The sequence below is a fragment of the Lysinibacillus sp. GW821-FHT14F06 genome (assembly GCF_058803665.1).
The window spans coordinates 115,343-173,013 of the sequence record NZ_JBXAPF010000002.1 but is presented as its reverse complement, the minus strand read 5'-3'; the positions used below and the strand labels follow the sequence as shown (position 1 = coordinate 173,013).

General features: G+C 37.6%; 57 protein-coding genes, 1 pseudogene and 1 riboswitch (1 of these 59 cut by a window edge). Of the genes and pseudogenes, 45 read left to right on the top strand and 13 right to left on the bottom strand.

What is annotated here, in order from left to right; genetic code table 11:
* The 8 genes from AC1RNS_RS03075 to AC1RNS_RS03040 all read left to right on the top strand — a co-directional run.
* Window positions 1-73, top strand: partial view of a stage III sporulation protein AE gene (locus tag AC1RNS_RS03075; protein ID WP_492990688.1) — the 3' end only. The gene continues 839 nt to the left of window position 1, outside the view; the window shows 73 of its 912 coding nt (coding positions 840-912); the start codon falls outside the window, past its left edge; it ends in the stop codon at window positions 71-73.
* A gap of 207 nt (window positions 74-280) precedes the next feature.
* Window positions 281-700: a SpoIIIAG-related protein gene (locus tag AC1RNS_RS03070; protein WP_427548975.1), complete on the top strand. Its 420-nt coding sequence runs from the start codon at window positions 281-283 to the stop codon at window positions 698-700.
* Window positions 701-1,258 (top strand): SpoIIIAH-like family protein, encoded by a 558-nt coding sequence (locus AC1RNS_RS03065; RefSeq protein WP_492990686.1) that lies wholly within the window; start codon window positions 701-703, stop codon window positions 1,256-1,258. It begins immediately after the preceding gene.
* Window positions 1,259-1,458: 200 nt separating this feature from the next.
* On the top strand, window positions 1,459-1,959 hold the full coding sequence (accB, locus tag AC1RNS_RS03060; protein WP_492990684.1) for an acetyl-CoA carboxylase biotin carboxyl carrier protein: 501 nt from the start codon (window positions 1,459-1,461) through the stop codon (window positions 1,957-1,959).
* A 12-nt stretch (window positions 1,960-1,971) separates the two neighbouring features.
* Entirely contained in the window at window positions 1,972-3,339 is a 1,368-nt protein-coding gene (gene accC, locus AC1RNS_RS03055) for an acetyl-CoA carboxylase biotin carboxylase subunit (RefSeq protein WP_492990683.1), read from the top strand.
* Between the two features lie 124 nt (window positions 3,340-3,463).
* Complete coding sequence (locus AC1RNS_RS03050; RefSeq protein ID WP_492990682.1) at window positions 3,464-3,772, top strand: hypothetical protein; 309 nt, start codon at window positions 3,464-3,466, stop codon at window positions 3,770-3,772.
* 122 nt (window positions 3,773-3,894) lie between these two features.
* Window positions 3,895-4,278 carry a hypothetical protein gene (locus AC1RNS_RS03045; RefSeq protein WP_492990680.1) on the top strand — a complete coding sequence of 128 codons (384 nt, stop codon included), beginning with the start codon at window positions 3,895-3,897 and terminating at the stop codon, window positions 4,276-4,278.
* Window positions 4,279-4,868: 590 nt separating this feature from the next.
* Entirely contained in the window at window positions 4,869-5,078 is a 210-nt protein-coding gene (locus AC1RNS_RS03040) for a hypothetical protein (RefSeq protein WP_492990678.1), read from the top strand.
* Between the two features lie 163 nt (window positions 5,079-5,241).
* Here the strand turns inward: AC1RNS_RS03040 and AC1RNS_RS03035 are convergent, their stop codons facing one another.
* Window positions 5,242-5,394, bottom strand: a complete 153-nt coding sequence (locus tag AC1RNS_RS03035) for a YolC/YozM family protein (protein WP_492990853.1) — start codon at window positions 5,392-5,394, stop codon at window positions 5,242-5,244.
* Window positions 5,395-5,839: 445 nt separating this feature from the next.
* Here AC1RNS_RS03035 and AC1RNS_RS03030 point away from each other — a divergent pair, with 445 nt between their 5' ends.
* On the top strand, window positions 5,840-7,348 hold the full coding sequence (locus tag AC1RNS_RS03030) for a transglycosylase SLT domain-containing protein (protein WP_492990677.1): 1,509 nt from the start codon (window positions 5,840-5,842) through the stop codon (window positions 7,346-7,348).
* Between the two features lie 650 nt (window positions 7,349-7,998).
* Here AC1RNS_RS03030 and AC1RNS_RS03025 read toward each other — a convergent pair.
* Both AC1RNS_RS03025 and AC1RNS_RS03020 read right to left on the bottom strand, forming a co-directional pair.
* Window positions 7,999-8,241, bottom strand: coding sequence for a hypothetical protein (locus tag AC1RNS_RS03025; RefSeq protein ID WP_427550197.1), 243 nt, complete (start codon window positions 8,239-8,241; stop codon window positions 7,999-8,001).
* Between the two features lie 637 nt (window positions 8,242-8,878).
* Complete coding sequence (locus AC1RNS_RS03020) at window positions 8,879-9,076, bottom strand: hypothetical protein (RefSeq protein ID WP_492446703.1); 198 nt, start codon at window positions 9,074-9,076, stop codon at window positions 8,879-8,881.
* A gap of 741 nt (window positions 9,077-9,817) precedes the next feature.
* On the opposite strand from AC1RNS_RS03020, the gene AC1RNS_RS03015 reads away from it, so the two are divergent.
* Window positions 9,818-10,084 (top strand): hypothetical protein, encoded by a 267-nt coding sequence (locus AC1RNS_RS03015; RefSeq protein WP_492446702.1) that lies wholly within the window; start codon window positions 9,818-9,820, stop codon window positions 10,082-10,084.
* Between the two features lie 358 nt (window positions 10,085-10,442).
* On the opposite strand, the gene AC1RNS_RS03010 is transcribed toward AC1RNS_RS03015, so the two are convergent.
* Both AC1RNS_RS03010 and AC1RNS_RS03005 read right to left on the bottom strand, forming a co-directional pair.
* Window positions 10,443-11,063, bottom strand: a complete 621-nt coding sequence (locus AC1RNS_RS03010) for a hypothetical protein (RefSeq protein WP_492446700.1) — start codon at window positions 11,061-11,063, stop codon at window positions 10,443-10,445.
* 11 nt (window positions 11,064-11,074) lie between these two features.
* Window positions 11,075-13,279 (bottom strand): hypothetical protein, encoded by a 2,205-nt coding sequence (locus AC1RNS_RS03005; protein ID WP_492990675.1) that lies wholly within the window; start codon window positions 13,277-13,279, stop codon window positions 11,075-11,077.
* A gap of 296 nt (window positions 13,280-13,575) precedes the next feature.
* On the opposite strand from AC1RNS_RS03005, the gene AC1RNS_RS03000 reads away from it, so the two are divergent.
* Window positions 13,576-13,986, top strand: a complete 411-nt coding sequence (locus AC1RNS_RS03000; RefSeq protein WP_286923609.1) for an Asp23/Gls24 family envelope stress response protein — start codon at window positions 13,576-13,578, stop codon at window positions 13,984-13,986.
* A 63-nt stretch (window positions 13,987-14,049) separates the two neighbouring features.
* On the opposite strand, the gene AC1RNS_RS02995 is transcribed toward AC1RNS_RS03000, so the two are convergent.
* From AC1RNS_RS02995 to AC1RNS_RS02985, 3 genes are all read right to left on the bottom strand, one after another.
* The gene (locus AC1RNS_RS02995) at window positions 14,050-15,219 is read right to left on the bottom strand and encodes an MFS transporter (RefSeq protein WP_492990674.1); all 1,170 of its coding nucleotides are present in this window, start codon (window positions 15,217-15,219) and stop codon (window positions 14,050-14,052) included.
* 209 nt (window positions 15,220-15,428) lie between these two features.
* A complete protein-coding gene (locus AC1RNS_RS02990; RefSeq protein ID WP_492990673.1) occupies window positions 15,429-16,265 on the bottom strand; it encodes a MerR family transcriptional regulator in 837 nt (278 codons plus the stop codon).
* Window positions 16,266-16,280: 15 nt separating this feature from the next.
* On the bottom strand, window positions 16,281-16,436 hold the full coding sequence (locus AC1RNS_RS02985) for a DUF2197 domain-containing protein (RefSeq protein WP_492990851.1): 156 nt from the start codon (window positions 16,434-16,436) through the stop codon (window positions 16,281-16,283).
* 249 nt (window positions 16,437-16,685) lie between these two features.
* On the opposite strand from AC1RNS_RS02985, the gene nusB reads away from it, so the two are divergent.
* The 18 genes and pseudogenes from nusB (at window position 16,686) to AC1RNS_RS02895 (ending at window position 33,878) form a co-directional block, all read left to right on the top strand.
* The gene (gene nusB / locus AC1RNS_RS02980; RefSeq protein WP_492990671.1) at window positions 16,686-17,066 is read left to right on the top strand and encodes a transcription antitermination factor NusB; all 381 of its coding nucleotides are present in this window, start codon (window positions 16,686-16,688) and stop codon (window positions 17,064-17,066) included.
* A gap of 33 nt (window positions 17,067-17,099) precedes the next feature.
* Window positions 17,100-17,966 (top strand): bifunctional methylenetetrahydrofolate dehydrogenase/methenyltetrahydrofolate cyclohydrolase FolD, encoded by an 867-nt coding sequence (folD, locus tag AC1RNS_RS02975; protein WP_492990670.1) that lies wholly within the window; start codon window positions 17,100-17,102, stop codon window positions 17,964-17,966.
* Between the two features lie 167 nt (window positions 17,967-18,133).
* The gene (locus tag AC1RNS_RS02970; RefSeq protein WP_492990669.1) at window positions 18,134-18,949 is read left to right on the top strand and encodes an undecaprenyl-diphosphate phosphatase; all 816 of its coding nucleotides are present in this window, start codon (window positions 18,134-18,136) and stop codon (window positions 18,947-18,949) included.
* Window positions 18,950-19,202: 253 nt separating this feature from the next.
* The gene (gene xseA / locus AC1RNS_RS02965) at window positions 19,203-20,555 is read left to right on the top strand and encodes an exodeoxyribonuclease VII large subunit (protein ID WP_492990668.1); all 1,353 of its coding nucleotides are present in this window, start codon (window positions 19,203-19,205) and stop codon (window positions 20,553-20,555) included.
* A gap of 2 nt (window positions 20,556-20,557) precedes the next feature.
* A complete protein-coding gene (xseB, locus tag AC1RNS_RS02960) occupies window positions 20,558-20,791 on the top strand; it encodes an exodeoxyribonuclease VII small subunit (RefSeq protein WP_053597070.1) in 234 nt (77 codons plus the stop codon).
* 3 nt (window positions 20,792-20,794) lie between these two features.
* Complete coding sequence (locus tag AC1RNS_RS02955) at window positions 20,795-21,676, top strand: polyprenyl synthetase family protein (RefSeq protein WP_492990667.1); 882 nt, start codon at window positions 20,795-20,797, stop codon at window positions 21,674-21,676.
* 163 nt (window positions 21,677-21,839) lie between these two features.
* Window positions 21,840-23,741, top strand: coding sequence for a 1-deoxy-D-xylulose-5-phosphate synthase (gene dxs / locus AC1RNS_RS02950; protein ID WP_492990665.1), 1,902 nt, complete (start codon window positions 21,840-21,842; stop codon window positions 23,739-23,741).
* Entirely contained in the window at window positions 23,741-24,559 is an 819-nt protein-coding gene (locus AC1RNS_RS02945; RefSeq protein ID WP_492990663.1) for a TlyA family RNA methyltransferase, read from the top strand. Before dxs ends, AC1RNS_RS02945 begins: the two co-directional genes overlap by 1 nt.
* Before the next feature lie 100 nt (window positions 24,560-24,659).
* On the top strand, window positions 24,660-25,109 hold the full coding sequence (gene ahrC, locus AC1RNS_RS02940; RefSeq protein WP_283868585.1) for a transcriptional regulator AhrC/ArgR: 450 nt from the start codon (window positions 24,660-24,662) through the stop codon (window positions 25,107-25,109).
* Window positions 25,110-25,145: 36 nt separating this feature from the next.
* Window positions 25,146-26,837, top strand: coding sequence for a DNA repair protein RecN (recN, locus tag AC1RNS_RS02935; protein ID WP_492990662.1), 1,692 nt, complete (start codon window positions 25,146-25,148; stop codon window positions 26,835-26,837).
* A 121-nt stretch (window positions 26,838-26,958) separates the two neighbouring features.
* Window positions 26,959-27,906 (top strand): SpoIVB peptidase S55 domain-containing protein, encoded by a 948-nt coding sequence (locus tag AC1RNS_RS02930; protein ID WP_492990661.1) that lies wholly within the window; start codon window positions 26,959-26,961, stop codon window positions 27,904-27,906.
* Window positions 27,907-28,259: 353 nt separating this feature from the next.
* Window positions 28,260-29,051 (top strand): sporulation transcription factor Spo0A, encoded by a 792-nt coding sequence (gene spo0A / locus AC1RNS_RS02925; protein WP_492990660.1) that lies wholly within the window; start codon window positions 28,260-28,262, stop codon window positions 29,049-29,051.
* Window positions 29,052-29,190: 139 nt separating this feature from the next.
* Complete coding sequence (locus AC1RNS_RS02920) at window positions 29,191-29,715, top strand: site-specific integrase (protein WP_492990659.1); 525 nt, start codon at window positions 29,191-29,193, stop codon at window positions 29,713-29,715.
* A 287-nt stretch (window positions 29,716-30,002) separates the two neighbouring features.
* Window positions 30,003-30,380, top strand: coding sequence for a PH domain-containing protein (locus tag AC1RNS_RS02915; RefSeq protein ID WP_492990658.1), 378 nt, complete (start codon window positions 30,003-30,005; stop codon window positions 30,378-30,380).
* Window positions 30,381-30,728: 348 nt separating this feature from the next.
* Window positions 30,729-31,046 carry a hypothetical protein gene (locus AC1RNS_RS02910; RefSeq protein WP_492990656.1) on the top strand — a complete coding sequence of 106 codons (318 nt, stop codon included), beginning with the start codon at window positions 30,729-30,731 and terminating at the stop codon, window positions 31,044-31,046.
* A pseudogene (locus AC1RNS_RS02905) lies at window positions 31,030-31,167 on the top strand (sporulation initiation factor Spo0A C-terminal domain-containing protein); the annotation flags it as partial. The gene AC1RNS_RS02910 and the pseudogene AC1RNS_RS02905, both read left to right, overlap by 17 nt.
* A 418-nt stretch (window positions 31,168-31,585) precedes the next feature.
* Complete coding sequence (locus AC1RNS_RS02900) at window positions 31,586-33,157, top strand: flagellar assembly protein A (protein ID WP_492990654.1); 1,572 nt, start codon at window positions 31,586-31,588, stop codon at window positions 33,155-33,157.
* A complete protein-coding gene (locus AC1RNS_RS02895; RefSeq protein ID WP_492990652.1) occupies window positions 33,150-33,878 on the top strand; it encodes a glycerophosphodiester phosphodiesterase in 729 nt (242 codons plus the stop codon). The genes AC1RNS_RS02900 and AC1RNS_RS02895 overlap by 8 nt, the downstream gene beginning before the upstream one ends.
* Before the next feature lie 47 nt (window positions 33,879-33,925).
* On the opposite strand, the gene AC1RNS_RS02890 is transcribed toward AC1RNS_RS02895, so the two are convergent.
* Complete coding sequence (locus tag AC1RNS_RS02890; RefSeq protein WP_283868557.1) at window positions 33,926-34,162, bottom strand: DUF2627 domain-containing protein; 237 nt, start codon at window positions 34,160-34,162, stop codon at window positions 33,926-33,928.
* Window positions 34,163-34,470: 308 nt separating this feature from the next.
* On the opposite strand from AC1RNS_RS02890, the gene AC1RNS_RS02885 reads away from it, so the two are divergent.
* The 10 genes from AC1RNS_RS02885 (at window position 34,471) to AC1RNS_RS02840 (ending at window position 47,697) form a co-directional block, all read left to right on the top strand.
* The gene (locus AC1RNS_RS02885; RefSeq protein WP_492990650.1) at window positions 34,471-35,565 is read left to right on the top strand and encodes a Leu/Phe/Val dehydrogenase; all 1,095 of its coding nucleotides are present in this window, start codon (window positions 34,471-34,473) and stop codon (window positions 35,563-35,565) included.
* 181 nt (window positions 35,566-35,746) lie between these two features.
* On the top strand, window positions 35,747-37,174 hold the full coding sequence (gene lpdA, locus AC1RNS_RS02880; RefSeq protein WP_492990648.1) for a dihydrolipoyl dehydrogenase: 1,428 nt from the start codon (window positions 35,747-35,749) through the stop codon (window positions 37,172-37,174).
* 78 nt (window positions 37,175-37,252) lie between these two features.
* On the top strand, window positions 37,253-38,269 hold the full coding sequence (locus tag AC1RNS_RS02875) for a thiamine pyrophosphate-dependent dehydrogenase E1 component subunit alpha (protein WP_492990646.1): 1,017 nt from the start codon (window positions 37,253-37,255) through the stop codon (window positions 38,267-38,269).
* Window positions 38,269-39,252, top strand: a complete 984-nt coding sequence (locus tag AC1RNS_RS02870; RefSeq protein ID WP_492990644.1) for an alpha-ketoacid dehydrogenase subunit beta — start codon at window positions 38,269-38,271, stop codon at window positions 39,250-39,252. The genes AC1RNS_RS02875 and AC1RNS_RS02870 overlap by 1 nt, the downstream gene beginning before the upstream one ends.
* Window positions 39,253-39,464: 212 nt before the next feature.
* Window positions 39,465-40,808, top strand: coding sequence for a dihydrolipoamide acetyltransferase family protein (locus AC1RNS_RS02865; protein WP_492990642.1), 1,344 nt, complete (start codon window positions 39,465-39,467; stop codon window positions 40,806-40,808).
* 121 nt (window positions 40,809-40,929) lie between these two features.
* Window positions 40,930-42,633: a methylmalonyl-CoA mutase family protein gene (locus AC1RNS_RS02860; protein ID WP_492990640.1), complete on the top strand. Its 1,704-nt coding sequence runs from the start codon at window positions 40,930-40,932 to the stop codon at window positions 42,631-42,633.
* Complete coding sequence (gene scpA / locus AC1RNS_RS02855; RefSeq protein WP_492990639.1) at window positions 42,630-44,783, top strand: methylmalonyl-CoA mutase; 2,154 nt, start codon at window positions 42,630-42,632, stop codon at window positions 44,781-44,783. Before AC1RNS_RS02860 ends, scpA begins: the two co-directional genes overlap by 4 nt.
* Complete coding sequence (gene meaB / locus AC1RNS_RS02850; RefSeq protein WP_492990638.1) at window positions 44,783-45,880, top strand: methylmalonyl Co-A mutase-associated GTPase MeaB; 1,098 nt, start codon at window positions 44,783-44,785, stop codon at window positions 45,878-45,880. Before scpA ends, meaB begins: the two co-directional genes overlap by 1 nt.
* 172 nt (window positions 45,881-46,052) lie before the next feature.
* Window positions 46,053-46,493, top strand: coding sequence for a BrxA/BrxB family bacilliredoxin (locus tag AC1RNS_RS02845; RefSeq protein WP_427539284.1), 441 nt, complete (start codon window positions 46,053-46,055; stop codon window positions 46,491-46,493).
* 226 nt (window positions 46,494-46,719) lie between these two features.
* Window positions 46,720-47,697, top strand: a complete 978-nt coding sequence (locus tag AC1RNS_RS02840) for an aromatic acid exporter family protein (RefSeq protein ID WP_492990637.1) — start codon at window positions 46,720-46,722, stop codon at window positions 47,695-47,697.
* Between the two features lie 17 nt (window positions 47,698-47,714).
* On the opposite strand, the gene prli42 is transcribed toward AC1RNS_RS02840, so the two are convergent.
* Entirely contained in the window at window positions 47,715-47,810 is a 96-nt protein-coding gene (gene prli42 / locus AC1RNS_RS02835; RefSeq protein ID WP_492990635.1) for a stressosome-associated protein Prli42, read from the bottom strand.
* A gap of 125 nt (window positions 47,811-47,935) precedes the next feature.
* Between prli42 and mce the strand changes: the two genes are divergently transcribed.
* The 6 genes from mce (at window position 47,936) to AC1RNS_RS02805 (ending at window position 54,342) form a co-directional block, all read left to right on the top strand.
* Window positions 47,936-48,349 carry a methylmalonyl-CoA epimerase gene (mce, locus tag AC1RNS_RS02830; RefSeq protein WP_053594596.1) on the top strand — a complete coding sequence of 138 codons (414 nt, stop codon included), beginning with the start codon at window positions 47,936-47,938 and terminating at the stop codon, window positions 48,347-48,349.
* A 5-nt stretch (window positions 48,350-48,354) separates the two neighbouring features.
* Window positions 48,355-49,902: an acyl-CoA carboxylase subunit beta gene (locus tag AC1RNS_RS02825; RefSeq protein WP_492990633.1), complete on the top strand. Its 1,548-nt coding sequence runs from the start codon at window positions 48,355-48,357 to the stop codon at window positions 49,900-49,902.
* Window positions 49,903-50,043: 141 nt separating this feature from the next.
* Window positions 50,044-50,997 carry a hypothetical protein gene (locus AC1RNS_RS02820; protein WP_492990632.1) on the top strand — a complete coding sequence of 318 codons (954 nt, stop codon included), beginning with the start codon at window positions 50,044-50,046 and terminating at the stop codon, window positions 50,995-50,997.
* 562 nt (window positions 50,998-51,559) lie between these two features.
* Entirely contained in the window at window positions 51,560-52,675 is a 1,116-nt protein-coding gene (locus tag AC1RNS_RS02815) for a M20/M25/M40 family metallo-hydrolase (protein WP_492990631.1), read from the top strand.
* 26 nt (window positions 52,676-52,701) lie between these two features.
* The gene (locus AC1RNS_RS02810; RefSeq protein WP_492990630.1) at window positions 52,702-53,190 is read left to right on the top strand and encodes a chemotaxis protein CheW; all 489 of its coding nucleotides are present in this window, start codon (window positions 52,702-52,704) and stop codon (window positions 53,188-53,190) included.
* A gap of 133 nt (window positions 53,191-53,323) precedes the next feature.
* Window positions 53,324-53,411, top strand: a riboswitch (cyclic di-GMP riboswitch).
* A 43-nt stretch (window positions 53,412-53,454) separates the two neighbouring features.
* Complete coding sequence (locus AC1RNS_RS02805) at window positions 53,455-54,342, top strand: amidase (RefSeq protein WP_492990628.1); 888 nt, start codon at window positions 53,455-53,457, stop codon at window positions 54,340-54,342.
* 438 nt (window positions 54,343-54,780) lie between these two features.
* Here the strand turns inward: AC1RNS_RS02805 and nspC are convergent, their stop codons facing one another.
* From nspC to AC1RNS_RS02790, 3 genes are all read right to left on the bottom strand, one after another.
* The gene (gene nspC, locus AC1RNS_RS02800; protein WP_492990627.1) at window positions 54,781-55,920 is read right to left on the bottom strand and encodes a carboxynorspermidine decarboxylase; all 1,140 of its coding nucleotides are present in this window, start codon (window positions 55,918-55,920) and stop codon (window positions 54,781-54,783) included.
* On the bottom strand, window positions 55,917-57,146 hold the full coding sequence (locus tag AC1RNS_RS02795) for a saccharopine dehydrogenase family protein (protein ID WP_054610484.1): 1,230 nt from the start codon (window positions 57,144-57,146) through the stop codon (window positions 55,917-55,919). Before AC1RNS_RS02795 ends, nspC begins: the two co-directional genes overlap by 4 nt.
* A gap of 295 nt (window positions 57,147-57,441) precedes the next feature.
* Window positions 57,442-57,648 carry a hypothetical protein gene (locus AC1RNS_RS02790; RefSeq protein ID WP_492990625.1) on the bottom strand — a complete coding sequence of 69 codons (207 nt, stop codon included), beginning with the start codon at window positions 57,646-57,648 and terminating at the stop codon, window positions 57,442-57,444.
* Between the last annotated feature and the right edge of the window lie 23 nt (window positions 57,649-57,671).

The following is a 57,671-nucleotide window of genomic DNA, read 5'->3' as shown; positions in this document are numbered from 1 at the left end:
AATTGCTTTTTCATTTATGTTTTCTTGTTTTTTCCTCATTGTTTTTGTACAAGTTATGGCCGGGGGGAGATAGATTGATTCTTTTATTGGCATTGCTCTTTGTATGTCAGATATTTGTCTTTTTGGCAGATGATAAAGAAATAATTTCACTGACAAAACTGGTGATTACGTTAGTATTTTTGCAATTGCTATTAAAGATTCCATTTATCAATTCATAGGAAGAAACAAGCGTACATACACTTGAAAAAGAGAAGATGAAAGGAGGCAATGTACAAGTGATGTGGAAAAGGCACGAAAAAAAACAACGTCATTTATGATCTTAATGCTTATTGCCGCCTCCGTAGGAATTTTCATCATTTTACCAATGTATCAAACGAATTCTACAAATAATCAAGCAACACCGACGACCAATGAAGAAAAACTGGAACAGACACTGAAAGCAATGCAAGGTGTTGGGGAGGTTAAAGTATATTTTTATTATGGAGAGATGACTGATGAGAAGGACGAAAATAAACTATTTAGCCAATATTTTCGAGGGACTGAGCAAAGTACGAAAGAAGTAACAGGGCTGCTCATTGTTTCAGAAGGTGCAAAAGATATCTTTGTGAAAAATGAGATTCGTGCGGTTGTCAGTCAAGTGATGCAGTTACCGATTCATCGGATAATTATTGTTCCAATGGAAAATAAGGAGGAAAAGTAAATGCGCGTACGTAGAAGAACAGTTTGGTTTATGACATTATTAAGTCTAGTAGCAGTAATTTCAGTGTATTATTTGGTTGACCCAGCAAAGCAATTTAATGGACTAACTATTTTTACAGATGATACTTTACAGCAAACTGCCGTAACAGGTGTAACAGATCAGGAGGCTACGAAAGAGGATATGACACAGGAAGTCTCCTCACCTAGCCATTTATTTGAAGAAATGCGCATGCAAGTTAGTGATGAAAGAAGTCAGCTTCGTCAACAATTAACGCAGAAGATTGCTTCTCAAGAATACACTGCAGAAGAAAAAAATGAAGCATACAATGACATTGATAGTCTTATTAAACAAGAATCAGCAGAAGCAATGCTAGAAATGTTAATTAAATCTTTAGGCTACTCCGATGCGTTTGTAAAAGCCGACGGTGGCAAAGTATCTGTTACAGTTATGGCGGAAGAGCTATCAAAATCTCAAGCAAACGAAATCATTTATTTAGTAAGAACGGAGTGGGAAGGCGCAAATGATGTACAAGTAAAATTCAGTGCTAATAACTATTAAAAGATAATGAAAAAAAGGAATATTCTGTTTATTTATTAGTCATTGTTATATATCAGTGCAATGAAAAGGCTTTCGTTTAGTAAAGGAAAGCCTTTTATTTTGTTCATATTTACTTAATTTTCATTTAACTATTTCAAATTGTTCGAAAAAAATATAGAATAGTGCTTGTAGTAGATTTTATTTCATAAGGAGAGTTAGAAATGTTCAAAATTCAAGAAATTCGTGAAATCATTAAATTAGTAGATTCTTCTTCAATTGACGAGTTCGTGTATGAAGTAGATGGCGCAAAAGTTAAGTTAAAAAAGAATGGTGTTGTTGTTACTGAAACTGTAGCACCGAAAAAAGAAGTAGTAGCCCCTGTTGTACAACAATCTGCACCAGCAGCTCCTGCGGCACCAGCAGCCCCAGCAAAAGCTGAAGAAGCACCAGCTGCAGCAGCACCAACAGCTAACGACCCATCGTTACATAAAGTTGTATCACCAATGGTTGGTACTTTCTACCAATCTCCAAACCCAGACTCACCAGCTTATGTTAAAGTGGGTGACAAAGTGGGTAACGAAACAATCGTTTGTATCGTAGAAGCTATGAAGCTATTCAACGAAATTGAAGCAGAAGTTCAAGGGGAAATCGTTGAAATACTTGTTAAAGATGGCGAATTAGTAGAATATGGACAACCATTATTCCTTGTAAAAGCTGAGTAAGGAGTGCAAACCATGAAAAAAGTTTTAATTGCAAACCGCGGCGAAATCGCTGTGCGTATCATTCGTGCTTGTAAAGAGTTAGGCATTCAATCTGTTGCCGTATACTCTGAAGCAGACGCAGACGCATTACATGTGAAATTAGCAGACGAAGCATATTGCATCGGGCCAAAGCTATCCAAAGATTCTTATCTTAGCTTCCCGGCTTTACTGAGCGTAGCAGAGAAAACGGGTGCTGATGGTATTCACCCAGGTTACGGCTTTGTATCTGAAAACGCTGATTTTGCTGAAGCTTGTGAAAATGCTGGCATTAAATTTATTGGTCCTTCATCTGATTCCATTAAAATTATGGGTATTAAAGACGTTGCCCGTACTACAATGGAAGCAGCAGGTGTTCCGCTTGTTCCAGGTACTGGTATTGTTCCAGACATCGAAACAGGTAAAGAATGGGCTGCAAAAATCGGTTACCCAGTTATCATCAAAGCAACTGCTGGTGGTGGCGGTAAAGGGATTCGTGTAGCTCGTACAGAAGAAGATCTTGTAAAAGGTATCGAAATTACACAAAAAGAGGCTGCTGCAGCATTCGGTAATCCTGGCGTATACTTAGAGAAATTCATCGAGTACTTCCGTCACTGTGAAATCCAAGTATTAGCAGATGGTCATGGTAATGTCGTACATTTAGGTGAACGTGACTGTACAGTTCAACGTCGTATGCAGAAATTAGTAGAGGAAGCTCCATCTCCAGCTCTATCTTCTGAACGTCGTGCTGAAATGGGAGCGGCTGCTGTTAAAGCGGCACAAGCTTGTAACTATGAAGGCGCTGGAACAATCGAGTTTATTTATGACTATCAAGAAGATAAATTCTACTTCATGGAAATGAATACTCGTATCCAAGTCGAACACCCAGTAACAGAAATGATTTCTGGTGTAGATCTTGTACAACAACAATTAAAAATTGCATCTGGTGAAAAACTTCCTTTCACTCAAGATGATATAAAATTAAATGGTTGGGCAATTGAATGCCGAATTAATGCAGAGAATGCATATAAAAACTTCATGCCTTCAGCTGGTACTGTCGATACGTATGTAACGCCAGGTGGCTATGGTGTACGTATTGATTCTGCAGTTTATGCTGGCTATACAATCCCACCGTATTACGATTCAATGGTGGCAAAACTAATTGTTCATGCAGACACACGTGAAGAAGCGATTGCGAAAATGAACCGCGCGCTAAGCGAATTTGAAGTATCTGGCCCTGGTATCAATACAACAATTCCATTCCACCAAGCACTCATGAACAATGACGTGTTCAAATCAGCACAATTCAATACGAAGTTCCTAGAAGAGAACGATGTATTGGGTGTAGCAGAAAAAGCGAAGTAAGCATTAGGGAAAAAACTTGGAATAAAACAAATAGGAATATCCGAAATTTTTTACCTCTAACTAAATTTATTTAGATTGGAGGTTTTTTTATGTCCAAAAATAAGCAAAGAACAGGGATATTTGTTTGGCTAAGAATGAGCATGACGAGCCATTTATTATAGCGCCATCCATTGTGGTAGATGTTAATTCTGTTCGATTAAAAGGCAATCGCATTAGCGCTTATTCAGCTTTAATGATTGTCAAAGAGCAAATGCGATTGTGGGGTATTCGGAAGCGGACAATTAGCGAATATGATTATATTTTTACTCGCATGTTGAAAAATATGAATATTGAATATGTAGACGAAATCACTTTGGAAACATTATTTGGCTTTATTGCTTCATTAGGGAACGTCAAAGATATTACAAGCAAAGTAAACTACGTATTGTGTTGAAGGGTTAGATAGATTAGTTAGCTTATTGTTGTTATCACTAATGTTTGTTCTAATTGCTATTAAAAAACCTTTATAGTAAAATTATGGATGAAAAATCAGGCTTTTTAGAAGGGGTGGTAGTAATGGTAGTAGTAAGTGAAGTACCAAATGTCAATTCTGAATATGCGAAATCTGTAATAAAAGCTATGTATTTAGTTAGTGGCGGGCTAATCTTTGAAACTATAGAACAAGCAATGGATGCTTACAAAAGGGTTTCTAAAGAATTTTCTGTTGAAGAAATAGATGCTCTAGGGCGACTTTATAATCAGGAGAACCCGATAACTTTTGCTGGAATCATTAGTTCGAATTATAGAATAGTTCAACTCGCATTTTTAGAGAAAATGGGAGAAATAAGAGACGATTTAGAACCGTTAAGTGACCAAGAAATAAAAGATTTTATTGTGGAAAAGATTTTAGATGAAAAATACAGAAAACGTGCGGAAAAGCTTTTTTTCATACAACGATAGAAATATTAACTGAAGATTTAAAAGCATACTTGTATAAGTGTGCTTTTTTGTCTTAGTCCAAAGCTCAGAAAAAATCATATAAACCGAATAGATGTAGTTGATAGGGTGGGTAGATTGCTATTATTGCTTTACACTGAGCTTGCTACAACAAAGCAGGTAGCTTAGTTCTATGGTATTAGTCAAGAAGTTATTCGTGATAACATTCGAAGATATAAAGAGGAACTTGAGGCTAATTGGCTTGTATTTATGCCATATCGAGAAGTTATTGCAGTAATCGGTGATATAGGTACATAATTAAGAAGTGAGATTATCTCACTTCTTGGAATCAACAAACGTGGAAACAATGTATTCTCAAAAAGAGCAATATTGAATATAGGTATGTTACTTCGAGATTCGAGAGAAATTTCAAAAGGGGTCAATCTGACACCTTTTAGAACTACACCAGAGAAATAGGGACTTCTAATCAGTTCAAATTGAACGGTTTAGAAGCAACATCTAAATCGCAATTGTAAGGAGCTTGAAGCAAACGGTGTGAAAGTAATGAAATTCGCTGAGTTTGTTGAAGTTTTTAATGAGGAGGAGTGATTTGTATGTCAAAAAACTGGAATTTACCCCCGATGAAATTTAAGTTGGGTGATAAGGTTCGATTCACATTCAATGACAATGAACTGATTGGAGTAGTTAAAATAGCAGACTTTGGCGGTTCGATTGAAAATGATTACCATTCGTATGATATTTTTGCTGAAGGTTGTTTGTATAAGCATATACCTGAAAAGGTTTGTAGGACTGCTTACTTCTGAGGGCTGTAGGAGCAATTAAGGGAAGTGTAACGAAAGGACTTGTGTGTATGAAAATTAATCCTAAACGCAAGTCCTATTCTATTCAACCAAGCGCCTGATTGCGGAAAAACATCTTTATTATTTATAATCTGATTCTAGGTTCTCCTGTGCATTTTTAATAAATTCAAATTGGGTTTTCTGAATACTGATACACATTCAGTTTGTAGTGTTCTAAATCTTCCTCGGATAAGTTGTTTTCTAAATAACTTTTCACATCTGTTATGTCTTTTTTATCGTAAACTGATACATCAAGATTAGGGTCAGTATCGCCTATCATGGTACTTTGAACGTTATGTTTAACCCATAAGGATTCCATCACTGCTTCTGTACTAACGGTTCTTTTTGCGTAAATACAAATAGTGCAACCCCTATAACAGCACCTGCTAAAACAATTATTCCAAACTTGCTTTTTACACCCATTTTATACCCTCCATTGCTTGTTTACTTGTTATGAGAGTCATCTCATAACATTGTTCGGTAAATCAAAAAGATAGGGACCTTTTTTAGGAAGCTTACTTATTTCACAAAAAGGAAAATCCAACAATCACTATTTACAACCCTTTCACCAAATCAATATATGTTAGGGCTATCATTTATCACTCAATCCTGTTAAATGATAGAAACATTGACTATTACCTCTATCTCAAATATTGGGTTTATGATAACATATATATGGAATCTTTTAACTTTAGAAAATATGAAAGGAAGTGTAATAATCAGATATGAAAAAGATATTGAAACCATTGATTAGTGTTATTGCCATTGGTGCCATCTCTCTATCTATAAATATAGATAAAAATGTATTAGCTAATAATATTGAAAATACATGTGAGTATGATTCGGCATCGAAAAAAAACCCTGATTATTCCACAATGAACTGTTTGTTAACCGAAACAGCACTGAAATATGATGTTCCTCCTGAAATTGTGAAGGCAATAGCGGAAGGTGAAAGTGGAAATTGGCGTCATTTCGATGTGAATGGTGAAGCGATTGTGTCAGCTGATAATGGAATAGGCATTATGCAAATTACAAATCAAGCAGGCTACAATCAAGATAGATTAAAAAGCGATATTGTCTATAATATTCAAGCTGGTGTAGAGACTCTAGATAATATGTTTAAGCGGAAGGATTTACCTAGCATCAACAGTGGAGAAAGAGATGTACTGGAACATTGGTACTTCGCTATCATGGCTTATAATGGTACTAAGCCAGTAAATAGTCCAATTGTCCAAGCAACTGGTGAAAGAAATGCAAATGCCTATCAAGAAAGAATTCTCCGAATTATTGAGAAATTGGAATTAATAGACTTAGCAGAGCTGCCTTTTACACGCGAAAATTTTCAATATGACTCTAACAGCAGGGGAAATATTAAATTTTCAGCGATGAACTATCCTTTTGATTTACCATTAACAAAATCAAAGTATTTTTTTGAAACAAATCAAAAAGTTAGTGCAACAACTACTAATGTAAAATTTAGGACAAGACCTTCTATGGATAGTCCTTTTAGTACTTTACGTGAAGGCGAAATTGTTACCATTACGGGTCCTTTTGAATATGAAAAAGTATCAACGAAGAAAAACCATTTTGTTTGGTATCCTGTGAAAAGAAGTGACGGGACAGAGGGGTATGTAGCATCAAGTTATTTAAACTACTCAGCTTCAACGCCAACACCTCCGGTAACACCGCCCACAACGGGCAACGTTGATGTATCAAAGTTTGCTGATTACAATGCAAACCAATACTGGGCTGAGGATTTTAAGTGGGCTGTCAACATCGGTATCATCAGTGGAGACCCAAACGTGAAAAACCCATCAACAGGTAAGTACGAAAACTTACTTAAACCGTACACTAACTTAACGGAAAACCAAATGTTATCTATCCTATTTCGTTACTTCAAACCATCAGAACTAGCTTCAACGATAGCTAAAACTTCATGGTATGGAGACGTAAACTACCAACTGGCTACAAAATACTCTCTACCAGTCCTAGGTGCAAACACAGCATCCAAACAAGCCATTGCAGGGAAGGATATCACACGGGGTAACTTCGCTCGTATCTTAGCTTCAATGCATTATGGTAAGACTGTATCTCAGTCAGAAGCTATTAAATTCTTTCGTGATAATGGTTTAACAACTACTAAAACAAATGAAGAGTTTAAACCAAATGATTCTCTAGCAAGAGCGCACACAGTGGCATTCTTCCACCGTTACGAACAAATATTCAATAACTAAATTGCTACATACAAGTGAAAAGGTGACTATAAAAGTCATCTTTTCTTTTTTATGTTAAAAAAATCCTTTCTTGACACTCCTCGAACCTTTCATAACTAAATTCATTGACACAGATTGCTTGATGGGAGCTACAAAGTCTTGTGTTAAGCTACAGGAGAGGTTGAGGAAGCATAACAAAAGGACTTGCATATATGAGGAATAATCATAAACACAATAACTGAATCAATCTGTTGTTTGGTATAGTGTAACATATTTATGAAAATATGGGTGTAGATGCTTGTAGCACTAACAAGGAAGATTAGCTGTTACAGCAGGCGATACGACAGCGTCTAAAACGCTACTAAACTAATCAATCGCTTATACATGATGAATCACATCAAAAACCTGTATTAATTGCACCAATGGACAAATAGATGAAAGAGCGGCGATACACAGGCCAAATTGTTTCATTGATTAAAGCGAGTGATTACAGATAGATATTTACATAGAGAAAAGTAGGTGCTAACGATAGCTCTCATAAAATAAAAGTGGTATCACAACTTTTGAGTAAAGCTACAAGAGAGGTTGTGAAGATATAAACAAAGGGCTTAGGTGAATTTTACGCACTAGCCCTTAGATTGATATGTGATGGGATGGGGTATTGTTTGGATTTATTCTTTATCCTCATATATTCTTCTACCAAAACCCCAACCTACAATCACTCCTGCAAATGCACCTATTACACTATATCGAATGATAGAAACAATATAATCATACACAGGTACATACACTGTTGAATAACCACCATCAAAATCGTAAGTTTCCTTGTAGTCCACAAGTAAGATAGATAAAGCTAATGAAATAAAAAACCCATAAATTGCCCATTTTTGAATACTTTTTTCCAGAATACTCACCTCTAAATTTTTTCCAATCATACTAAATGAAAATTATATCTCTAAAGAAATCATAACATAGGCAAGTGTTGGTTGGTATATAAATGGTAATATTGCAACAAATATGATTAGCAATTACTCCTAATTTAGTAAGATAAGGGCGATTTTTTTAGAAATCTATTCAGTAATAAGGAGCAACAATTCATAGGGAAATTGCTATACAATACTCAAATTAAATGACAAGCCAAGTTGGAGCGGTAAATAAGAGTAAATGTATCATCATCTAATTCGTATGATTTTGTACAGATATTTTCATAGAGGACTAAGGTCTTAACGATAATGGATAAGTTGTGATTCATTAAACAATTATTAAGGAAGTACCAAGTTGTTGATGCCTGTTCTGTAAACAGTGCTCAATGCAATCGAGTAACCAACTATTCAGCTTTGAGTTAATTACATGAGTAACTAGCAAGATCCTAGAACCATTTAACGAGTCTGTGAGGATAGTAGAGAATAGGTAGAATGAATGTAAAGGAGTATTCTCGTGAAAGTATAAGAACATAAACAAAAGGACTTGTGTGTGTTTATGCACAAGCCCTAAAATGATGTGTGTTGCCTATGGTATTGATTGTAGAAAAGGAATGATTGCCCCAAATGATTATTCATTCAGCTCTTTTTTCTGTTTTGTATCAATTATTTTAAATAAAAAGAACAGTAGACTACAAGAAAAAACTATCGACATTACACCTTTAACCGAACGCATTACAACGGTATCAGTAGGGAAACCATATAAAATATGTCCCAAACAATATATCCACGCTACAACTATGAATAATTTAAATAGTATATTCTTCATGAAGTATTCTCCCTTAAAAGAACGGCCTTTTTCCTTACTAGCTGAAAATGCTATCTACAGAGAATTATAGCATAATAAATCCTGAGTTGGTATAAAAGTGGTAATTATTATTCACTATTACAGTAGGTAATAATAGCCCCATTATTTAGTGTTTTTTCTTCAGTAGAATCTATAGTGGCATCTCCAAGTACACTCAATATCAGTTAGAAATTGTTCCCGTTCTGTAAGAGCATTTCATTTAAACTTCCATATTGTTTTTTGGAAAGTAACACGTAATACCCTTCGAGAGAAACTGAGTATCTCCTCCCATAGCTGCGAATTCGCTGGACAATGCTAATCCTGAGCTAAAACAGTGAAGCTAATTGCTTGGAATTCCAACTCTGAGTACTTTTTTAAACTATCTATTTACTTCCTCTTGTCCCCATAGAAAACCATCTTCACGTTGATTCAATCAAGTACATTAAACGTCTTTCAACAGTGGGTACAAAAAATAATTCACTTTTTATATTGAAAAAACTAAAAAGTCGATTTGCATCAATTTTTTTGTGGCAAATCGACTTTTTTCAATGATAGGTTTTATTTGGTATAATAAGATAAATTCAGAAAGTTTAACTATATTGTTGGAGATCAATTATGAAACAGATTTTTTATGAGATTTCGAAATAAATGATTCCATGTTTTAGGAAGTGTTTTCATTATCAAGATTTTGGCTTACGTTAGAAAGAGAAAGGGAGGATATTCATGCTATTACTCTGGAGTGTTTCCTTTGTTATCGTAATTTTTGCCTTCATTTTAGCAGTAGTTAAGCTTTCGTGGATTTACATGTTTATAAGTACAATTGCGTCTATACTAGTTGCATCTTATTATTTTTTGGGAGCAAACAATGCTTGGAAGTATATCGGTTTGATTCCTATTTTCTTATTAATGTTGACAGTAGCTTTTTGGTATTTAGAAAAAAGGAAAATAGAGATTAATTGCCGATTTCATAAAGATTTAGATTACAAGTAGTGAAAAAAATATAACCTAAACATAGGAAGGAAGCATGTCGCATTCCATTTTATTATGAGAATTTTTTCGATTTCTTTTGCAACTGTCAACTACTTGAAAAGAAACGGAACGAAGTATACAATAGCGTTCTGAGGTTGTTCGATTCTTATGGGATGGTTGATGCTTGAAGTAGTATATATTACGAATTTCCTTGAAAAGAACGATGTTTGGGTGGATTAGAAAAAGAGAAGTAAGCATTCACAAATTCAAAACCTCCTAACTTTTAGCAGCTAGGAGATTTTTTATGTTTAAAAAGATATATAGTTTGGCTTTTATTGACTGAGAAGACTTTGTGTTAGCCACATCTCTTAAATTATGATTATTCCTCTACTAATGCAGATAGTTGAAAATACGATTTTAATTTTACTGCTTTCATTTCACGCTCTAATTTCATATAATAGCCTGCGCCAGTACCGCCTGTATAGCGAAACGTATTATGCTTGTGACATATCGGTAATAAATGTACATAACCACCCTCATCAACTGAACTTGAATTGGTTGCTTGTAAAATTACATGACCGCCTACTATTGTATCATTACAGCTAAATCCTCTCGTTTTATCATCACTTCCATCTTGTGAATCACCTATATAAATTTTGTTTTGCTCCGCACAGCAAGAAGTGACATCATACTCATTTTGCAAACAGACTTTTAGTAATTGAATCCAAGATGACACTCCATGCCTTGGATCATGAGTACTACCCTCCACATTGGCAAACGTTGTGCCGATATCTAAAGGATCTGTCACACTATCATATACCGATCTTAAAGGAACAATGATAAATTCGTCTGTATAGTCTGTCTCTGGATTCCATAAATCAGCAAAATAAGCACCTTGCTCATCCTTTGTTTTACGATAAACTACTCGGAAACGCGCTTCCTGCTCCTGTGTCAATTGCAATTTAGCACCCTCTACTGTCGTTGGCATATTGGTAATCATTCTTATTCCTCCTATAGGTTTAAAGTCTGTTTATTATATTTTTTATTGTAATCATCTAGCATTTCTTGGAATTTCGTAACGAACTCAAAAATAGAGATGAAATCAGTATTACTGCTAGCCCCTGTATTGTTAATGCTAACACTTTTATCTGCTGCTGTTGCTTCAAGATAATAGCCTAAAATTTGCGGATTCGTAAAGCGCACCGTAACGCTATTAGCAGAGGATTGCACGCTGGAATTACTTTGTGCTGAGGATGAGGAAGAAGACCTGCTTCCACCGAAAATAAAGAAGCCTCCACCTCTTGCTGAATGATCCTCAACACTTTGTGCAAATGAATCTGACATAGCGGTTGCAGAAGTAAACTTAATTGTGACATCTCGCGCAATAACAAATGCCGTAGGGAAGCATGGGAAAACACATTGATTCATTTCTTTAAAGCGTTCCTTTGAAAAATCTTGATAATCTTTCGATGGTGCAATGGATTTGCTTGATGTATTATACATATCCTCTGTCAGTAAAAAGACCCCAGGATTAAACCATTCTCGACCAATTTGTACCTTTGCTACAGACAGGCCAATTTGGATGGACATCTCTGAGCTACTAGCAAATGCCTTGCTGATCGCTTCCTTATGGCTAGAGCTACTAGAATAGCCACCAAAGAAAAAGGATACGCCATAGTTAGAGGAAGAGGCTGAAGCATAGGAAGAGGAAGCTTGATTCGCTTCTTTTAGGCTGGATGTGAGAATAATCTGTGTAAAATTCTCGGGCACATGATTTGGTGCAACTTCATTTTCCTCTGTTTGCTTACTAGCCTCCTTTGAAGATTGTAAAACAGTTGCAAGTCTAGTTTTCTCTTTTAATGCTTCAATATCCTGATTTGTATTGTCAAGCTGCTGTTGTAAGGGGGAGAGCATGGATTTGAATTGGAGCTTATTGTTCGCTTCAAAATATTGCATCGCAGCATTTGTTGCCTTTTGTGCCTTGTCAATTAAATCATTTTGTGCAGTTAAACAATCCTTAAAGTTAGCACTAAGCTTATCAAGCAAATCTTTTACCTTATCATTTTCAACACCAAAAATACGCATAACCGTTGAAGGTAAAACGCTTGTTACTTCCTGTAAACCTTGGGAAGCCATCACATCAACCAATGTTTTTAACATATCGAGTGTTGTATTAGCATACGTTTTCTGCAATGCTTCAAGTGACGCTTTAAACGCTGTATCATTTTTTTCATAAGCCTCTTTTAATGCTTGTACTTCTTTTTCATCCGGAATAATTGCTAAAAATGAGTTGATATTACTTGTAATATTGCTACGTTGAGCTACTAATACGGCTAGCTGCTGTGCTAATGCTGCCGGACTTTCGAGTAAGTCAATAGGTGTAAAGGAGGTATTCAATAAAGTAAACCAGTTTTCAGGATAAAGCTGAACAGGATAAACATGTCCACCATCTGGATTCATTTTTCCTACATTGGCAATTGTAGAACGCGCCTCCGCAATTTCACGCCCAACACCACTATCTAAAATACCATTAATAATTTCCATATCACCTGGGGAAAAAACACTTAAAACTTTACCGAGTTTTTCCTCTACTCCAAGCACTTCTGCCTCTGCCGTTATTTCATACCAATCTAAAAATTCATTATTACGTTGCTTATAGTCTTCGGCTGTCTGCTCTGGGTACTTTTTCGCAAGTTCGTTTTTCTTTGCCACTTGTTTTTCAGCCCATGCTTGCTTTGCCTCTACATAATCGCTATACAATCGGTAGAATACTTGCTCAAGCGTAAGTACATCCTGCTTGCCATCCCCAAAATTATAAGGATATGGCGTCATTAAAACCTCTCTTAGTTTGTTTTTGGCCTCAAATAGCTTACTATTTAATTTAGGTGTTAGCATATCTAGTGCAGTTTTATACTGAGTTGATAGGTGACGCCCATTATCAGAGGCTGTCATCTGACAGGCATCAAACAATTTATTGACAAGCTTTGATTCATTAGCTCTTACATAAGCAGGCTTCGGTTCGTTATTGTCAATGTCATAGGCATACTGTGAGGCACTAATTAACGTTCCGGGAAGGCTCATACAAAAAAATTGATTTGCATTACTGCCACCAATAACGGAAGTAATCTGTTCATATAGTTTGTCCGCAAAGCTTTTAGAATTCTCATTATCCTGCAGATCTGTTGCTGTCAATATCTGATCTTGTTCATTTTCCATTGTACTTCCCCCAATACATAATTGTGATTGTAAAGCTTTCACCAAACCACTATATGAAGAGGCCTACTTCCATATAACACCCGACTTAAAAAAACTTTTGTTAGTTTTTATAGAGAAGTAATGTTGGTTTATCGATAGAATCTTTAGAGTTATCGAAAAAAAGTCATGTTTTATCGCCAAACTTTTTAATTTTATCGGCTAAAACTGCTTTCGACAGCCAAACCTTCCTTTTTATAGTATAATAGGCGTAAGAACAGCATTTGTTTGTGATGTGTTAGGGAAAGGATGATATTTGTATGGCTGAGAAAGTAGGACAATCTTTCGTACAACCAACTCCTTCTGGCAAAGAAGAACTTGGGAAAATTGAAGTAGCTGCGGAAGTAATCGAAGTTGTTGCAGGGATCGCAGTAAATGAAGTTGAAGGCATTGCTGCAACTCGTGGAAATATTGCAACGGGTGTTGTTGAGCGCTTCGGTAAAAAAGTGCACAATAAAGGCATTAAATCGGGTGTGACGGAAACAGGTGAAATTGCCATTGATGTATTTTGTTCTGTGAAATATGGCCATGCTATTCCAAAGGTAGCGAAGGAAGTACAAAGTCAAATTCGTCAGGCGATTTTTAATATGACTGCACTTGAAACAGCAGAGGTGAATGTACACATTACTGGTATTCACTTTGAAAAAGAAGAGGTTGCTGTACACGAATAGCAAAAAAGGGTTGCCGAGAGTGGCAGCCCTTTTCTATTAAATAGGAAATGTTTTAGCAATACATTATAGCTCAATATGCTTTGGCTTTCTCCAAAATAAAGCAAGGATAACGCCGAGGGTTAATACGATTGTTGCAAAATAGTAGGGGTAGTTTAAATTAATATCAAACAAGATGCCGCCTAAAATTGGTCCAAATATATTACCAAGGCTTGTGAACATGGAGTTCATACCACCCACAAAACCTTGCTCGTTTCCGGCAATTTTGGATAAATAAGAGGTAGCGGCAGGACGTATTAAATCAAAACCTACGAAAATAAAGAATGTTACAAATAAGATGGCAAAATAATGACTTACAACTGTCATAGCAAATGTTAGAACAGCAGAGAGGATCAGTGAATAACGAATAACATTTATTTCGCCCATTTTTTTTGTCAGCCAATCGAATAATAATAGCTGTGCAAGAGCACCGACTATCCCGCTCCCAGTAATAATAATTGCGATATCTGAGGGTGTAAATGCAAATTTATGATCCACAAATAAACTAAATAGCGATTCAAATGCGGCTAAACCAAAGGAAAGTACAAAAATTAGCACAAATGGAATGAAATAGAGTGGACTAAATACGCGTTTTACACTGCCTAAAATGGATTGTGCAGCCTCTTGGTCATCTAAAGCACGTGTCGGTTCTTTTAACAATATTAATGACAGGATAGCCGCTACAAAGCCAAGTATACCAGCTGCATAAAAAGGTATACGTGTGCCGAACTCAGCTAAAAATCCACCAATTCCTGGACCAATGATAAAGCCTGTACTTATTGCAGCGCTCATATAGCCCAGTGCCTTTGAACGCTGTGATAATGTAGTGATGTCAGCGATATAGGCTGTTACTGCGGGCATGATGAAGGCAGCACTTACGCCACCTAGCATACGTGAGATAAAGAGAATTTCTATCGAGCGACCAATCCCAAACAATAGCTCGGAAAGACCAAAAATAAAAAGGCCCACCACGATCATCACTTTACGGCCTATCTTATCCACTAGTTTACCAGCAATAGGGGATATGATAAGTTGCGTAATGGCAAAGGCTGCCACCATATAGCCTACAACTGAGCCTGAAATATGTAGTTCATTCATAATGGTTGGCAGCACTGGAATGACTAAACCAATGCCTAAAAAGGCAATGAATAGATTTGATAATAAAATTGATAACGTTAAAATTTGTTTCTTATCCATATTTTTTCTCCTTTAAACTTTCACAATACATGAGAACTAAGTCTACTAGAATATTTCCATGAGTAATACAATAAACCCTATAGTAACTATAGGGTCAAAAGATTTGTTTACATTTTTTCGATTCTTTGCTTTAGGTAAGTGTGGCAGTAGGAGTGAATTGCTATGCAAGTGAATACCATAAATTTTTTAGATAAGAAAACACAAATGGTTTAATGTTTTTGCCTAACCTTTAATTCAACAATGAATTTCTTCTCATGCTCAAAGGTGAAGGTAGCTGGCATATATAGCTCATAAACAGTTGATTCATAGGCTTCTTGCTGTGCCTCTACATATGCTCGTAGTTTTTCATAAAATGAAAAGTAAGTATCAGGATGATAAATAAAGGCAATACATACATATATACCTGCTGGCTTTATTGTTTGCTTGATATTAGGAGAGAGCTTAGAAAATGTCCGTTCTGTTAAGAGTGGTGTAAAGATAGCATCATATATAATAGTATGAACATCTGTATAGCGTGCAAGCGGAAAAATACAACCGTAGCGACTATTTAAGACACTCCCTTCACGTTCGATTATTTTCGTGAGTGTCGCATAGTATGTATTCGTGCTAGATGTAGGTGTAAGCTCAGTAGTCGTAACTTGTAAAATGGGCATTTCCTCTTCTACTTGAACATAAACCTCTCCAAAGATCGGAATATCAATTTGATCTTGCATTTGTTTTTTTGTTTTCAGCAATGTGTACTTTACTTCATTTAAGCGAGCAATTTTTTGCTCAATTCGCTGCTCCTGCTGTTCTAAAAAAATGAGCAATTCTTCCGAAGTTAAGCCAAGTGCCCTTTTTATATCTTCAAGTGAAATTCCAATGTATTTAAGCGACTTAATAATATCTAAGTAAAAAATTTGATTATCTTTATAATAACGATAATTAGTATGGGTATCGATATGAGCAGGTTTAAATAAATCAATTTGGTCATAATAGCGCAAGGTCTGGACTGATAAGTTAGAGAGCTTGGCAACCTCACCGATTGTATAATAATGTTCTTTCATAACTAATTGCCTCCACTAGTAAGAGCTAAAGAAGTTTCGAATGGCATCAAAGCGAATTTTATGTTTGCAATCCTCGCAATAAAATAGGCGGGATTTGCGTTCCTTCAATTGTTTGTATTGTGCCTCACCTTCGTATAATTTGAATAATATTTTACAGCTTGTACACTTCACTTCATAATGCAAATTGAACACCTCCGAAGATGAAATATAAGTTTATTTATTATAACATTCTTACTAATAAAACAAGAAATGCGGATTTTCTTTTTCGACTGTATCATACTGTTCATTGAGAGGAGTTAAAACAAGCAGAAAGTTGCTTGAAAAAGGTTTCAGATTATTGAAAACTTGCTGGAATTCGTGTTTCTCGTACAAATTTATGCTATTATAAACCTTAATGCCACTTAAGAAGGAGAGCTTTACATGAAACGACATGAGGCACGCGAAAAAGCGTTGCAAGTTTTGTTTCAGCTGGACAACACTGATGTAACAATCGAAGAAGCAATGGAGCACATTAAAGGTCAGCCAACAAATGTCTTCTATGAAAAAATTGTTACTGGAACAGCTGAACATTTGGAGGTAATTGATGCTACTTTAGAGAAGCATCTTGAAAAGTGGTCACTTGCCCGTCTGCCTAAAATTGAGAGAACAGTTTTACGCTTAGCTGTATATGAGCTTTTATACATGCCTGAAACACCAAAAAGAGTAGTACTGAATGAAGCAATTGAGCTATGCAAAACATTTGGCGATGAAGGATCGTCAAAATTTGTTAATGGCGTACTTTCTAAATTTACAGAACAATAAAATGTGTTGAATTGGAAGGAGTAACGAAGGTTTATGTCAAGTGCGATTATTAATGGTAAAGAAATTGGTCAAGCTATTCGTCAATCAGTAGCAGAGCGTGTAGCTAGCTTAAAAGAGCAAGGTTTGACACCAGGCTTAGCGGTCGTTTTAGTGGGGGACAACCAAGCTTCGGCTACATATGTGAGAAATAAGCAAAAATCATGTGAAGAAATTGGTATGTTTTCAGAGCTGATAAAGCTGCCTGAAGAAACGACACAGGAAGAATTACTGGCACAAATTGAACACTTAAATACTCGTGAAGATATTCATGGCATTTTAGTACAATTACCACTTCCAAAACATATCGATGAGGATACTGTTATTGCCACAATTGCTGTGGATAAAGACGTGGATGGATTCTCTCCAGTAAGTGTTGGGAAAATGATGCTTGGCCAGGAAACATTTTTACCATGCACACCATTCGGGGTTATGAAGCTTCTTGAGTATTCAGGAATCGAAATTGCAGGGAAACACGCAGTCATCGTTGGACGCAGTCATATCGTTGGTAAACCGATGGGACAACTTCTGCTGCAAAAGGATGCAACGGTCACTTATACGCATTCAAAAACACCAGATTTACCTTCATTCACAAAGCAAGCAGATATTTTAATTGCTGCTGTTGGACGTGCCAACTTTATTACGAAGGAGCATGTAAAAGAAGGCGCTGTTGTAATTGATGTGGGCATTAATCGCGACGAAGATAACAAACTTTGCGGAGATGTAAACTATAATGAAGTTGATGGTATCGCATCACATATTACACCTGTACCAGGCGGTGTGGGACCAATGACTATTACCATGTTACTATTCAACACAGTACAAGCAGCTGAAAATAAGCTTGCAAATAAAGTTAAACTATAAAATGAGAATACCTTTTTAATTATTTAAAACCATCTCGAAATTTTTGAGATGGTTTTTACTTATGCTGATAAGTCAAATATATATTTATGCTTATATTTGAGAACTTTTGCCATGCTTTTACCGTCTAATATACTGTTTGAGGCATACATACTAAAAAGGAGGTTTTTATGGAAAACATAGATCTCATACTGATTATCAAGCACATTATTATTGGACTTGTACAAGGCTTCACGGAGCCAATACCTGTGTCGTCGAGTGGTCATGTCATGATTGCGAGTGAAATTCTTGGTCTAGGTGAGCAAGGCTTTACTTTTGCTATTTTAACAAATACCGCTTCATTGTTGGCCATTGTCTATATCTATCGTAAGGATATTGTTCGGCTCATTTCACACTTTTTCCTCTTTCTTAAAACCGGTGAAAAGCGCTATAAGGCAGATTTTCGTTTTGCCATTTTTATCGTAATTGGCACGATTCCAGCAGGCGTTTTAGGTGTGTTATTTAGTGATTTTATTGCAGACAATGTGAGCATGACAACAATTGCAATTATGCTGTTTGTAACAGGTATCGCCCTTTGGCTTATTCGCAATATGCGAGGTACAAAAAAGGATGCAGATTTGACTGTAAAAGATGCTATCATTGTTGGCTTAGGTCAAGCTGTCGCACTCACACCAGGCATCAGTCGTTCAGGAGCAACGATTATATCAGCTATTGCTGTGGGAATGAAGCAGGATACAGCCCTACGCTTTTCCTTTATGCTTTATATTCCAATAAGCCTTGGTGGTGTTGTGCTTGGAATAACAGATTTTTTAAATGAACCCAATAAGGGTACATTAGCCATACCATATGCAGCAACATTTATCGCTACATTATTCATGACTTATTTTGCAATGCGTTGGTTTATGGGCATTATGAAAAGCGGTAAGCTTAGTTACTTTACTTATTATTGTTTTCTTGTAGGTACGCTCTTATTAATATTTTATTAATATAAAGCCTTCTAACAGTTATTTGTTGGGAGGCTTTGTTTTGTGTTTTGTCAAACTTCGTCATAAAATCTATCATTAGTATAAGCTATCAATAGTTCGTCAATAACAGTTATGCTATAGTAGTTTTTTCAATAGGATGAAAGACAGTCATTTTTTCTAGCGAAACTGCATTTTGGCACGTCAACGACTTTAAAAAATGTTATGATAGTTGTAGTTTTGTGAAAAACTTGATTTTAGTAAAGGAGCCGAAAACATGTCATCTGCTTCTTATTTAACGGTAAAAGCATTAACAAAATATATTAAACGAAAATTTGATGCCGATCCACATTTACGTGAGGTGTATGTCAAGGGAGAGCTATCGAATGTTAAAATTCATCAATCTGGACATATCTATTTTACATTAAAGGATGATGGTGCTCGAATAGCGGCTACAATGTTTAAAACGGCAGCCACTAAATTAGCGTTTGAGCCCAAGGAAGGAATGCAAGTATTTATCCGGGGTGATGTAAACGTTTACGAGGGCTACGGTACCTATCAGCTATATGTACAGGAGATGCAGCCTGATGGGGTTGGTAGCTTATTTGTTGCCTTTAACCAATTAAAAGAGCAATTACAAAAAGAAGGTCTTTTTAAACCAGAATGGAAACAGCCGATTCCAAGATTTCCAGAAAGAATTGGTGTCTTGACATCTACAACGGGGGCAGCGATTCGAGATATTTGTACAACGTTAAAACGACGTTACCCACTTGCTGAAATATTGATTTATCCAACGCTGGTTCAGGGGGGACAAGCTGCACCAAATATCGTTCAAAATATTGAACAAGCAAATCTCAATGCTTATTGTGATGTTCTCATCGTTGGACGAGGTGGAGGATCAATAGAAGATTTATGGGCATTTAATGAGGAGATTGTGGCCCGTGCTATTTTTAGTAGCCACATACCTATTATTAGTGCTGTTGGTCATGAAACGGATACGACAATTGCGGATTTTGTGGCAGATTTACGTGCACCTACACCAACTGCTGCTGCTGAAATGGCTGTACCTGATCAACAGGATTTATTTCAGCGTGTACTGACACAAAAATCGCAGCTTCATCAAATGGTGAGGGCGCAACTTATGGCTGAGCGACAACGTCTAAATAAGCTCCAACAGTCTTATCCTTTATCAATGCCAGAAAGACTATATCGTCCGTTTACTGAAAAACTAGCTCAGCTCGAATCAGACTTACAAAAAGCCATGCAAGTAGATTTGATGAAAAAAGGTGCACAGCTTCAGCAGCTACATAGTGCTATCGAACAGCATTCACCAAAAAAGGCACTCACTTTTTATCAACGTGAGCTAGAAACACGAATTCAACAATTAACACGTGCTTCCACACAATATGTGACGAAGCAAAAACATCAATTTGAGGCAACCATTCGAACTTTAGAAGCTTTGAACCCACTTGCCATTTTAACAAGGGGTTTTACAGTAGCTTATAAAGATCAACAAATGATTAAATCATCCGCTGAAGTCAAACAGCAGGATCAGTTAACCTTGACCTTCCATGATGGAAAGGTTATCGCTGAAGTGACAAAAATCTTGCCAAAGAATGAGGGGGAATAATTATGGCAGAGAAACAACAGACTTTCGCGGAAGCAATGACAGCGCTTGAGGAAATAGTCCGTCAGCTAGAGCAAGGTGATGTACCATTGGAAAACGCGATTGATTTATATAAGCAAGGAATGGAGCTATCACAATTTTGCCATAGTAAACTGCAACATGCGGAGGAGCAACTGATATCTATTGTCCAAGAGACAGGTGAAACGACTGCATTTGATCCATTAAAGGGAGAGAATTAACAAATGAATGAGCAATTAAAGCATTTTATTGAAAGCAACATACCACAAGTTGAAGCTGAAATGTATGCACTTGTTGAGAAAATTGATGCACCAGCTGATTTAAAAGAATCAATGCTATATTCACTAAAGGCTGGAGGAAAACGAATTCGTCCACTTTTCGTGTTAGCCGTACTTGAGCTATTTAACAAGGATTTAAAGGATGGATTAACTGTAGGATCGGTTATTGAAATTATCCATACGTATTCATTAATCCATGATGATTTACCTAGCATGGATAATGATGATTTTCGTAGAGGGAAACCGACCAATCATAAAGTATATGGTGAAGCATTAGCAACACTTGCTGGGGATGCGTTAAATACGCTTGCATTTGGGATTTTAGCACGCATGAATGTATCTGCTGAAAAACGGATTGAATTGGTTAACCTATTAAGTATAGCCGCTGGCGCAGAAGGTATGGTTGGTGGTCAGGTACTTGATATGGAAGGAGAGCAGCGCCAGTTAAATATAGCTGAGCTTGAGCATGTTCATATCAATAAAACAGGAGCTTTATTACGATTTAGCATTGAAGCAGGAGCGGTATTAGCTGATGTGTCTCCAGAGGATCGAGCAACATTAAAGAAATATGCACATCATATCGGTCTTGCATTCCAAATTCAAGACGATATTTTAGATATTGAGGGCACAACAGAGGAGCTGGGTAAAACAGCAGGTAAGGATGTAGCGAGTGATAAAAGCACATATCCAGCCCTATTATCATTGGATGGAGCGAAGGATAAGTTAGCTGAGCATTACCAGTTTGCCATTCATGCACTTGATCAATTACAGGTCGAAGTTGGTTTACTACGTGAGTTTGCAGCCTATATTGTTCATCGTAAAAACTAAAAGAAAAACAAGGCGGTAAGGCTGAGGAATATGCTAGAATAGTTGAGGACGTTTGACGATGTGCAAACAATAAGTGTTCGTACTTTTAGCATATTGATAACACTGTTATAATGGTGGAAACACAAATACGGTGAATATTTTATGGAAAAGGTGTGTGAGAAAGGTGGATTTAAATAAAATAACTAGTCCATCCTTTTTAAAAAACTTAGACAAGAAGGACCTTGAGCATCTTGCACAAGAAATTCGTACCTTCTTAATTGAAAAGTGTTCTGTCACAGGTGGTCATATTGGACCGAACCTAGGTGTTGTGGAGCTAACAATCATGCTTCATAAAATGTTTGACAGTCCAAAGGATAAGTTTTTATGGGATGTTGGCCACCAAGCTTACGTGCATAAAATTTTGACAGGTCGTGCGAGTCAATTTGACACACTACGTCAGTTCAAGGGGCTTTGTGGTTTTCCAAAGCTTGTAGAGAGTGAACATGATGAGTGGGAAACTGGTCACAGCTCGACATCTTTGTCAGCAGCTATGGGTATGGCTGCAGCACGTGATATTAAAAATGAAAAGAATTTCGTTGTACCTATTATTGGTGATGGTGCTTTAACAGGCGGTATGGCACTAGAGGCATTAAATCATATTGGCCATGCAAAAACTAATATGATTGTTATTTTAAACGATAATGAAATGTCCATTGCCCCAAACGTCGGCGCTTTACACAATGTACTTGGACGTTTACGTACAGCGAAGGAATATTCAAAGGCGAAAGAAGAGCTTGAATCTCTTATCAACAAAATCCCTGTATTAGGCGGCAAGCTTGCTTCAACAGCTGAGCGCGTAAAGGATAGCTTAAAGTATTTAGTGGTGTCAGGTGTATTCTTTGAAGAGCTAGGCTTTAAATATCTGGGACCTATCGATGGACATGATTTCGATGCACTTGAGATGACATTATCTTATGCTAAAAAAGTAAAAGGGCCAGTACTTGTTCATGTTATTACGAAAAAAGGAAAAGGCTATAAACCTGCTGAAGACGATACAATTGGCAATTGGCATGGGACAGGTCCGTATAAAATTGAAAACGGTGCCTTTGTGAAGTCAGAGACGAAAGGTCCAGCTTGGAGCAGTTTAATTGCTGAGACTGTTCGTAAAATTGCACATGAGGATAAACGAATAGTTACCATCACACCTGCTATGCCTGTTGGTTCTAAACTGCAAGGAATTCAGAAGGATTTTCCAAAGCGATTCTTTGATGTAGGAATTGCTGAACAGCATGCAGCAACAATGGCGGCAGGTTTAGCAACACAGAAAATGAAACCATTTTTAGCGATTTACTCGACGTTCCTACAACGTGCCTATGATCAAGTACTGCATGATATTGCACGCCCTAATCTAAATGTCTTTATAGGGATTGACCGTGCTGGTTTAGTTGGTGCAGATGGTGAAACACATCAAGGTGTATTTGATATCGCCTTCCTTCGCCATATACCGAATATGACAATTATGATGCCAAAGGATGAAAATGAAGGACAACATATGGTTAAAACTGCCATAGATTATGATGGTGGCCCAATTGCCCTGCGTTATCCTCGAGGAAATGGGATTGGCGTTCCATTGGATGATGAGCTTATAACTTTACCTATAGGAAGCTGGGAAGTGTTGCGTGAGGGAAAAGATGCAACAATTTTAACATTTGGTACAACGATTCCAATGGCAATGGAGGCGGCTGACTTGCTAGCTCAGCAGGGAATTGATATCGAAGTGGTAAATGCCCGCTTTATTAAACCGATGGATGAGGATATGCTGCATCGTATTTTATCAAGTAAGAAGCCTATTTTGACGATTGAAGAAGCGGTATTACAAGGTGGCTTTGGCAGTGGCGTGCTTGAATTTGCTCATGACCATGGTTATATAAATGCAATAATTGATCGTATGGGAATCCCTGACCAATTTATTGAGCATGGCAATGTAGATCAGCTACTTGCTGAGATTCACATGTCAAATGAGGATATAGTGGCACGTATGCAAGTGTTACTTCAACAAAAACAGCAAGTAGGTTTGAATAAATAATGACAAAACAACCGAAAGAACGTGTAGATATTTTACTTGTAGAGCGTGGGCTATGTGAAACCCGTGAAAAAGCAAAGCGTTCCATAATGGCAGGCCTAGTGTTTTCAAATGAAATCCGTATTGATAAGGCTGGGGAAAAAATAGCTATTGATGCCCCATTACAAGTAAAAGGCTCTGATTTAAAATATGTTAGCCGTGGTGGCTTGAAACTAGAAAAGGCACTACAAATATTTGATATGTCTGTTGAGGGGAAGCTAATGCTTGACATTGGCTCCTCTACTGGAGGATTTACAGACTGCGCATTACAAAATGGTGCAAGGCATTGCTACGCATTAGATGTGGGTTCCAACCAGCTGGCCTGGAAGATTCGCTCTGATGAACGTGTCACAGTGATGGAAAAAACAAATTTCCGTTATACGACAGCAGCAGATTTAACAGAGGGCTTGCCAGAATTTGCAACCATTGATGTCAGCTTTATTTCATTAGCGCTAATTTTACCTGTTTTAAAAACCTTGTTGATGCCAGGAGGCGATGTGATGGCGCTCGTGAAGCCTCAGTTTGAAGCTGGGAAAGATAAGGTTGGTAAAAAGGGCATCGTTCGAGATAAAAAAGTTCATTTAGAGGTATTAGAAAAGACAGCAGCCATGGCGTCAGAGGTCGGCTTTGTCGTTAAGGATGCTTCGTTTTCTCCCATTACAGGAGGCGAAGGAAATATTGAATTTTTATTCCATTTAGTGAATCCTGTAGCGGATGAACAAATTCCTGCTTATACATCTTTTGATACACTCGTAGAAGAAGCGCATAACTCCCTAAAATAACACGTGCTCAATAGTTGAGCCGTGTTTTTTCTTGTACTTTTATGCTGAAAATGGTAGTGTGAATATACATATATTTAATTATTTATAAGAGGTGACTACTATGAATAAAGGACAAAGACATATACGGATTCGAGATATTATTGCCAATCATGAAATAGAAACACAAGATGATTTAGTCGATTTTTTAAAGGATGCAGGCTATAATGTGACGCAAGCAACGGTATCACGTGATATAAAGGAACTTCATCTTGTTAAAGTTCCATTACAGGATGGACGCTATAAATATAGCTTGCCCGCTGACCAACGTTTCAATCCTATGCAAAAATTGCATCGTGCATTGGCTGATGCATTTGTCAGCATTGATGGCGCATCGCATTTTTTAGTTATGAAGGCTCTTCCTGGTAATGCAAATGCTATTGCATCGCTGCTTGATCATTTAGATTGGCCAGAAATTTTAGGTACGATTTCTGGTGATGATACGATCTTAATTATTTGTCGTGATGAAAATGAGCGTGAAAATACAAAAAATCGCTTATTAGAAATGCTATAATTTAGCGTGGGAATTTGATACAGAGGTGACATTTTTGTGTTAAGAGAGCTTAGTATTCGAAACTTTGCCATTATTGAGGATTTGACAGTTAGCTTTTCAAATGGTTTAACTGTATTAACAGGAGAAACAGGTGCCGGAAAATCAATTATCATTGATGCCGTCCATTTACTTGCAGGCGGTAGAGGTAACTCTGAATTCATTCGTCATGGAGCAAGAAAAGCTGAATTGGGCGGTTTATTTCAAATCTCTAGTTCTTTGCATCCAGTTCATAAGAAGCTTGAAGAAGCAGGCATAGAGATTGAAGAAGATACCATTATTTTACGCCGTGATTTACATGATACTGGTAAAAGTGTTTGCCGAGTAAATGGAAAACTGGTGCCATTATCTGTACTTCGTGATATTGGCGCTAGTTTAATCGATATTCATGGTCAACATGAAAATCAGGAATTGATGGACGAAAAACAGCATATTTATTTGCTGGACCACTTTGCAGAGGAACAACTTGCTCCAATTCAGGAATTATACAGTTCCCAATATGAAGAATATCGTTTGCTAAAAAGAGAATTGGCATCTATTTCAATTGATGAGCAGTTAATGGCGCAGCGTATTGATTTATACCAGTTTCAAATGAAAGAGCTAGAGGATGCCAAATTAAGGCTAGGTGAAGAAGATGAGCTTCTTGATGAACGTCGCCGTTTGATGAATTTCAACAAGATTTTTGAGCGTTCTAATGAAGCCTATGAAGCGATTCAAGGTGAATCGAAAGGTCTTGACTGGATTGGCAATGCAATGGGTGCTTTAGAGGATGCTGCAAGAGTTGACGATCAGTTTAAAGAAGCCTCGGAAGCTGTAACCACAGCATTCTATTCATTACAGGATGCTGCCCATCAGGTCAAAAATGTATTAGATGAATTAGAATTTGACCCAGCACGATTAAATGAAGTGGAGCAGCGTTTAGCCCTATTCCAAAATTTAAAGCGTAAATATGGCTCAACTATAGAAGAGATATTAGCCTATTACGATAAAATTAAAACAGAGCTGAATGAGCTCTTAAATCGCGATGAAATTTTACAGGTTAAAGAGCGAAAAGTACTAAAAATGGAATCAGCGCTACAAGAGCTGGCAGTACAATTATCTGCTATTCGTAAAAAATCTGCACATGATTTAAGTGAGGCTATTATGGCTGAACTACGTGAATTACATATGGAAAAAGCAAAATTTATTGTTAATTTTGATGAATTATCATTTTTTGATGCTAATGGTAAAGACCAAGTTATTTTTTATATTTCCACAAACGTTGGCGAGCCACCAAAATCATTACCTAAAATTGCATCTGGTGGGGAATTGTCACGTATGATGCTGGCTTTAAAGACCATTTTCTCATCCTCAAACGGCATCACCTCTATTATTTTTGATGAGGTAGATACTGGTGTAAGTGGGCGAGTTGCACAGGCAATTGCAGAAAAAATTGCTGCAATCTCTATTAATTCTCAGGTTTTATGTATTTCACATTTACCACAAGTTGCTGCGATGGCAGATCATCATTATTTTATCAAAAAAGAAGTGGAACATGATCGAACATTTACTTCATTGAATGAAATTGATACAGAAGCACGCATTGAAGAAGTAAGTCGCATGATGTCTGGTGCAGAAATTACTGACTTAACTTTACAGCATGCAACAGAGCTATTAAAGATGGCGAATGCCCGAAAAATACAAATGAGATAACCTTTTATCCAGAAACATTTTCGATGTTTCTGGGTTTTTTCATTTTGCACAAATATTTACCGCTTATAAGAATGCCACAACAACACATAGTAAAAAGACAAAAATGAAAAGGAGGTGTCGTATGTATCGTCGTTGGCGTCAATTTGTCATTTTGCCTATGCTCATCGTTTTATTATTCATGCCAGTTCAGGTATTTGCCGCAAAAAAGCTAATTCCGATGGGCGAAGCAATTGGAATTCAACTTCAGCTATCTCATGTATTTGTAGCACATGATGTGCTATTAGCTTCCAATCAATGGATGAAAGGAGGCGCTGTGATTGAAAAAATAAATGAAATACCTGTAAAAACGCTTGCAGATGCCAAACAGGCTGTTGCTCAGCAAGGGCAGCAGAAATGGACGATGAAAAGTGAAGGAAAAGAAGTAACCCTTGAGTTACAGGAGAAAGAAGCAGCACATGTTATTTCCTTTTTAAAAGATGAAACAGATGGAGTAGGAACATTGACGTACATTGATCCAGAGACAAAAAATTACGGTGCATTAGGCCATCAAATTGTCGATTCAACATTACAAGAAGCCCCTGTTTTTCGAGCTGGTTCCATTTTTTTAGCTTCGATTCAACAAATTCGTAAAAGTATACCTGGCCAACCCGGCTATAAAATTTCCTCCATTGAAAAACATCAGGAACGACTAGGGAGTATCGATAAAAATACCGTTTATGGAATTTTTGGTCGTTGGGAAGACGGCTATCCACAAAGTTTGCCAAAAGCAATTGAAATTATGCATGAAAAAGATATAAAAACAGGAAAAGCTGAAATCTACACGGCGATAGAGGGCAGTAAGGTGGAAACTTTTTCAATAGAAATTATAAAGATCGAAAATGAACGCCTTGAATTTATCATATCCGACGAAAAGCTCATTGAAAAAACAGGTGGTATCTTGCAGGGAATGAGCGGTAGCCCTATCATCCAAAACGGTCGTTTTGTAGGTGCTGTTACACATATGTTTGTGGAGGAGCCAAAAAAAGGAGCAGCTATTACTGTATCGGAAATGTTAAGAAAGTCATCATAAATAGTGGGGCTGCCTTTGGGTGGCTCCATTTTTTCATGAAAATTTGTTTTTTTTATATGTAATTCATCAAGTATTTCGTTTCTTTTATAAAGGGATTAGCGATAGTAAAAAAAAACTGTAGTTTTATCTCAGTTTTTTCACTAAAATAAAGAAGATGAGCATTCGACATTTTGCAGGTATTTATCATAACTTGTCGATAAAAAAAGAAAGTATCGGACTACATACTCATTTTTGGAAATAGAAAAGGTTTTTAAAACAAAAATGTCGAAAATTCCACAGTGTGCCAAAAATGGCATAAGGGGTAGGTTACGCTTTGAAGTGATTCAAAGCACAGTCCAGAAGGAGGAATTGAAATGACAAAGGTAAAGGTAGCGATTGCAGACGATAATCGTGAGTTATTAAAGACAATGGAGCAGTATTTTCAAGGGCATCCCGAAATAGAAATAATCGCAACTGCTTCAAATGGAAAAATTTGCTTACAAATGCTTGAGGAATTTACACCAGATATTTTACTCCTAGATATAATAATGCCTCATCTTGATGGTTTAGCGGTTTTAGAATCTATGTATCAAAATGAAAGAATGTCATCTATCCAAGTTATTATGTTAACGGCATTTGGTCAGGAAGATGTCATGAAACAAGCAGTAGACTTAGGGGCCTCCTATTTCATGTTAAAACCATTTGAATTTGATCAATTGGTTCAAAAGATTTTACATTGTGCTGGACAAAAAGCAACACTTCCTAAAAAGACAAGTGTTTTACAACCTACAGCGCCACAAAAATTGAATCAGCATCAACTAGATAGCACAATTACTGCCATCATTAAAGAAATCGGTGTCCCTGCACATATTAAAGGGTACTCTTATTTACGAGAAGCTATTCAAATGGTGTTCGAGGATATCGACTTATTAGGCTCTGTGACGAAAATTCTATATCCAGAAATCGCTAAAAAGTTCAATACGACTCCTTCACGTGTAGAGCGTGCTATTCGCCATGCCATTGAGGTAGCGTGGAATCGAGGTAATTATGAATCGATTTCGACGATGTTTGGCTATACAGTTCATCACTTAAAATCAAAACCGACAAATAGTGAATTCATTGCCATGATTGCTGATAAGATTCGCATTGATATGATGGCGAGCTAAACCTTGATATATCAAGGTTTGTAGCGATTGGCTTAGCGGAGAATGAATGGTAAATCAAAATTAGATAACGCTTATATAGCGAAAATTATAACGCCTTTTTAGACAGTTTACGCCGACTGTTTGAGGGGGCGTATTTTTTATGTCTATAAGTCAATTTTTAATCGAAATTGACCGTTATATGTTGGATTGTTCCGCAAAAGGCCTTTCGCCTAAAACGCTAAAATCGTATGAGCAAACGCTAAAACTGTTCAGAAGGTATCTTTTGGATAACTTTGAAATAGATGACGTTAAAAGCGTCAAGATAGAGCATATACGCGCTTATATTCGTTCTATCGAAGAAAGAGGTAAGTTCGAAATAAGTGCTGCAGAAACGCCTGTAAACTACCCAGAACGATGCAGCGATTTTGGCAAGCCGGTAAGTAAAACGACCATTATCGAATTATGTACATACCATAAAAGCATTTTAATCGCACTTATATTCAGAACAGCTTATACAGAGCAATCCTTTGAAAGGTTTAAAGAATGTGAAACCGGAGCAAAAATTAAGGTAATGCTGGAAGATAATGAATCGAAACGGTTTTTCCGTTCCCTCAATGTTAGGAAATTCGATCAATACCATGATTGGATAATAGCTCGATTAATCTTTGATACTGTAGAAGAATAGGAGAATTGTTGGAAGTTGTTGTATCTGATATAGATTTGCGAGGGAATGCGTTGTTATTACGCAAAACAGCATTATAAACGAGCTTGGTCGTTCTTTTTTGCGTTGAAATTGCGTGACCCCAAAACCCTCGGTTCTGACAGGCGCTTTCTGGTGCCCGCTATTTACACGCAATATTTTTTCATTTGAGGGGTAATCATACTAGTAGAAATAAATAATATACATTAACTTGAATTTATGTAAAAATAGGATTATGTATAATATATCAAATTATTGAAGGGGGAATTTTTATGGGATTATTTGATGGATTAATAGGAAATGCAACCGAAGTAAATTTGGAGAAATTACAAGAAGAATTAAAAGATTTATTGATACCTAACGAGACAATAAAAAATGCATACAAAGTCATAAGAGATACATTTATCTTTACTAATATAAGGCTTATTTTGATTGATAAACAAGGTGTAACGGGCAAGAAAACCGAGTATCATTCAATTCCTTATAAAAATATACTTCATTTTTCTGTAGAAACTGCGGGGACATTTGATTTAGATGCAGAATTAAAAATATGGGTTTCGGGTAGTGCTCTACCTATACAAAAAAACTTTAATAAATCGACTAATATTTATCAACTTCAAAGTGTATTAGCGGAATACGTTTTAGGATAGCTATTAAGTTGAGCGGTCAACATTTTTTATGTTGGTCGTTCTTTTTTTGCCTACCTATCCAGTTCGCTATATCCCGCTCGTCTGCTGCTAACGACTTCTACGCAATATTTTTAATTCCTCAAGGTAAAAATTTAAATCGTGTTTCTTCCTATATAAATAAATATAAAACGCAAACTGACGCAACAGGGTATATTTAAAAAAGGAGTGACGCACTTCTAACGCATTCATATCAAGGGTTTTTAGTGAAAATTAAGGGTTGCAATTGCAATTTATCCACGGGAAATGTATAGTTTTTTCAGCGCAAAAAATAATATTTATCGGTAATAGATCAAAGCAGTTAAATTGAAGATGAATGTAAAAGAAATGTCCTTATTTTCGGGTTATTCTATTTCTAGGATTTATGGACATTTACAGGAAATTAGACTTATTGACGAAGAGTTTGCGTTTGGGAGCGATGGTGTCACTATATTTTCTTTAGATGAATCCGCAGCTTATATGATAATGTTACGAACTATTGAGGCAACAGGAAGAGTTAAAAAGGGTATAGTTGCATTATGCAAGGCGTTAGGTAAATATGAGTCGTGTAAAACTGCGAAGGCTTCCGGTAGAATGACTGGTAAACTTTCGCTATATAAAAATTATCTAAAACGCAATGAATCGAGGTAATTATGAATCGATTTCGACGATTTTTGGCTATACAGTTCATCACTTAAAATCAAAGCCGACAAATAGTGAATTCATCCCAATGATTGCGGACAAGATTCGTATTGATTTGAAGGCGAGCTAAAAAGGAGAATGACCTGTAGCCATTATTTATAAATATTATAATATTCAAAGCGCCTGTATAAGCAGTCCTTAAACTGTTTATGAGGCGTATTTTTTTCATTTAGTTAAGAAGACCTAATACATATTTGTGAAATTTATGACAAAAACAGCATCTATACGATAAATTAATTAAAAATTTAGTAAATAGCATGATTATTTACGGTTGTTTTATACAATTATGATAAGTGAATAGCATATAGTAAGTAAAATATTTCCTTTAAGTAGTAAATAACAGCTAAAACTGATAGAAAAAATATAAAATACGGTAGAATGACTTACTGATAAAGTAGGGGTATTTTCTTTCTGAGTAGTGACAATTGTCTCTAAACAAATGTAAATAGATTGTATATACTTACAGATAGAGGGAAGGAGGAGGTAGCTTGATTCTAGTTCGGAATGATAACTTCGAAATATCAGAAGAAAATGGAAAAGTATATATGATAACTTTCAGTGCTGGTTTTCCTTTAAAAGAATTTGATAGTATTTTACGCAGTCATCCCCGCCTAAAGTTGTCTAATTTTTCAATATTAAAAAATGTATTAGCGACCGAAAGTATAAATCCTGTTGAAATCGGACGTTGGCTTCCGAATGTGGAAGCTGAAATTGCACGAGATAAAATGTCTGCCTCTATATTTATCTACGAAACACATGATTATATTCAAAAAAATAAAGAAAAATTATCAAATCAAATTCTAGAAAAGCTTGAAGATGAAGGAATTGTAAATGGAATTTTGGATTTTGATATTTCCAAAATTGAACCAGGAAAGGCATTTTTAATTGCTCAAGGAACACTGCCTGTAGCAGGAACTGATGCACAAATTACATACTTACCTAAACCAGAGAGAAAGCCAGTGATTCGAGAAGATGGAAAAGCTGATTATTATGATATGAATTTTATCTCTGAAATTTCTGAAGGGTCATGGCTTGGCGAAAAAATACCTGCGACTTTAGGTAAAGCAGGGAAAAATGTGCTAGGTGATACGATTGCTGCTGCACCAGGTCGAGATTTTCCCATAAAATACGATAAAAAATCAGCCTATGAAGTGGAGGAGAATGGGAAGATTGTTATCCGTTCCAAAATTGCGGGCGTATTAGATGATGTCAAGGGCATGATAGGTGTTAATCGACATTTGCCTATTCATGGTGACGTTGGTGTTGAAACTGGAAATCTTGAATTTAATGGCTCATTAAGCATAAAAGGAACAGTGACTTCTGGCTATACGGTTATTGCTACAGGAGATATTTCTATTGAAGGTGCCGAAGGTGTAAGTGGTGCCAAGCTTATAAAATCTATAGAAGGTGATGTCTATATTCGTGGTGGCATTTTTGGTCTTGGTTCAACATTAGTGGAGGCAGGTGGCAATATTTTCGTCAAGCATGTTAATGAAGCCAATTTAGTCGCAGCTGATAGTATTCATATAGGCTTTTACTCATTAGGATCACAGCTTACTGCACATTCCATCTTTGTGGACGAACGAAAAGGTAAGATTATTGGAGGTCGAGCAGTAGCTAAAAATACAATTGTCACAGCCATATCTGGAAACCGTTTAGAACGTCGAACAGATTTAATTATTGAAAGTGTCAATAAAAGAGAAAGCTATTCTCTTATGCAAGAGAAGGCAACTCACTTAAAACAATTGCAATCAGATATTTCAATACAAGAGGGAAAAATTAAAAACTTATTACCAATCCTAAATCAAATGACGAAGGAGCAAGTGGCTACATTTGAGGAAGCGAAGCAAGTCTTAACAAAATTGAAGGCAGAGGCAGTGACAATTGACCGTGAAGTAAAACTAATGATGGATGAAATGCGCCATGCGGGTAAAGAGGAAATTACTGTGACAAAAGAAGCGCATCCAGGCACATATATTCAGATTGGCAAAAAATCATCCCTATTAAGTAAAATGACCAATGGTAAATTTATCCTCGAATTCGGTGAGTTAAATGTCTAGCCAATCGTCCATTCCTGTGTTTGCACATCGAGGAGCGTCAGCTTATGCACTTGAAAATAGCTTTAGGGCTTTTGAGAAGGCATTGGAGCTGGGTGCGGATGGCATTGAGTTGGATATCCAATTGTCAAAGGAAGGAATTCCGGTTGTCTATCATGATCCACAGCTATCAAGATTAGTTGGCATCAATAAACTTGTGAATGAATGTACAGTAGAGGAGCTACTTGGCTTTAAACTTGGAAAGCCCTGGAGACGTTTTTTTTCTTCGTACAAAATTCCAACATTGGATGCCGTTTTAGCATGGGCAAATTCCCAGCAGCTACCCCTTAATATTGAATTAAAATCAACGATCCTTGATAATAAACATGCACTTATTCAAATGCTTCATGGACTTATTTTGCCTGTTGGCAGTCATTTTTCATCATTTCACTATGAGCTATTAGAAATTGTGAAACAATATAGATCTGATTTTGAAACAGCACTTATTGCAACCAAAAAATTAAAATGGGATTTGCTCAGTGATTATAAAGCAATTGACAACGTGCATATGCATAAAAGGTATTATAAACCAAGATATTTAGAGGCATGTGTTGCAAGTGATAAAGCATGTCGATTTTATGCGATTGATGGTAATGAGGCATTTTTGACAAACCCGCATCCTTCGGTAATTGGTTGGATTACTGATTATCCTGACAAAGTAATTTCAAAACAGAACCGTCAATAAAAATAGCTATCCAGTAAGTCGAATATGACTTAGGTGGATAGCTATTTTTATTTTTTTTGAAAGCGCGGAGCCACTTTTCCATTTTTTCGATCGCGGTGGAGTAAAAAGCCTGCGAAGAAGCCAAATCCTATTACAAAGAGAATGACGCCCACAACGAACTGTAACCATAAAAACGGGAAAGGTGCAATCAGTTTACCAAATAATGTATCACGCATGAATTTAATGCCACCTGCAGCCATAAGACCTGGAATAAGCATTACAATAAATGCAGCTAAACGAGCCATGCATGTCCCTCCTTATTCCTAAGTTTAATTGTACCTGTGGTTAATGGAATGTCAAGAAACGTTATTTCACTATGTGCCTGCTGAAGCCATGAGCACGTAGGACATAAGCTAGAAACTGTAACAGAATGTTTAGAAAATTCTTACTTAATCAAGAATATGTAATAATAGTTGCGAAATTGTGAAATTGTCAGTATTGTAAAATTAAATGGAGCATTATTATCCATTACTAAACAATTTTTATTGTTATTTAAAACTTGATTGGATGGGCATTTGGGGATGCACTTTCCAAAGCAAAGGGGCGAGTTTTCATGGAAATCTTCAAGTATATGGAAAAGTATGATTATGAACAATTGGTATTTTGCCAAGATGAAGCATCAGGGTTAAAAGCGATTATCGCAATCCATGACACAACACTTGGACCAGCATTAGGCGGGGCACGAATGTGGACATATGCATCAGAAGAAAATGCAATTGAGGATGCATTGCGTTTAGCACGCGGCATGACCTATAAAAATGCAGCTGCTGGTTTAAACCTTGGCGGTGGAAAAACGGTCATTATCGGTGACCCATTTAAAGATAAAAATGAGGAAATGTTCAGAGCTCTAGGTCGTTTCATCCAAGGTCTTAATGGCCGCTATATTACCGCGGAGGATGTTGGTACAACAGTAACAGATATGGATTTAATCCATGAAGAAACAAATTATGTAACTGGTATTTCTCCAGCCTTTGGTTCATCAGGTAATCCATCTCCAGTAACAGCGTACGGTGTTTATCGTGGTATGAAGGCATCAGCAAAAGAAGCCTTTGGATCTGATTCACTAGAGGGACGTACCATTTCTGTACAAGGGCTAGGAAATGTTGCTTACAAGCTTTGCGAGTACTTACATAATGAGGGTGCAAAACTTGTTGTGACAGATATTAATCAAGCAGCAATTGATAGAGTTGTTCATGATTTTGGCGCAACTGCTGTGGCACCAGATAACATCTATTCACAGGAAGTGGATATTTTCTCACCATGTGCATTAGGAGCAATATTAAATGATGAGACGATTCCACAATTAAAGGCAAAGGTTATTGCTGGTTCAGCTAATAACCAATTACAAGATTCTCGACATGGTGATCTTTTACATGAACTAGGAATTGTTTATGCTCCTGATTATGTTATCAATGCAGGTGGGGTTATCAACGTTGCTGATGAGTTATATGGCTATAACCGCGAACGTGCGATGAAGCGTGTTGATGGTATTTATGACAGTATTGAAAAAATCTTTGCCATTTCTAAACGTGATGGCATTCCTACGTATGTAGCGGCTAATCGTTTAGCAGAAGAGCGAATTGCGCGAGTATCTAAATCACGTAGTCAATTTTTAAAAAATGAAAAAAATATTTTACACGGTCGTTAAAAATCGCTTAATTATTAGAGAAGTCGCATTGTCGACTTCTTCTAACTTTAAATAGAAATTTAGTAGCTTAACTGAAATTAAGCTAAAGCCCTATAAAGGGATGAAATGGATTTTCCTTGTAATATCCTATGTGAGTGCAGGATAGGCGGCTTTAGCACTTTTCTCATAAGGGGGAATCAATATGGCTCAAAATTATGATGTTGTCATTTTAGGCGGAGGTACAGGAGGCTATGTTGCAGCAATTCGTGCGGCACAGTTAGGTTTAAAAACAGCCATTGTTGAACGTGAACGACTTGGTGGCACATGCTTGCATAAAGGCTGTATACCGAGTAAGGCCTTACTTCGAAGTGCGGAAGTGTATCGTATGGCCAATAAAACGGCTGCTGAATTTGGTGTAGATATTGAAGGAGTTACATTGCAGTTTGATAAAGTGCAGGCTAGAAAACAAGCGATTGTTGAGCAATTGAGCCAAGGTGTGAATACACTGATGAAAAAAGGTAAAATAGATGTTTATCAGGGAACAGGAAGAATTTTAGGTCCTTCCATCTTTTCACCAATGCCAGGTACTATTTCAGTTGAAATGAGTAATGGTGAGGAAAATGAAATGCTTGTGCCAACAAATGTTGTGATTGCAACAGGTTCGAAGCCAAGAGAAATGGCTGGACTATCAATTGATGGAAAATTTGTAATGAACTCTGATCATGCATTACAAATGGAAGAACTACCGAAGTCATTGTTAATCGTTGGTGGCGGCGTTATCGGTATCGAATGGGCATCAATGCTTTGCGATTTTGGGGTATACGTAACGGTCATTGAATATGGACCATCGATTTTACCAGCAGAAGATGCAGATATTGTCAAAGAAGTGACGAAGCAACTTGAAAAAAGAGGCGTTCGTATTGTGACAAATGCTCGTTTAGATACAGGAACATTCAAAATTGAAAATGATAACGTTTTCATTTCTGCCAAAGTTAACGAAAAGGATGAATTATTCGAGGCTGATAAACTATTACTTTGTGTAGGACGTGAAGCGAATACACGAGATATAGGTTTAGAAAATACAGAAATTGAAATTGAGAATGGGTATATTAAAGTCAATGATTCGTATCAGACAAAGGAATCACATATGTATGCCATAGGAGATGTGATTGGTGGTCTGCAATTAGCACATGTAGCTTCACACGAAGGATTATGTGCCATTGAACATATTGCCACAGGTAAAACAGAGGCACTAGACGTACTCAAGGTGCCGAAATGTGTTTACTCCTTCCCAGAGGTTGCAAGCATTGGCTTAACCGAAAGTGCTGCTAAGGAACAGGGCTTTACCTTAAAAGTAGGAAAGTTTCCATTCAAGGCGATTGGTAAAGCGCTTGTAAATGGAGAGACAGACGGCTTTGTAAAAATTGTTGCAGATGAAGAAACGAATGATATTCTGGGTATTCATATGGTAGGGCCGCATGTAACGGATTTAATTGGTGAAGCATCACTTGCTAAATTACTTGATGCAACGCCATGGGAGGTTAGTCAGGCTATTCACCCACATCCGTCTCTGAATGAGGTGCTAGTAGAATCAGCATTAGCTGTTGATAATCGTGCCATTCACTTTTAAAATTTATCATTCCATAATTAATGTGTGGGAAGATTATATACTTAAGTTGTTTCTTTACAATACGAAAGGGGTGTTCGTATGCAAGATGTTCAAATCAAGCATGAGGATTTAGGTTTATCAAATGAAGATGTACTTGCAATATTCGAAACAATGTTAATGGCAAGAAGACTAGATGAGCGTATGTGGTTATTAAACCGCTCAGGTAAAATTCCTTTTGTTATTTCTTGTCAGGGACAAGAGGCAGCACAAGTTGGAGCGGCCTTTGCACTCGATAAAGAAAAGGATTATATTGCACCATACTATCGTGATATGGGTGTTGTTCTACATTTCGGTATGACACCAAGAGAGCTAATGTTGTCTGCATTTGCCAAAGCAGAAGATCCAAACTCTGGTGGTCGTCAAATGCCAGGTCATTTTGGTCAAAAGAAAAATCGTATTTTAACAGGATCATCCCCTGTTACAACGCAAGTTCCACATGCAGTGGGTGTTGCACTTGCGGGACGTCTACAAAAAGAGGATTTTGTTTCTTTCGTTACACTCGGTGAAGGTTCTTCTAACCAAGGGGATTTCCATGAAGGAGCGAATTTCGCTGGTGTGCATAAGCTTCCTGTTATTATAATGGTAGAAAATAATCAATATGCAATTTCTGTGCCAGTTGAACGCCAGTTAGGCTGTGCGAAAGTATCGGATCGTGGCATTGGCTACGGTATGCCAGGTGTTACGGTTGATGGTAAATGCCCATTACAAGTCTATAAAGTGGTGAAAGAGGCAGCTGACCGTGCGCGTAATGGCGGCGGTCCGAGTTTAATAGAAACCGTGACATATCGATTAACGGCTCACTCTTCCGATGATGATGATCGTCAATATCGTACTGCTGAAGATATCGCAGAAGGGAAGGCAAAGGATCCTATTTTACTATTTGAAAAGTATCTTATGGATACGGGTGTAATGTCAGAGAAGCTACGTTCAGAAATCGAGGAACGTGTCATGTCTGAAGTAAATGAGGCTACTGATTATGCAGAAGCTGCTCCATATGCACAACCAGAGCATGCCATGAAATATGTTTATGCACCAGTGGACGGAGGTGACGTGTAATGGCAGTGATGTCTTATATTGATGCGATTACATTAGCGATGAAAGAAGAAATGGAACGTGATGAACGTGTTTTCATTTTAGGAGAGGATGTTGGTCGTAAGGGTGGTGTATTTAAAGCAACTGCTGGTTTGTACGATCAATTTGGTGAATATCGTGTACTTGATACGCCCCTTGCAGAAAGTGCTATAGCCGGGGTTGGGATTGGCGCTGCGATGTACGGTATGCGCCCAATTGCTGAAATGCAATTTGCTGATTTCATTATGCCTGCTGTGAACCAAATCGTTTCTGAGGCAGCAAAAATTCGTTATCGTTCGAATAATGACTGGTCTTGTCCAATGGTAATACGTGCTCCGTTTGGTGGGGGGATACATGGAGCACTCTATCATTCACAATCGGTAGAGGCACTTTTCGCAGGAACGCCAGGATTGAAAATTGTTATTCCGTCAACACCATATGATGCTAAAGGTCTATTGAAAGCAGCTATCCGTGATGAAGATCCTGTGTTATTTTTTGAGCATAAACGTGCGTATCGCCTGATTAAAGGGGAAGTACCTGCGGATGATTACACATTACCGATTGGTAAAGCGGATGTTAAGCGTGAGGGAGATGACGTTACAGTCATTACGTATGGTTTAGCTGTACATTTTGCATTGCAAGCTGCAGAGCGACTAGCAGCTGATGGTATTTCAGCACATATTCTAGATCTTCGTACTGTATATCCGCTTGATAAGGAAGCAATTATTGAGGCAGCAAGTAAAACAGGAAAAGTGTTACTTGTTACAGAGGATAATAAAGAAGGTAGTATCATGAGCGAGGTGGCAGCCATCATAGCTGAGCATTGTTTATTTGATCTTGATGCACCGATTCAACGCCTTGCAGGACCAGATGTTCCGGCAATGCCCTATGCCCCAACAATGGAAAAGTATTTTATGATAAATCCTGATAAAGTAGAGCGGGCGATGCGTGAACTAGCTGCCTTCTAAATAGAAGGGGCTTCTTCACAAATTGGAAAAGTATTTAGTGAAAATCTTTGATCAATGAGTGTTGCAAATGCTTATTGTCAAAGCAAGGAAAAACCTCGGTCGAATAGTCCATTTTGAGAACTGTTTTCTTGCAGTATCCTGGTGGCTGTTCATTCGTAATGGTGTGTCACATATAAATACAGCTTGGCTTAAATGGATGGGAGGAATAGATGATGGCGATTCAAAATATCACAATGCCACAGCTCGGTGAAAGTGTAACAGAAGGAACAATTGAAAAATGGCTTGTAAAGCCTGGTGATACAGTAAAAAAATATGATCCACTAGCAGAAGTTGTAACAGATAAAGTGAATGCAGAAATCCCTTCATCTTTTGAAGGTATTATTACAGAGTTGCTTGCAGAGGAAGGTCAAACGTTACCAGTTGGTGCAATAGTCTGCTCTATTGAAATCGCCGGTGACAGCGAGTTACCGCCTCCACCTCCAGCGAAGAAATCAGCAGTTAGTACGGCGATTTTAAATGCCGGTGTACAAAGAAAACAAGAAACACAACAAGCTACGACAGCTACAGTAGCACCACCAAAGCCAGTAAGGCAGGATAAAGTTCGTTATTCACCAGCAGTTCTTCGACTTGCACAGGAGCATGATATTGCACTCGATCAAGTCATAGGAACAGGCGAAGGAGGACGTATTACAAGAAAAGATCTTCTGACTTTGATTGAGGCAGGAACTGTGCCAACTACACAGCTAGAAACACCTGCTACTGATACTTCTGTACAGCAGTCAGCACCAGCTGTAGCAAATGTAACACCACAGAATGATATGAAACCAACTGCACCTGTACAGCCTTTGCAAGCAGGAGATATTGAAATACCTGTGACGAAAGTGCGTCGTGCTATTGCTAATAATATGGTAAGAAGTGTTCATGAAGTACCGCATGCTTGGATGATGATGGAAGTGGATGTAACTGATTTAGTCACTTATCGAGATAGTATAAAAACAGAGTTTAAACAAAAAGAAGGCTTTAACATTACGTATTTTGCATTCTTTGTAAAAGCTGTTGCACAAGCATTAAAAGAGTTCCCGATGATGAATTCTATGTGGGCAGAAGATAAAATTATTCAGAAACATGACATCAATATTTCCATTGCCGTCGCAACTGATGATGCTTTATTTGTGCCTGTTATAAAACACGCTGATGAAAAATCGATCAAAGGGATTGCAAGGGAAATTAATGAGCTCGCTGTCAAAGTACGAGCTGGAAAATTGTCAATGGATGATATTAAAGGCGGAACTTTTACGGTCAATAATACGGGCGCATTCGGCTCTGTACAGTCAATGGGCATCATAAATTATCCACAAGCAGCCATTTTACAAGTGGAAAGTATTGTAAAAAAACCAGTCGTTTTACCAGGTGGAATGTTTGCTGCACGAGATATTGTGAATTTATGTTTGTCATTAGATCACCGTGTATTAGACGGACTTGTTTGCGGTAAATTCCTAAATAGAGTGAAAGAAATACTCGAAAATACAAATAAATCTTCGACGTCAGTCTACTGATGACTTCTCGGAAACCTGTTGTATAACGGTTTCCGAATTTTTTTTTGCTTTTCGAGTCGCAATTTGTCATGTAGAATAACAAATAGAAACTACTAAGGGGGGAAGCTGATTAAGCGTCCGCATGTCAAACAACATGAAAAATATTGAATTTGAAAAGCCGTCCTATTCAGAATGGCAAGATGCAGCAATCAAGGCTTTAAAAGGGAAACCATTCGAGTCTCTTTTAACGAAAACAAGTGAAGGTGTTACATTAGAACCTCTTTACACACAAGAAAGTTTAGTAGCAAAACTTGGTGAAGAACTTGATAAACAAGTTGCCACAATCCGTTCCCTGCAAAATAGTCAAGTCTTTAAAGTGGCACAGCAAGTATATGCTGATACAGGCGAAGCATTTTTTGCTCAGCTTGATGATAGTTTGGCACGAGGAAACGAAGTAGTAACAATTGATAGCCGTGTTAATTTTGAATGGACTACAGAAATAGTAGCCAAATTAGCGACTTATTTCTCAGAATATTCGTTTAAAATTACGGTTGAAAATTCAAATGACCCATTATTAGCAGTATTCGACAACATTGCCATTGAACAACGAGAAGCTGCCAAAGGTTTCATCGTTTCAAAAAAACCTATCACTTTAACTGATTTTCCGAACGTGCGCTCAATCGGTGCAGATACTACTGTTTATCACAATCAAGGAGCAAATGCTGTACAAGAATTAGCATATGCACTTGCGTTTGCGGCTAAATATGCAGAGCAAGAAGAAAGCTTTGAAGCCTTTGCAAAGCAATTCTATGTATCCTTTGCAGTTGATACACAGTTCTTTACAGAGATTGCTAAACTTCGTGCTTTTAAAGTGCTTTGGAAAGCGTTCTCATCTGCTTATGGTACAGAAGAAAATATTAAAGTTCCAACGCTTGCAGAAACTTCATTAAGAAGCTTCTCAAAACTAGATGTTTATGTAAATCTATTACGTGCAGCAAATGAAGCGCTTTCTGGCCTGATTGGCGGGGCAGACGTCTTTACTGTTCATCCACATGATGCATTAACAAAGCCAACTGATCAATCAGTTCGTATCGCACGTAATGTATCTTTAGTTTTAAAAGAAGAAACAAATGTGTTAAAAGTAACAGACCCAGCTGGTGGCTCATATTTCATTGAGTCATTAACAGCTGATTTTGTGAAAGAAGCTTGGGCATTATTCTTAGATATTGAGGCTGCTGGAGGTATTGATGCTTATACTGCATCAGGTAAGTTAGCAGAAGAATTAGAGAAATCATACCAAGCTCGTATTAAAGCTACACAAACACGTAAGCAATCTCTAATTGGTACGAATATTTATGCAAATCCAGCAGATGTGCTTGAAAGTGAAAAAAACCCACTATTTGCAGAAATTAAGCGAATTGCTATACCTTTCGAGCAATTACGAGCAGAAATGACTGCTGCCAATGTGAAAACAGGAATCTTAGCATTAGGTACATTAAAAAGCTCGAAACCACGTGCTGATTTTGTATCTGGTTTCTTAAATACAGTAGGTTTAGTGCCAGAAAAAAGCGAACCAATTGCAACAGCTGAAGAAGCAGTGGCTTGGCTAAATGCTACAGAAGCAACCTATGTGGTGATTGCTGGCAATGATGATGATACAAAAGAATTAGTACCAGCTATTCTAGCGGGTAAACCTGCTAATGTACTTGTAGATGTTGCAGGGAAATTTAAAGACGAAGAAGAAGCTTGGTTAGCAGATGGCTTAAGCGGCTTTATTTTCGCAGGACAGAACATCATTGAAAAATTAAATTCAGTGTTCGCTAGCATGAAGGAGGTCCAACGATGAGCAAGCCAAATTTTAGTGCAGTTGAAATCGAAAAAGTATTAGCAGCTGAAGCACCTTTGGCGTCAGAAGAAAAATTTATGACGAATGAAGGTATTGAGATTAAAGATATTTATACAAAAGAAGATATTAAAGATGCAAAACATTTAAATGATGTGGCAGGTATTGCACCAAACACACGTGGTCCATACCCTACGATGTATGTAGCACGTCCTTGGACTGTTCGCCAATACGCGGGTTTCTCTACAGCTGAAGAATCCAATGCATTCTACAAACGTAATCTGGCGATGGGGCAAAAAGGTCTTTCTGTTGCTTTTGACTTAGCTACTCACCGTGGCTATGACTCCGATCATCCACGCGTAACTGGGGATGTTGGTAAAGCTGGGGTTGCTATTGACTCTGTCGAAGATATGAAAATCCTATTTGACCAAATTCCTTTAGATCAGATGTCCGTGTCAATGACAATGAATGGTGCAGTATTACCAGTATTGGCATTCTATATCGTTGCAGCTGAAGAGCAGGGGGTTACACCTGACAAGCTTGCTGGTACGATTCAAAACGATATTTTAAAAGAATACATGGTTCGTAATACTTATATTTACCCACCAGCAATGTCTATGAAAATTATCGCAGATATTTTTGAATATACAGCGAAATTTATGCCAAAATTTAACTCTATTTCAATCTCTGGTTACCATATTCAAGAAGCAGGAGCAACTAATGACATCGAGCTTGCTTATACATTAGCAGATGGTCTTGAATATGTCCGTACGGGCTTGAAAGCTGGAATTGATATTGATGCCTTTGCACCGCGTCTATCGTTCTTCTGGGCAATCGGTATGAATTATTATATGGAAGTTGCGAAAATGCGTGCTGCTCGTCGTATTTGGGCGCAAATGATGTCTACGTTCAACCCGAAAAATTCAAAGACGTTAGCACTTCGTACACATTCACAAACATCTGGCTGGTCTTTAACGGAGCAAGATCCATTTAATAACGTAACACGTACATTAATTGAGGCTAATGCATCCTCAATGGGTCATACACAATCACTTCATACAAACGCGTTGGATGAGGCCATAGCTTTACCAACAGACTTCTCTGCTCGTATTGCACGTAATACGCAGTTATTCTTACAGGAAGAAACGGCTATGACGAAAGTGATTGATCCATGGGGTGGTTCATACTATGTGGAGAAATTAACGGAAGAAATTACAAAATCTGCATGGGCATTAATTGAAGAGATTGAAGAACTGGGTGGAATGGCGAAAGCGATTGAAACAGGTCTTCCAAAAATGAAAGTCGAGGAAGCTGCGGCTAAACGCCAGGCGAAAATTGACTCTAAATCAGAAACAATTGTTGGTGTCAATAAATATCGTCTAGAAAAAGAAGAGCCTATTGATATTCTTGACATCGACAACACATTAGTGCGTCAAAAACAAATTGAGCGCTTAGAATCAATGCGCGCGGCTCGTAATGAAGAAGAAGTCCAAAAACATCTTGCCCGACTAACAAAGGCTGCAAAAGAAGGTGGAGAAAACTTATTAGCCGTAGCGGTAGATGCAGCGCGTGCTCGTGCGTCTTTAGGGGAAATTTCAGATGCAATTGAAGTTGTCTCTGGGCGTCATAAAGCAATCATCCGTTCCATTTCTGGTGTTTACTCTGCAAACTTCTCTGATGAGGAGCAGATTCTTGAAGTAAAACAAATGACAGACGAATTCCTAGAAAATGAAGGACGTCGCCCACGTATTTTAGTGGCAAAAATGGGACAAGATGGTCATGATCGCGGTGCCAAAGTTATCGCAACGGGCTATGCTGACTTAGGTTTTGACGTAGATATTTCTCCACTATTTATGACACCAGAAGAAACAGCGCAAATGGCGGTTGAAAATGACGTGCATTGTATCGGTGTTTCCTCTTTGGCAGCAGGTCACAAAACATTAGTTCCTGCACTGGTATCTGAACTAACAAAGCTAGGTCGTGAAGATATTATCATTATAGTTGGTGGTGTTATTCCAGCACAGGATTATGAATTCCTTTATGAAGCTGGTGCCGTAGCCATCTTTGGTCCAGGTACAGTAATTCCTGTATCTGCCATTAAAATTATTGAAGAAATCTACAAACGCTTAGGCTATGAGGAAGTGTCTAAGTAATGGACAAAAACAAAGAGATGCAGGATAGTGCACTATTTGTCATGGATGGAGTAGCAGCATCTCACGATGGTATGCAATATGGTGTACCAAAAAAATTCCGAAAGAAAAAAGCTGACAAAATTGACATACAGGGGCTTGCTCGTGAGGTAATGGCAGGTTCCCGTACTCAATTATCAAAGGCGATAACACTCATTGAAAGCTCAAATGCCGTGCATAAAGCACAGGCACAAGAGCTTTTACAGGAGCTTCTACCACATACAGGAAACAGTGTTCGTATTGGCATTACAGGGGTTCCTGGTGCTGGAAAAAGCTCATTTATTGAGGCTTTCGGAACGATGCTTTGTGAGATGGGGAAAAAAGTAGCAGTCCTAGCTATTGATCCGAGCTCCTCACTATCAGGGGGAAGTATTTTAGGTGATAAAACACGTATGGAGGAGCTTGTGAAGAAGTCGAATGCATTTGTTCGACCATCTCCTTCAGCTGGTACCCTAGGGGGTGTCCATAAAAAAACACGTGAAACAATGCTAGTTTGTGAAGCTGCTGGCTATGATGTTATTTTAATTGAAACTGTCGGTGTTGGACAAAGTGAAACATATGTCCGAGGGATGGTTGATTTCTTCTTGTTGCTGGTATTAACAGGAGCTGGTGATGAGCTACAAGGCATGAAAAAGGGCATTATGGAATTAGCTGATGCTATCGTTGTGCATAAGGCAGATGGAGATAACGTACGTTTAGCCAAAAAAACTGTATCAGAGTATAAGCAAATATTGCATTTCTTACAGCCAGCTACGCCAGGATGGATGTCTACTGCTATGCCAGTTAGTTCATGGGAAAAACGTGGCCTCGACAAAGTATGGAGGACAATAGGAGAATTTAGACAAACAGTTGAAGCAAATAATTACTGGTCAATTAGACGTCAAAATCAAACCAAGGATTGGTTCCAATCAATGATTACTGACCATTTAATTGATGCGTTTTACGGTAATCCAGAGCGTAAGGAACAAGTGCAACTGTTAGAACACCAAATTTTAAATGGACAGCTGACAGTAACACAAGGTGTAGATCGTTTATTTAGCGATAATCAATCACAGCAATAAACTGTTGCTCTATCTTCATTCAGCAAATGTGTTAGTGTCGAAAGCGTCGAAACCAAGACGAAATTAATGAGCAAGTAGGTGCACAAAATCGCCACTAACTGCTATGATAGGAGATGTATTAGTGTCAGTCTAAAGTCTAAGGTGACACGAACTTGAAAGGAGCTATCGCTATATGAATATGGATTATGATTTATTTATGCAAGAAATTTTAAAAACAGCACGTGCAGAAATTGAGGCTGCTGGTTATGAGCAGCTACGCACACCAGAAGCTGTTGAAGAGGCGTTTGCTCGTCCAGGTACAACATTAGTCATGGTCAATTCAGTATGTGGCTGTGCAGGAGGTATTGCACGTCCAGCAGCAGCACAAAGTGTTCATTATGATAAACGTCCAAATCATCTTGTTACAGTTTTTGCTGGTCAAGATAAAGAAGCAACGGCAGCTGCTCGTTATCACTTCGGTGAAGATCACTTACCATCCTCTCCATCTTTTGTACTGTTAAAGGATGGACAAGTGGTAGCTGAAGTTGGGCGCTATGAAATTGAAGGTCACGATCCAATGTCTGTTGTGACAAATTTACAAGCAAACTTTGAAGAATACTGCGATGAACTTTAATATTATTCATTAATTAATTTGATAAGATAAACGCCCCGCAGCAACATTACTAGTTGCGGGGACTGTTTCTTATCAATAAGAGTAGATATTTGTATATTCAAAGGTACTAATAGCGAAAATATATTTGGAATTTTTTAAATATTAGCTAAATGATTTACCTGAAAAAATTGAATTGATTTAATGAATAGAATAAGTGAAGAGTAATGGAGGACAGGAGGCAGTCGACTTGAAGAAGTTTTCAATCGGCTATCGTACATTAAAAACGGCAACTGGTGCAGCCATTGCAATAGCCATTGCCCAGTATTTCGAATTAGCTTCTTATGCATCTGCTGGTATTTTAACAATACTTTGTGTACAGCCAACGAAGAAAAAATCCCTTCATGCTGCTTATACACGATTTGTCGCAAGTATTATCGGTATGCTTTATGCCTTTTTGAGCTTTGAGCTATTTTCATATCACCCATTCACACTAGCGGGGATGCTCATTATTTTTATCCCCACAATTGTGTCATTGAAGGTAGCAGACGGCTTTGTCTCAAGTGCGGTAATTATTATGCATATTTATGCTGCTGAAAAATTTTCATGGACATTGGTTTCTAATGAATTTACTTTAATGGCAATTGGCTATGGGACAGGAATAGCGATTAATATGTATATGCCAGATATTCAAAAGGAATTAAATTACTATCGAGTTAAAATTGAGGAACTATATAGTAAAATTTTTTTAGAAATTGCTAACTATTTAAGAGAAGGCGATACATTGTGGGATGGACGAGAAATAATTGAAGCCATTACAGCTTTAAATAATGCGAAATCATTAGCCTTTAAAGATGTTGAAAATCATTTTATGAGACGAAAAAATGATTACTATGTCTATTTTGATATGCGTGAACAGCAGCTCGAAATTATTGAAAGAGTACTCCCAAAAATAACGGCGTTACCTGTTATAGTACAAGAGGCGACGATAGTGGCTGACTTTGTTCAAGATCTTGCTGAGCATGTTCATTCAGGAAATACGGCTAGTCATTTTAGGGAGAAGCTAGAGCAGGTTAGGAAAGATTTTGCCCAGTTACCGCTGCCGCAAAATCATGAGCAATTTTTAGCACAGGCAGCGCTTTATCAATTTATCGAAGAAATGGATCGGTATTTAGAAATTAAACAGTCTTTTAAGGGTTTAAAGGTAAAGAAAGAGCGCCCGCAGTAATGCGGACGCTATGCCTTTTATGCTAACATGGATAAACCAAACGCTAGAGATGAAATTACCATGATCGCTATCATTGCATAAACAACGATTTTTTGAAATTTTTTATTGCTCATATGCTCGTTCGCTCCTTCTTTTCTTATAAATAGTTTAGCAAATCTGAAAAATTTCTCAAGTAGTAGAGTTTTGACAAAAAAGTCTGTAAAATAGAAGATGTACCATAACAGAAGGAGATGTCACCATGGAGAAAGTAGACCATATTGGGATTGCGGTGCGTGATCTTGATGAACGCATTACATATTATACAGAAACTTTAGGCTTAAAGTTGTTAAAAGTGGAAGAGGTTGAATCTCAACAGGTTCGTGTTGCATTTATAGATGCTGGCAACGTGAAAATCGAATTATTGGAACCGATGAGTGAAAAAAGTGCCATTCATGGATTTATCGAAAAACGTGGAGAAGGTATTCACCATGTAGCTTTCGGTGTGACAGGGATTCGTGAGCGTATGGCAGAGCTTCGTGAAAAAGGCGTACGTCTTTTATCAGAAGAGCCAGGACCAGGTGCTGGTGGCGCAGAGGTAGCCTTCATGCATCCTAAATCATCTTTCGGTGTGCTGTATGAATTATGCGATAAAAGTGGAAAAGGGGATAAGTGATTAGTATGGATATGTTCGACAAAATTAATGAGTTATATGACCGTAAGACGGTAATTGAACTTGGTGGTGGCTATGAGCGCATCGACAAGCAACATGAAAAAGGTAAATTAACTGCTCGTGAGCGCATTGAATTATTGCTGGACGAAGATACATTTTTCGAAATCAACCCATTCATTACACACCGTACAGTAGACTTCGGTATGGATAAGATGGAAGGACCTGGTGATGGTGTAGTAACTGGTTTCGGTAAAATTAATGGACGTTCTGTTTACTTATTCTCGCAAGATTTCACTGTATTTGGTGGAGCGCTTGGTGAAATGCATGCGAAAAAAATGGCCACAGTAATGGATCTTGCTGCGAAAAACGGTACACCATTCATTGGTATTAATGATTCTGGTGGTGCACGTATTCAAGAAGGTGTACTTTCACTTGATGGATACGGTCATATTTTCTATCGTAATGCCATCTACTCTGGCGTAATCCCTCAAATTTCAGTAATTATGGGACCATGTGCTGGAGGTGCTGTATATTCTCCAGCCATCACAGACTTTATCCTAATGGTTGATAAAACATCTCAAATGTTCATTACAGGACCTAAAGTAATTGAAACGGTTACAGGTGAAAAAATCTCTGCAGAAGATTTAGGTGGTTCTAAAGTAAATAACGCTGTAAGTGGTAATGCCCACTTCCGCGCACCATCTGAAGAAGAAGCAATCGATCAAATTAAAAAACTATTAAGCTATCTTCCACAAAATAATAAAGAAAAAGCACCACGTCAGGCACGTCCAGAAGGTGATGACTACCGCCCTGAAATAGTAGATACTGTGCCGATCGAAACAACTCGCCCTTATGATGTACGTAAAGTAGTTGAGCAAGTAGTGGACGAAGGCTCATTTATGGAAGTTCACTCAGAATTTGCGAAAAACGTAGTAGTAGGTTTTGCACGTATTGCAGGTGAATCAGTTGGTCTTGTATGTAATCAACCAAAAGTACTTGCTGGTGGACTAGATATCGATTCTTCTGACAAAGCGGCTCGTTTCATCCGTACTTGTGATGCATACAATGTTCCAATCATCACATTTGAGGATGTTTCTGGCTTCTTCCCAGGCGTTAAACAAGAGCATGGTGGAATCATCCGTCATGGAGCAAAAATCCTTTATGCATACTCTGAAGCAACTGTACCGAAAATTACAGTTATTTTACGTAAAGCATATGGTGGTGCTTATGTTGCGCTTAACTCAAAATCAATTGGAGCTGACCTTGTATTTGCTTGGCCGAACGCTGAAATTGCGGTTATGGGTGCAGCAGGTGCCGCAAATATTATCTTTGCTCGCGAAATTGCAAAATCAGATGATCCAGAAGCAACACGTGCAGCGAAAATTGAAGAATACAAAGAAAAGTTCGCAAACCCATATGTTGCAGCATCTCGCGGTATGGTAGATGATGTTATTGATCCACGTGATACACGTATTAAGCTAATTCAAGGCTTAGACATGCTTTCAAATAAACATGAATCACGTCCAGAGAAAAAACACGGAAACATTCCACTATAAAATTTGTACAAGCCCAGTAGCCATTCGGTTGCTGGGTTTTCTTTTGACTGAAAGAAAATGACGAAAAATGATAATAGATGACAGATAATTGAAACATTTATTCTTTTCATCCGTACAAATAAATAAGAGGAGTTGGGATGAATGGAATGGAGACAATTACAAAATGAACAGGAAACAATACATGCACAATTAAGAAATGCCAATAAATTAAATGAACAAAAACGATTAATTGAAAAGCAACTTGAGCGTGCACAACAGGACATTTACAAACATTCTATAGCACTCAATCACATTCGAACGAAACTCGATAAGTTAGAAGGCTTTTCGTTTATGAATATGATTCGTACGTGGACGGGGCAACAAGATGAACTACGAGCAGAGAAAATTGATAAAGCAGCCGTTCTTGAATTAAAAATAAATGAAGCAAAAAAAATGCAAGAAGATTTAACAATTGATTTAGCACAAGCTAAGTCAAAGCTTACTCAAATTAATGAACAACATTTACAAGAAGCTTTAAGCCAGCTGAATGCTAGAAAGAAGGGTTACTTACAAGTACATGAGCCAGAGCAAGCAAAAAAATTAGAGCAATTAGCGCATGAAGAAATAGTAACGAAGCAACTAATTGTGGAAATGAAGGAGGCAGAAGAGGCTGGTGAAACTGCATTAACAAAGCTTGGGCAAGCGGCAGCTTCTCTACATTCTGCTAATGGTTTTTCAACATGGGATACGTTTTTGGGAGGGGGACTCATTGCTACGCATTTAAAGCACGATGCACTTAATCAGTCTGAAAATTATCTTCATGATGCTCAAATTGCTTTACAGCGATTTCATAATGAGCTTCTGGACGTCCATGATTTATCAACGAAATCATTACATGTTGAAACAGATGGTTTTGTCAAATTTGCAGACTATTTCTTTGATGATATTTTCTCAGCCTGGTCTGTCCACTCTAAAATTTCAACTGCTAGAGAGCAGGTATCTCGTGTGCAAGATGATGTACATAATACAATTTGGCGTTTACAGGATAAGCATCATAAAGCGGTTGAACATCTTCAGTCACTTGAGCGAGAGAAAGAGGCTATCTTCCAACTATAAGAAGCTTGTGAAAAGGGATAATCTCCCTCTTTCACAAGCTTTTTATCTTCATTCAGCAAATGTTTTTTGTATCGAAAGCATAGCGGCAGATACAGAAGACTCCTACCTCTACAAGTGGTGAGATGAATGCGGTTTTGTTTCCTTTTCAGTGGGTGTCCAAATACCTACTGAAATAGCGGAACTCAGTCTAAGAACGCCACGTCCTGTGGCAACGACTTAGTGACCAACATCATGTTGCTGTCGCTGCGTTAGCACTACGCTTTCGCACAAAAAACATCTGTTGGCCCAAAGCCTCCAGCGGATGTCACGGAATCGGAAAGGAGTTAATAAAGGATGTTAGCCTAAAATCATCGCGTCCATGCGATAACGCCTAACTGACCTGCCTCACGCAGGCCTAAGCACAAAGCCAATTCCGGACGCAATTATGCTGAGGCATAATTGATCTCCTTCCAAAAATTAGTCTCGTTCTGCTAGTGAATTATTTCAACTCCTCAAACGTTGTGCTAAAATAATACATATACTATAACGTGGAAATACACGTAAACTAAGGGAGTCTTACAACATGACAAGTCGTTTAGTAGAAGAGTTTTTTGAGCTGGTACAAATTGATTCAGAAACAAAATATGAGCATGTGATTGCGCCGATTTTAATCGACAAATTGACAGCGCTTGGTTTTACAGTAGAACAGGATGATGCTCATACACGTAATGGACATGGAGCAGGCAATCTATTGGCTACTTTAAAAGGTTCTTTGGATGTTGAACCAATTTATTTTACTTCTCATATGGATACAGTTGTACCAGGGAAAGGGATTAAGCCTTCTTTACGTGAGGATGGTTATATTGTGTCAGACGGTACCACAATTTTAGGGGCTGACGATAAAGCTGGGCTAGCGGCACTGTTAGAAATGGTGAAGCGTTTAAAAGAGCAAAATATTGAGCATGGGGATATTGAATTTATCATCACTGCTGGTGAGGAAAGTGGACTTGTTGGTGCTAAAGAATTAGACCCATCCAAAATTAAAGCAAAATACGGCTTTGCAGTGGACAGTGATGGTAAAGTGGGGGGAATTGTTACAGCAGCACCATATCAAGCAAAAATCTTCGCTAAAATTATTGGCAAAACTGCTCACGCTGGTGTGGCTCCAGAAAAAGGAGTGTCAGCAATTACAGTTGCTGCGAAATGTATAGCACAGATGAAGCTAGGCCGTTTAGATGAAGAAACTACAGCAAATATTGGTCGTTTTGAGGGTGGCCAGGCTACGAATATTGTATGTGATGAAGTAAATATTCTTGCAGAGGCTCGTTCAATTGATAAAACGAAGCTCGATGCTCAAACGAAGCATATGCAGGAGACATTTGAACAAATATCTGCATCACTTGGAGCAAGTGCTGAAGTAGAAGTAAAGCTGATGTATCCAGGATTCCGAGTAACTGAAACAGATAAAGTCGTTCAAATCGCAATGGCAGCAGTACGAAATATTGATCGCACACCAACGTTAGGGATTTCTGGAGGAGGATCAGATGCAAATGTAATTGCAGGATTTGGTATCCCTACGGTCAACCTTTCTGTAGGCTATGAAGATATTCATACAACAAATGAAAAAATTCCAGTAGAAGAATTAGAAAAATTAGCAGATTTACTAGTTGAAATTGTTAAAGAGTCTGCAAAAAAATAACAGCAGAAATTGAAGGATGTGACCGCATGGAGAGTGTAAAGGCAGTAGTTTTTGCTTGTGGAACTGAGGAATATGCAGTGCCTGTGGAACAAGCAATTTCGATTGAAAAATTAGAGCATATAACACCAATTCCTCATTTACCTAATTATCTTCTAGGCTTCACAAGAATTCGAGGTGAGCTTGTCCCAGTGCTTGATTTTGAACGTATTCTTTATAATCGTTCTTCAAATGCTGCAACAGCACGTATCATAGTCTTGAATACAGATGTTGTGAATTATGGATTACTTGTAACAGAGGCCCGTGAAATTCTAGATTTTGACACGTCTATCTTACAGCAGATGGGGCTTGTCAATTATTCAAAAACACGTTATTTTACAGCTGTAGCAAACTTAGAAAATCGTATGATTACTTATGTGGACCCAAAAATTCTAGTCAATTCACTAGAGGGAATTCGGGAAATTATTAATTATTTGCATAAAATGCTTGAAAATGAACAAGAAAACGTAGATGCTTGAATGCTCTACGTTTTTTTTATTTTCTATAGTAAAAATAACCTGTATGATTATTAGTCGATTTCACCGTATTTATAATTATTATGCATTTTTCCTACAGACATTTTCATTTGTCCAATGTATGATAAAAGAAAACAACTGTAAAAGGCAAACTTGTCGAAAGGGAAGGGCGCAAAGCCATGAGTCTAAACACTATTCTAGTGCATGATCGTCAGGTTGCCAGGTTCTATTATAGGAGCCTTGGCGAATAGAATGGAGCTGTAAGATATGAAACGTTGTTCAATATTAACAGTAACTATTGTTATTTTTGTTACGATTGCCAATACGCTCGGATTACCAAATGGGAGGGTAGACGCAGTGACCATGGAAGATAAGGCCACTTGGTTATGGGATACTTCAAAAATTATTGAGGATGAGGCAGGAATACTCTCGTTTTTAGAGAACAAACAGGTAAACAAACTGTATTTACAGATTGATATGGATATAGCAAATGCCGACTATAAGCGCTTTATTGGTCACGCTTCAGCAAAGGGCATCAAAATATATGCATTGGACGGAGCGCCAGATTGGGTATCTAAAGAAGGCTATAAAATGCAGGATCAGCTGTTTGATTGGTTATATACATACAATAGAAATGCTGAAGTAACAGAGCAATTTTCAGGTGTTCATCTTGATGTAGAGCCATATTTAAATAGTGGTTGGAGTCATAATCAGAAACAAACAATTGAATCCTATCAAGCACTTCTTACAAAAGCCAAAAGGGAAACCAAGCAGTTACATTTACCTTTGGAAGCAGATATGCCATTTTGGTTTGATGAAATTAAATACAACAATCAATTTGGACGAGGATTACTAGCAGAGTGGGTGATAAACCAAGTAGAGAGCGTTTCTATTATGGCTTATCGAAATGCTGCAAAAGAAATTATTAAAGTTGTGCAATATGAAGTAGCCTATGCAAAGAAAGTTAATAAATCCATTGTTATTAGTGTTGAAACAGGAGCATTAGATGATGGTCAAAATATTACTTTTTTTGATGATGGTGAAGCCTATATGACTAAACAACTAGCACTTGTTCAGCGTCACTATGCCAAAAAAACAAGCTATCAAGGGGTTGCCATCCATCATGTTGATAGTTGGATGAATATGCAGCCATAATAAGAGCAAAGTATACTTAAAACTATACTAATTATGCTAACAAACGTAGAGGGCTAGAAACTCTACGTTTTTTTATAGGTATTTTGAAAAAAACGTATGATGATATTTAACAAGAATTGGAGGCATTAGCAATGAAAGATGAAAACTTGCAGCAAGCACTCAAGAAGAGATGAAAAAAAAGGAATAGAACAAGGATTTAAAGCAGTAGCAAAAATATGATTGCAACGGGTTACAGTAATGAACAAATTATGCAATTAACCAGCTTAACTATAGAGCAAGTATTGCCGTTAAGAGCTGAATTCAAAGTTGAATGCTGTAAAACACTAAGACTATTATTCTTGAATTAGGAGAAAAGTAATCTTTTTAAAACCCCAAGAAGATAATAAAAAAACACCTCCAATCTAAGAATTAAGCTTAGCTGGAGGTGTTTGACATTGATTAAGAAAGTCGACCGCTGTAGTCTTCAAATTTAAATTCTCGAATAACTTTAATACCTTCTTCATCATTGTAAGAAACGATTGAAGGTAAGTTGACACCGTTAAACATATGGTTTTTGACCATTGAATAATGGGCCATATCCGTAAATACAAGACGGTCACCTGGTTTTAATGGCTGCTCAAATGAATAATCGCCAATTACATCACCAGCAAGACATGTAAGTCCACCTAGGCGATATGTGTGAGCTAATTCATTGGCTTGACCAGAACCGATAATCATTGGACGGTATGGCATTTCAAGTACGTCAGGCATATGACATGTTGCTGACGTATCTAAAATAGCAAGATCCATCCCATTTTCTTGGATATCAAGCACGGTAGCTACTAAATAACCAGTATTAAGGGCTACTGCTTCACCTGGCTCTAAATATACAAGCAGTTTATATTTTTCTTGCACATAATTAATGATGTTCACAAGCTTCTCTACATCATAATCTTCACGCGTAATATGGTGGCCACCACCAAAGTTCAACCATTTCATTTGGTGTAAAACATCACCAAATTTTTCTTCTACTACTTCAATAATACGCTCTAACGTATCTGAATTTTGTTCACACATCGCATGGAAGTGTAAGCCATCAATGCCGTCAAGCTGGGATTTATCAAAGTTAGCTAAAGTTGTTCCAAGACGGGAATTCGTATAGCAAGGATCGTAAAGTGCTGTTTCAATTTCCGAGTACTCAGGATTCACACGAATACCACATTCAATTGTTTTACCAGCAGTTTTCACTTTATCCTTGAACTGAGCCCATTGGTTAAATGAGTTAAACACGACGTGATCCACATAGCCAAGAAGCTCGTCCATTTCATGTTCAATATAAGCAGGAGCATAAACGTGAACTTCTTTGCCCATTTTTTCATAGCCAAGACGTGCTTCATGCAGTGAGCTGGCTGTTATGCCTGCTAAATATTCCCCTACTAAAGGGAATGTTGAATGCATAGAGAAACCTTTAAGGGCTAATAAAATGCGGCAGCCTGTACGATCTTGAATTGATTTTAAAAGCTCAAGATTTTTTGTTAATAATCGTTCATCCACTACATAAGAAGGGGATGGAACTTTTGAAAAATCAATTGGTTTCATCGGCTTAATTCCTTTGCATCTAAATCAAGGTCAAGTAACTCTGGGTTATGGCTTTCTTGCCATGGTAGACCCCATTTATTTAATGCATCCATAAATGGATCTGGATTGAAATCTTCTACATTCCAAACACCTGGTTTGCGCCATTCACCGTTCATGACAAGCATTGCACCAATCATAGCAGGTACGCCAGTTGTGTAAGAAATCGCTTGTGAACCAACTTCGTTATAGCATTCTTCGTGGTCACATATGTTGTACACATAATACGTTTTTTCTTTGCCATCTTTTAGACCGCGAATGATACAACCGATATTTGTTTTACCTTTTGTACGTGGTCCAAGAGAAGCTGGATCTGGTAATACCGCTTTAAGGAAGTGGATTGGTTGAATCATTTGACCTTCAAATTCGATAGGTTCGATTGATGTCATGCCAACGTTTTCTAATACTTTTAAGTGTGTTAAGTATTTTTCAGAGAACGTCATCCAGAAGCGGATTTGTTTTAAACCTTTGATATTTTTCGCAAGTGATTCAAGCTCTTCATGGTATAGAAGGTAAATATCTTTTGGACCGATTTCCGGTAAGTTATAAACTTCTTTTTTCTCAAGTGGTGCTGTTTCAACCCACTTGCCTTCTTTCCAGTAACGACCATTCGCTGTAATTTCGCGAATGTTAATTTCTGGGTTGAAGTTTGTTGCGAAATGATAACCATGATCACCCGCATTTGCATCCACGATATCGATATAGTGGATTTCATCAAATTCATGTTTTTGCGCATGAGCTGTGAAAACGCCTGTTACACCTGGGTCAAAACCGCTACCAAGTAATGCAGTTAAGCCAGCTTTTTCAAACTTCTCTTTATAAGCCCATTGCCATTTATATTCAAATTTTGCCGTTTCAGGTGGCTCGTAGTTTGCAGTATCCACATAGTGCACACCTGTCGCTAAGCAAGCATCCATAATCGTTAAGTCCTGATAAGGTAGTGCAACGTTAATGACTACATCTGGTCCGAAAGCTTTAATAAGCTCAATAACCTCTTCTGTATTGTCTGCGTCTACCTGTGCAGTATGAATTTTTGTTTTTCCGCCGTCTAGTTTTTCTTTTAGAGCGTCACATTTTGAAACAGTCCTACTTGCGATACAAATTTCCTCAAATACGTCCGAATTTTGAACACACTTGTGTACCACAACACTGGCAACTCCGCCAGCTCCGATAATCAATGCTTTACCCAATTGTCTACCCCCAAGTTCATATAAAGTATTGTCAAACAAGCTGATTATACAGAAAATTGATTTACTACTCAATCATTGTTTTTAAATTTTCTACAAAAAAATTTATTTTTCTACAACAATTGGACTTATTTTATCCTGATAAAGCCGAATGGTTCATCAATAAGTCAATGGGAAATAGAAATCTACCAGTGATCGACGTCTCTCTTTAGTAAGTATAGTTAGGAAAAAGAAGTTCATAAAAAAATCCCTTAGCTACTAGAGCAGGAAGGGAAAAATTCAACTAGATTTAATTTCATTAACCATCAAACCGATTTGAAATTTGTTTCTTTTCATCTCCCCATACATAGAAAAAAATCATGAGCAATGTACTTAAAAAAGCCATTACAAGGGCATAAGTACTGAGGGCAACATCCACTTGACTTTGCATAGCATAAATGAAAATAGCGCCTAGTGTTAACAAATTTCCAATAATAAGAGACACAACATGAAAACGTCTATTCATAGCAAGCCCTCCTAAATGAAGAT

Excerpts from the sequence above, each read along its gene's own strand:
- AC1RNS_RS03065 (WP_492990686.1), top strand. The coding sequence starts at position 701 with ATGCGCGTACGTAGAAGAACAGTTTGGTTTATGACATTATTAAGTCTA.
- accB (WP_492990684.1), top strand. The coding sequence starts at position 1,459 with ATGTTCAAAATTCAAGAAATTCGTGAAATCATTAAATTAGTAGATTCT.
- accC (WP_492990683.1), top strand. The coding sequence starts at position 1,972 with ATGAAAAAAGTTTTAATTGCAAACCGCGGCGAAATCGCTGTGCGTATC.
- AC1RNS_RS03045 (WP_492990680.1), top strand. The coding sequence starts at position 3,895 with ATGGTAGTAGTAAGTGAAGTACCAAATGTCAATTCTGAATATGCGAAA.
- AC1RNS_RS03040 (WP_492990678.1), top strand. The coding sequence starts at position 4,869 with ATGTCAAAAAACTGGAATTTACCCCCGATGAAATTTAAGTTGGGTGAT.
- AC1RNS_RS03035 (WP_492990853.1), bottom strand. The coding sequence starts at position 5,394 with ATGATAGGCGATACTGACCCTAATCTTGATGTATCAGTTTACGATAAA.
- AC1RNS_RS03030 (WP_492990677.1), top strand. The coding sequence starts at position 5,840 with ATGAAAAAGATATTGAAACCATTGATTAGTGTTATTGCCATTGGTGCC.
- AC1RNS_RS03020 (WP_492446703.1), bottom strand. The coding sequence starts at position 9,076 with ATGAAGAATATACTATTTAAATTATTCATAGTTGTAGCGTGGATATAT.
- AC1RNS_RS03015 (WP_492446702.1), top strand. The coding sequence starts at position 9,818 with ATGCTATTACTCTGGAGTGTTTCCTTTGTTATCGTAATTTTTGCCTTC.
- AC1RNS_RS03010 (WP_492446700.1), bottom strand. The coding sequence starts at position 11,063 with ATGATTACCAATATGCCAACGACAGTAGAGGGTGCTAAATTGCAATTG.
- AC1RNS_RS03005 (WP_492990675.1), bottom strand. The coding sequence starts at position 13,279 with ATGGAAAATGAACAAGATCAGATATTGACAGCAACAGATCTGCAGGAT.
- AC1RNS_RS03000 (WP_286923609.1), top strand. The coding sequence starts at position 13,576 with ATGGCTGAGAAAGTAGGACAATCTTTCGTACAACCAACTCCTTCTGGC.
- AC1RNS_RS02995 (WP_492990674.1), bottom strand. The coding sequence starts at position 15,219 with ATGGATAAGAAACAAATTTTAACGTTATCAATTTTATTATCAAATCTA.
- AC1RNS_RS02990 (WP_492990673.1), bottom strand. The coding sequence starts at position 16,265 with ATGAAAGAACATTATTATACAATCGGTGAGGTTGCCAAGCTCTCTAAC.
- nusB (WP_492990671.1), top strand. The coding sequence starts at position 16,686 with ATGAAACGACATGAGGCACGCGAAAAAGCGTTGCAAGTTTTGTTTCAG.
- folD (WP_492990670.1), top strand. The coding sequence starts at position 17,100 with ATGTCAAGTGCGATTATTAATGGTAAAGAAATTGGTCAAGCTATTCGT.
- AC1RNS_RS02970 (WP_492990669.1), top strand. The coding sequence starts at position 18,134 with ATGGAAAACATAGATCTCATACTGATTATCAAGCACATTATTATTGGA.
- xseA (WP_492990668.1), top strand. The coding sequence starts at position 19,203 with ATGTCATCTGCTTCTTATTTAACGGTAAAAGCATTAACAAAATATATT.
- xseB (WP_053597070.1), top strand. The coding sequence starts at position 20,558 with ATGGCAGAGAAACAACAGACTTTCGCGGAAGCAATGACAGCGCTTGAG.
- AC1RNS_RS02955 (WP_492990667.1), top strand. The coding sequence starts at position 20,795 with ATGAATGAGCAATTAAAGCATTTTATTGAAAGCAACATACCACAAGTT.
- AC1RNS_RS02945 (WP_492990663.1), top strand. The coding sequence starts at position 23,741 with ATGACAAAACAACCGAAAGAACGTGTAGATATTTTACTTGTAGAGCGT.
- ahrC (WP_283868585.1), top strand. The coding sequence starts at position 24,660 with ATGAATAAAGGACAAAGACATATACGGATTCGAGATATTATTGCCAAT.
- AC1RNS_RS02930 (WP_492990661.1), top strand. The coding sequence starts at position 26,959 with ATGTATCGTCGTTGGCGTCAATTTGTCATTTTGCCTATGCTCATCGTT.
- spo0A (WP_492990660.1), top strand. The coding sequence starts at position 28,260 with ATGACAAAGGTAAAGGTAGCGATTGCAGACGATAATCGTGAGTTATTA.
- AC1RNS_RS02920 (WP_492990659.1), top strand. The coding sequence starts at position 29,191 with ATGTCTATAAGTCAATTTTTAATCGAAATTGACCGTTATATGTTGGAT.
- AC1RNS_RS02915 (WP_492990658.1), top strand. The coding sequence starts at position 30,003 with ATGGGATTATTTGATGGATTAATAGGAAATGCAACCGAAGTAAATTTG.
- AC1RNS_RS02910 (WP_492990656.1), top strand. The coding sequence starts at position 30,729 with ATGAATGTAAAAGAAATGTCCTTATTTTCGGGTTATTCTATTTCTAGG.
- AC1RNS_RS02895 (WP_492990652.1), top strand. The coding sequence starts at position 33,150 with ATGTCTAGCCAATCGTCCATTCCTGTGTTTGCACATCGAGGAGCGTCA.
- AC1RNS_RS02890 (WP_283868557.1), bottom strand. The coding sequence starts at position 34,162 with ATGGCTCGTTTAGCTGCATTTATTGTAATGCTTATTCCAGGTCTTATG.
- AC1RNS_RS02885 (WP_492990650.1), top strand. The coding sequence starts at position 34,471 with ATGGAAATCTTCAAGTATATGGAAAAGTATGATTATGAACAATTGGTA.
- lpdA (WP_492990648.1), top strand. The coding sequence starts at position 35,747 with ATGGCTCAAAATTATGATGTTGTCATTTTAGGCGGAGGTACAGGAGGC.
- AC1RNS_RS02875 (WP_492990646.1), top strand. The coding sequence starts at position 37,253 with ATGCAAGATGTTCAAATCAAGCATGAGGATTTAGGTTTATCAAATGAA.
- AC1RNS_RS02870 (WP_492990644.1), top strand. The coding sequence starts at position 38,269 with ATGGCAGTGATGTCTTATATTGATGCGATTACATTAGCGATGAAAGAA.
- AC1RNS_RS02865 (WP_492990642.1), top strand. The coding sequence starts at position 39,465 with ATGGCGATTCAAAATATCACAATGCCACAGCTCGGTGAAAGTGTAACA.
- AC1RNS_RS02860 (WP_492990640.1), top strand. The coding sequence starts at position 40,930 with ATGTCAAACAACATGAAAAATATTGAATTTGAAAAGCCGTCCTATTCA.
- scpA (WP_492990639.1), top strand. The coding sequence starts at position 42,630 with ATGAGCAAGCCAAATTTTAGTGCAGTTGAAATCGAAAAAGTATTAGCA.
- meaB (WP_492990638.1), top strand. The coding sequence starts at position 44,783 with ATGGACAAAAACAAAGAGATGCAGGATAGTGCACTATTTGTCATGGAT.
- AC1RNS_RS02845 (WP_427539284.1), top strand. The coding sequence starts at position 46,053 with ATGAATATGGATTATGATTTATTTATGCAAGAAATTTTAAAAACAGCA.
- prli42 (WP_492990635.1), bottom strand. The coding sequence starts at position 47,810 with ATGAGCAATAAAAAATTTCAAAAAATCGTTGTTTATGCAATGATAGCG.
- mce (WP_053594596.1), top strand. The coding sequence starts at position 47,936 with ATGGAGAAAGTAGACCATATTGGGATTGCGGTGCGTGATCTTGATGAA.
- AC1RNS_RS02825 (WP_492990633.1), top strand. The coding sequence starts at position 48,355 with ATGGATATGTTCGACAAAATTAATGAGTTATATGACCGTAAGACGGTA.
- AC1RNS_RS02820 (WP_492990632.1), top strand. The coding sequence starts at position 50,044 with ATGGAATGGAGACAATTACAAAATGAACAGGAAACAATACATGCACAA.
- AC1RNS_RS02815 (WP_492990631.1), top strand. The coding sequence starts at position 51,560 with ATGACAAGTCGTTTAGTAGAAGAGTTTTTTGAGCTGGTACAAATTGAT.
- AC1RNS_RS02810 (WP_492990630.1), top strand. The coding sequence starts at position 52,702 with ATGGAGAGTGTAAAGGCAGTAGTTTTTGCTTGTGGAACTGAGGAATAT.
- AC1RNS_RS02805 (WP_492990628.1), top strand. The coding sequence starts at position 53,455 with ATGAAACGTTGTTCAATATTAACAGTAACTATTGTTATTTTTGTTACG.
- nspC (WP_492990627.1), bottom strand. The coding sequence starts at position 55,920 with ATGAAACCAATTGATTTTTCAAAAGTTCCATCCCCTTCTTATGTAGTG.
- AC1RNS_RS02790 (WP_492990625.1), bottom strand. The coding sequence starts at position 57,648 with ATGAATAGACGTTTTCATGTTGTGTCTCTTATTATTGGAAATTTGTTA.